Genomic DNA, 57,671 nt, shown 5'->3' with positions numbered 1-57,671 from the left:
AGCTACGCGGACAACGCGAAGCGGCCGGAGATCCACGCCGCCGTGAAGGCGGTGCTGGACAAGATGAACGCGGATTCGCCGCCGTACGCCACCATCAAGCGCTTCACGGTGATGCCCGCGGACTTCACCCAGGAGTCCGGCGAGCTGACGCCCACCCTGAAGGTCAAGCGCAAGGTCTGCAGCACGAAGTACAAGGCGCAGATCGACGCCATGTACGACAACGTCGCCGTCATCGACTGAGCATTCGGCCGCTCGCCCCCAGTGCTGTCGACTGGGGGCGTGTCGCCCCGCTGGGACAGGGGGCGGACAGGCCAGGTGGCTGAAACGTCAACGCCCGCTCGGCCCCAAGAAGACGGGGTGGAGCGGGCGTCGTGCTTTCCGGGAGGTGCCCGGAGCGGATTACGCGTGGCTGCTGGGCGTGGTGGACTTCACGTCCTTGTCCACGTTGCCGCCGCCGGCGAGCGTGCCGGTGCCCTTCTTGTCGGCGCCCGGCGTACCCGTCTCTTCTTCACCGCCAAAGCCGCGCTTGAAGTTGCGAATCGCGCTGCCCAGGGACGAGCCGAGCTGCGGCAGCCGCGTGGCCCCGAAGAGGAGCAGCAGCACAAACAGGATGAGAAGAAGTTCCATCGGCTTCAGCCCCAGCATCACGGCTCCTTCGCGAAATCGGCCGGAGCATAGCGGGGGGCGCCGTGGACCGCCAGCAAGAGCGGAGGCCTCATGCCTGGAGGGCCGCTGGAGTGCCGAGCATGGCCCCCGGAAGCGCGGTGAGGGTGATGAAGAGGGAGCTACCGGACGCATCCGTCTCCACGCCGACGCTTCCGCCGTGCGCCTCCACCTCCTGGCGGGCCAGGTAGATGCGCAGCGGGTCCTCCAGCTTCTTCTCGCGAAAGGCCCGCTCCTCGCGCCGGAACACGACGGAGGCGTCCTCGTCGGACAGGGGGACACCCTCCCGGCGCACCTCCACCCGCACCCTCGGGGCACCGGGGTGCACCCTCAGGTAGATGACCTCGCCGGGCTGGGAGCGGGAGAGCTGGTACAGGATGAAGGCCTCCACGGCGTGCTGGATTCGGGCTCCGTCCACGGCCACGTCGGGCGGAGCCACGCGGGGATCCAGGTCCAGTACGAGCGCCACATTGGCGGCGGTGGCCGCCGCGCGCTGGCGCTCCACGGCCGCGTCCAGCAGGGGGATGAGCGACTGGCGCTCCGGCTCGCAGGCGAGCGAGCCCAGGTCGGCCCTGCTCGAGTCGAAGAAGTCCTGCGAGAAGGACAGCGAGCGGTCCGCGTTGCGCAGGATGGTCTCCAGCCCGCGTTGCACCTTGGGCTCCAGCGGGACGCGGCCGTTGAGCAGCAGCGCGGCATAGGAGCGGATGTTGGCCAGGGAGCCGCGCAGGTCGTGCGAAGCCATGCCCAGGTAGCGCACCCTGCGGCGCGCATCCGACTCGTTCCAGCCCACCGGGAAGGTCCACAGGAGCCGCCCTCCGTCGCCCAGGGGCTCTTCTCCGGCGAGGACCACCTCATCTCCCCGCTCCCACACGCGCATGTCTCCCGCGCGACGCTGGAAGCCCGATGCGCCCAGGAGCGCCTCCACGGAGGTGGCGCCCGGTGGCAGCTCCTGGAGGCCCAGATGCTCGAGCAGCAACCCGCCCAGCAGGCGAGGGGGCCCCTGTGTGGGGACGAGGACGAGGCCAGGCGCTTCCGCCGTGCTGCCAGCTCCCATCTCCCCAGGGCTCCTCACGTTTTCCACCTCCTGTCCAGCAGGTCACGGAAAGGGTGGGGCGGCACTGTCGGTTTTGCAACGTGCATCCCCATCGTGTGCGGGGAGCGCACTTTCTTGCGCCGCTGGATGGGAGGATGGTGGAAGAATCCCCAGCGTCGCACCGAGGGAGACTGCCCTGACTCCGCCTAACACACAGCCTGATGGTGCTCCCGTCGTCCTCGTCGTGGATGACGACCCGGATATCCTCGAAGCCCTCTCCGAGATTCTGGAGGCCGAAGGCTTCGTCATTCGTCGTGCCCGCAACGGGAAGGAGGCGCTGGAGCGCCTCGAGCCGGAGCCTCCCCACCTCATCTTGTTGGACTTGATGATGCCGGTGATGGATGGCTGGGAGTTCGCCCAGCGCATGCGACAGAAGCCGCCCGCCGTGGCGGGAATCCCGCTCATCGTCCTCAGCGCGGACCGCAACGTGGGCAGCAAGGCCCAGGACATTGGCGCCGTGGGTCACCTGGCCAAGCCCTTCGAGCTGAACGACTTGCTGGACATGGTGCGCCGCTCGCTGAACCCGTCCACCGCGAGCAGCACCAGCGCGTGATGAACACCGCGCGTCGCGCTGCTTGACCTGTCAGGGGGGCGCCATTACGGTCCCCTCCACCCGTCTTGATTCTTCAATCAACGACCAGGCCAAGGAGCGCGTCATGACCGCGAAGGACATCATCGAGACCCAGATTCCGGAAGTTCTCCAGGCGAAGCCGGAGCTGGCGAAGGACATCAACGCCATCATCCACTTCGACATCTCCGGCGAGGGCGGCGGGAAGTGGACGCTGGACCTGACCAAGGCCGAGGGCTGGGTCTCCCCGGGCATCGAGGGCGCGTCCAAGATGACCATCCTGGTGAGCAACGAGGACTTCGTGAAGATCCGCGAGAAGAAGCTCAATGCCCAGATGGCGGCCATGCAGGGCAAGCTGAAGTTCAAGCCCATGGACATGGGCCTCGCGATGAAGCTCGCGAAGCTGCTGTCGTAGTTGCCTCGGAGCGTGAGGGTGGGCCCTGGTGCCGACCTTCGCTCCGATTCGCGCGGCGCGTTCCCACTCCGGGGGCGCGCCGCACGTCGTTTCAGGCCCCTCTCGTCTCGTTCGACTCCTGGAGAACCGCCATGTCTTCGCTGCCACTCACGGGTCTGCGCGTGCTGGACCTGTCGCGCCTGTTGCCCGGCCCCTATGCCACGTTGGTGCTCGCGGACCTGGGCGCCACGGTGGTGAAGGTGGAGGAGCCGGAGGGCGGCGACTATGTCCGGGCGATGCCACCCTCGCGCGACGACGTGGGGGCGCTGTTCTACGGCCTCAACCGGAACAAGCGGTCGCTCACCCTGAACCTCAAGACGCCCGAGGGGCGTGACGCGCTCAAGCGGCTGGCGCGCACGCATGACGTGCTCGTGGAGAGCTTCCGGCCGGGTGTCATGGACAAGCTGGGCGTGGGCGAGTCGGTGCTGCGGGCGGAGAACCCCCGGCTCATCTACTGCGCCATCTCCGGCTATGGGCAGACGGGGCCGGACCGGCTCAAGGCGGGGCACGACTTGAACTACGTGGCCCGTGCGGGCCTGCTGGGCTACGGCGGTGAGGCGGGTGGGGCTCCGGCCTTTCCCGGCGTGCAGATGGGCGACATCGGCGGCGGGAGTCTCTTCGCGCTGGTGGGCATCCTGGCGGCGCTGCACGAGCGCGAGCGCACGGGGAAGGGCCGCTTCGTTGACGTTTCCATGACGGATGGGGCCACCGCCTTCCTGCACATGCACCTGGCGGCCCGGCTCTTCATGGGCGAGCAGGGTGCGCCGCTCGAGCGTGGACGCGAGGCGCTCAATGGCGGGTACGCGTGCTACGGCCTGTACCGCACGGCGGATGACCGGTGGCTGGCCGTGGGGGCGCTGGAGCCCAAGTTCTTCGCGGGAGTGTGTCAGCGGCTGGGGCGCCCGGAGTTGCTCGACGACGCGTACACGCCGGGCGAGGACGGGGCGCGGGTGAAGGCGGAGCTGACGCGCTTGTTCGCGGAGCAGCCGCTGGCGTACTGGGCGGAGAAGTTCGCGGGCTCGGACCTGTGCGTGGAGCCGGTGGCGGAAGGGGACGAGGTGCTGGCCGATGCGCAGCTTCGTGCTCGCGGCCTCTTCGTCGAGGCGGAGGATGCTCGACTGGGTCGCAAGGTGACGCATCTGCTGACGCCGCTGCGCATGGGGCCAACGCCGCTGCGCGAGCCTCCCGCGCTGGGCCAGCATTCTCGCGAGGTGCTCGCGGAAGCGGGCTTCACGAAGGAGGAGATGGCGCGCCTGGGCGTGTGACGCGGCGGACGCCTCGCGCGGCCTTGAGGTGCTGGTGCTGCGGGCGCCTCGTGTCCGCTCGAGGAGCAGGCGCGCCTGGGCGTGCGACGCGGCGGACGTCCCGTGCGGCCTTGATGCGCTGGTGCGGCGGGCGCCTCGTGCGGCCTTGAGGTGTTGCGGGCGCCTCGTGCCCGCTCGAGGAACAGGCGCACCCGGGCGTGTGACGCGGCGGACGCCTCGCGCGGACTACGGAGTTCGTCCGGCGGAGGAGCGGCTCCAGAGCGCTTCGCCCCGTGCCGCGTGGCAGGTGTCGCCCACCAGGTCCAGCGCGAGCTGTCGATTCCGTGTGGCCACGGACGTGGGGGCCGCGAGCAGGCCTGTCTCGTCCATCCTGCGCACCGTGTTCTCCAGATACCTGCGCGCGCGCTCCACGGTGTCTTGTTGGCGTGCCGTGGGGCGCCAGCCGATGTCATCGCGGAAGCGTCCGAGCGTCTCCAGCAAGTGCCCCTGAAACTTCAGCATCTGCGCCAGCACCTGCTCGCGTTGCGTGGGCGCCGAAGCCCAGGCCGTCTCGTACTGCCGAGTCTCCGAGTCCAGCCGGTACAGCAACACCTCCACCTGTGCCGCCAGCCGTGGCCTCCACGTCGCACGCACGGATGGATGTCGTGCCCAGCCCGCCACGGCCTGGAAGTAATGCAACCCACCGCACGGATGCGCGTAGATGCCCTGACCTCGCTTGGGCACTTCGGGTCGCCCGGCCTTCATGCCCGAGGCGAGCGCGGCCTGCTCCGCTTCCAGCGTGGCGAGCGCGCGCTCCATCACCGCATCCACGCTCACCTTGCGTCCCGTGCCGTCGCGGAACGTGTCGCCAGGACGAGCGCTCAGCGAGAGGACCTCGAGCTTCCAGGCGCTCTCGGGCGAGGCCACCTGTTCCATCCGGAAGTCGCGCTTCACGTCCTCCACCAGCTCGCGCAGCGTCACCGTGCCCCATGCCGTCGTGAAGCGCTGGGACAGCGGCTGGCCTGCGGCCAGCAACGTCTTCACGAGGAGGGCAGGATGGGGTTCGACGGGAGTCCCGTCGGGAGTGGAGGACTCGAAGAAGAGGTCCGGCTGCTTCGAGGGACTGTCTTCGGACGCGGGAGTCCGGCGTAGGAAGTCGGATACCATCACGTCGGAGGCGAGCCGGCCGTCACTCGCGCGGAAGGCCTGGCCCTCCAGCACGACGCCGTGCGCGAGCGCCCAGGGATTGCGCGCATCCGTGGCCCAGGCGCGGCACCGTCCGGCCAGCTCCTGGCCCAGCGGGGTGGCACCCGACGCCGGGGTGACGAGCACGAGAATGAAGAGGGAGAGCGGCCTCGGGAAACAACGGAGCGCGCGCCGGGCGGAGGTCGCCACCGGCGCGCGCTCGTGCATCCTAGAGGGCCTGCTCGGAGGCGGGGCCCCCGAGCCGCTTCAGCACCCGCTCCAGCAGGCCGAAGAGGGCCTCCTGGTCGTCGGCGGGGAGCAGGTCCAGCATGCGTCGCAGGCCCTGGTCCACGCTGCGACTGATGAGGTTGAAGAGCTTGACGCCCTCCGTGGTGAGCTGCGCGACGACGGCGCGCCGGTCCTCGGCGTCCCTCGTGCGCTCCACCAGCTTCATGTCCTCCAGCCGGTCCACCACACCGGTGATGGTCTTCTTGGTGATGCCGACACGCTGGGCCAGGACGCCCACGTGCGTGGGGCCGTCATTGCCCAGCCACATCAGCGCGTGGATCTGCGTGGGGGTGAGTTGGTTGCTCTCGCAGATGCCATGCAGCGGGTCCCGCAGGGAGCGGTACCGCCCCAACTGGATGATGAGCTCGTGCAGCCGCCGTGACGCGGGCGTGGGGGAGTCCTGCTCGGCCTCGGGCAGGGCGTCGTCCGTGACGCCGCCCTCCTCGGTGAGCTCGAGCTCCTCCTCGCCTGCGCCGGACGGCTGCACGCGGAGGGCCGGTCTGTTCGCCGGCACTCGCATCAGGCCGTCTCCACTCGAGCGGCCGCGGCCACCGCGGCCTTCTCGCCGTGCGGACCCACCGCGTGCGGCGTGCCATGGTCCGGGGCGGTGCCCGGGCCCTTGCGCCGCTTGAACTTCTCCGTGAGCTGGTCCAACAGCGAGTACACCACCGGCACCACGCCCAGCGTCAGCACGGTGGAGGTGATGAGGCCGCCGATGATGGTGATGGCCATGGGCGCGCGCGTCTCCGCGCCGTCGCCCCGGGCAATCGCCACCGGAATCATGCCGGCGATCATCGCGATGGTCGTCATGAGAATCGGACGCAGACGGACCGGAGCGGCGCCCAGCAGCGCCTCCGTGGCGCTCTTGCCTTCCTCACGCAGCTGCAGCGTGAAGTCGACCAGGAGGATGCCGTTCTTCACCACCAGACCCATGAGCATGATGACGCCGATGAGGGCGAACATGGACATGGCCTGACCGGTGATGAGCAGCGCGCCAATGGCGCCGATGAAGGCGAAGGGCAGCGACAACATGATGGTGAACGGGTGGACGAGGCTTTCGAACTGCGCCGCCAGAATCATGTACACGAGGATGATGCCGAGCAGCAGCGCGGCGCCGAACGCGGACACCGCCTTGCCCATCTCCTTCGCGTTGCCCTCGAAGTCGTAGATGATCCCCTTGGGCACTTCCTTCTCCGCGGTCGTGTTCATGAAGGCCACGGCGTCACCCAGCTGGTAGCCGGAGGCCAGGTTGGCGAGCAGGGTGATCTGCCGCTTCTGGGACTCACGGTCGATCTGCACCGGGCCATCCGCCGGAGTGACGGAGGCCAGGTTGCGCAGCTCCACGAGCTGCCCGCTGGGAGCACGCACCGTGAGCTTGCCGAGTGCATCGGCGGACGCCAGGGTCTCCGGCGGCAGCCGCAGCTTCACCTCGTACGTCTCGCCGCCCTCTCGGTAGTCCGCGAACTTGTCGCGGCCGAGGAAGGCGCGCAGCGTGGAGCCCAGCGACGCGGCCGGGACACCGAGGCTGGCGGCGCGCTCGCGGTCCACCACCACGTCGTACTGGGGTTTGCCGGAGCGGTACGTGGAGTCGATGTCCACCAGGCCCTTGTTGGTCCTCATCGCCACCTTCATCTTCTCCGCCGTGGCGATGAGCTCCTGCCAGTTGTCGCCGCGCAGGTTGAACTGCACCTGCTGCGAGCGCGAACCACCACCGGCGATGCCAGTGACGTCCTGCACCGTCACCGACACGCCCGGACGGGGCTTGATGGCGCCGCGCAGGTACGTCTTCAGCTCACCCTGCGGATAGCTGCGCTCCTTGATGGGCACCAGGTTGATGAGCAGCTCGCCCTTGTGGACTTCCTCCTGCACGCCGCCACCGACAGTGGCGAAGGTGGAGGCAATGCCCGGCAGTGCACGCACCTGGGCGTCGAGCTGGTCGATCTCCGCCTGCGTCTCGTAGAGCGTCGAGCCGATGGGGAGCTCCACCGCCAGCTTGATGTTCCCGTTGTCCGACTCCGGGATGAACGTGAACTTGAGGAAGCGGGCCAGGCCGAAGGTCGCGAAGAGCACCACCACCGCCACCGCCATCGTCACCAGGCGGCGACGGAGGATGGCGGCCAGCATCTTGCGGTAGCCGTTCTCCATGCCCACCAGCACCTTCTCCACCGCCGCGGACACGCCCGTGGGCTGACCGTGGTGGCGCAGCATGCGCGAGGACAGCATGGGCGTGAGCGTCATGGACACGGCGTAGGAGATGAGCGTCGCCACCGCCACCGTGACACCGAACTGGTAGAAGAACATGCCCATGATGCCGTCCATGAACGCCACGGGGATGAACACCGCGACGATGGCCAGCGTCACCGCGAGCACGGCGAGGGCAATCTGCCCGGCGCCATCCAGCGCGGCCTGCATGGGCGTCTTTCCCTCTTCCATGTGACGGACGATGTTCTCGATGACCACGATGGCGTCGTCGATGAGCAGACCGATGGAGAGCGTCAGCGCCAGCATCGTGATCATGTTGAAGGTGAAGCCCAGCGCCGCCATCACCGCGAACGTGCCAACCACGGACACCGGCAGGGCGACGGCCGCGACGATGGTGGAGTTCAGGTTGCGCAGGAACAGCAGCACGATGACCACGGCGAGGATGCCGCCGAGCACCATGTCGAACTGCACCGAGGCGATGGACGAGCGGATGAAGCGCGCGTTGTCCGACACCATGTCCACGGTGATGCCCTCGGGCAGCCGGCTGTTGATCTCTCCCAGGGACTCCTTGACGAGCGAGGCCACCTGCACCGTGTTGGAGCCGGACTGCTTGCGCACCACCAGCGCCACCGCGCTGCGGTCGCCGTTCTTCGCGGCGCCACGCGCTTCCTCGGGGCCGTCCACCACGTCGGCGATGTCTCGCACGCGCACCGGCGCGCCGTTGGGGCTGGCGATGATGATGTTGCGGATCTCATCCACGCTCTTCGCCTCGGACGTGAGGCGCAGCACGCGCTCGCGACCGCCGTCCATGGTGCGGCCACCCGGGACGTCCAGGCTCTGAGCGCGCACCGCCTGGCTCACGTCGCTGATGGCCAGCCCGAAGCCGCGCAGGCGGTCCGGGTCGACGACGAGCTGGATCTCCCGCTCGCGACCGCCGATGACGTCGATGCTGCCCACGCCCTTCTGGCGCTGCAGCGCGGGCTTGATGATGTCCTCCGCCGTGCGCGTCAGCTCTTCAATCGGGAGCGCGCCAGACAGCGACAGGGTGATGATGGGGGCTGCGCCGATGTCGAACTTCTCGACGACGGGCGTCTCGATTTCGTCCGGCAGCTTGCTCAGCGTGGCCTGGACGCGATCACGCACGTCCTGCGCGGCCACGTCCACCTTGCTGGCCAGGGTGAAGCGCACGACGATCTGCGACACGCTCTCCATGTTGATGGAGCGAAGCTGCTCCACGCCGTTGAGCGTGTTGAGCGCCTCTTCCAGCGGGTCACTGACGTTCTTCTCGATGGTCTCCGGGTCCGCGCCGGGAAGCACCGTCGTCACGGTAACGACGGGGAAGTCGACGTCGGGGAACTGGTCGACGCCGATGCGCGGGTAAGCGTTGATGCCGAACACGACCACCGCCATCATCAACATGGCGGTGAAGATGGGCCGTGAAATAAATGTCTTGAGCGGGCTCATTCAGGAGCTCCAAAAGGTAAGGGGGAGGGCAGGCGTCACTGCACCACGCGGACGGCCGTGCCCTCCTTCACGTCCAGGGAAGAGTCGGCGAGCACGCGCTCGTCGGCGGCCAGGCCCTGGAGAATGCGCACGTAGCCGGGGAGCACTCGCTCCACGCGCACGTCGCGCTTGCGCACGGTTCCGTCCTGCACCACCCACACGAAGCCGGTCTGCCCCCGCGCGCTGACGGCCTGCGTCGGCAGGAAGAGGCCCTTGTCGTCGGACTGGCCCGCCACGTTGGAGAAGTCCAGGTCCACCAGCGCGCCCGGGCGCAGCGGCGACGCCGTCTCACCCACCACGTCCGCCAGCACCTCCACCGTGCGGTTGGTGATGTCGACGGTGGCGCCCACGTTGGCGACCGTCACCTCGAAGCGCATCCCGCTGGGGCTCACCGTGCCCTGCGTCTTGGAGCCGGGCTTGATCTTGTCCACCACGGACTCCGGCACCAGCGCGCGCACTTCCAGGCCGGTGATGTCCACCAGCGTGAAGACGGGCGTGGGCGGCATCATCGCCACCGTGTCGCCGATGTTCTTCATGCGCGCGGTGATGACGCCGTCGAAGGGCGCGATGATGGCCATGTCGCGCAGGTTCTCCTCCGCCATGCGCAGCGTGGCGCCCGCCTGGGCGGCCTGGGCGGCGGCCTGCTTCGTGCCAATCTCCGCCTGATCCAACCCCGCCGCGGCGATGCCACCCGACTCCGCCACCTTGCGGGTGCGCTCCAGGTTGTTCGTCGCCAGCTGCAGCGCCGCGTCCGCGGCCGCCTTCACCGCCCGGGCCTGCTCCACGCCAATGACGACGTTGGAGGTATCCAGCACCGCCAGCGGCTGGCCCTTCTTCACCTTGTCGCCGACCTTCACCAGCATCTTCGCGATGGTGCCGGTGGCCTGCGCGCTCAGCGTCGCCTCCTGCTTGGAGCGGACCTGACCGGTCACGCGGGTCATGCTGGCCTCCAGCTCCGTCGCGGGCGCGATGGCCTTCACACCCATCGCCGCCGGGCCCTGCTGCTCGGGCAGGGCCGGCTTGGCGCCGCCCTTGCCGCAGCCCGTCATCATCACCGCCGCCAGCACCGCGGCCACCCACATGCGTCGAATCACGGTCGTCCTGCTCCTGCCAGCTCGCGGTCCCCGGACCCCTCCAGGACTCCACGCCGGCTCAAACCTTTGGAAATTCTGCGGCCCGGAAACTACAGTTCCTGAACTGTCTGTCAAGGAGATACTCCGCGATGCGGACTATCTCCCACCGGGCCTACCTAACGCCCGCCTGCCGGGCGAGCAGGACTTTCTTCAGGGGTTGCCCCGGAGTACGGGGCTGATGGCCGGTCCTTGTTGCTTCCCCGGGACGCCTGCTATTGATTCTAAAATCAATCTTGTTGTCCCCCCGCCAATGAGGAGTGTGCATGCCGAACCCCTTCACCGAGGAGCACGAGGCCTTCCGCAAGACGGTGCGCGCGTTTGTCGAAAAGGAAATGGCGCCGTACGGGTTGGAGTGGGACCGGGCGGGCATCTTTCCTCGCGAGCTGTTCAAGAAGTGCGCGGACCTGGGCTTCCTCGGCATCAACCATGATCCGAAGTTCGGCGGCAGTGGGCTGGACTACTGGTACGTGACGGCGTTCTGCGAAGAGCTGAGCTACAGCCGCAACGCGGGCGTGAACATGGCGCTGCTGGTGCAGAGCCAGATGGCCACGCCCATCATCAACGAGATTGGCACCGACGAGCAGAAGCGGGAGTTCCTGGAGCCCGCGCTCAAGGGTGAGCGCATCGCCGCGCTGGGCGTGAGCGAGCCGGGCTGCGGCTCGGACGTGGCGAGCATCAAGACGACGGCGCGGCGCGACGGCGACGACTACGTCATCAATGGCTCGAAGATGTGGATCACCAACGGCACGCGCGCGGACTTCATCACCCTGGCGGTGCGCACGGGTGGCGAGGGCTACGGCGGCATCTCCCTGGTGACGTTCCCCACGGACGTGAAGGGCTTCGGCGTCTCCAAGAAGCTGGACAAGATTGGCAACCTGTCCTCGGACACGGCCATCCTCTACTTCGAGGACTGTCGCATCCCCGCCCGCTACGTGCTGGGCGAGGAGAACGAGGGCTTCTACCACATCATGACGAACTTCCAGGGCGAGCGCCTGGTCGGCGCCATTACCACCGTGTCCGGCATGGAGCGGATGATGGAGGACGCCATCCAGTACGGCAACGAGCGCGAGGCGTTCGGCCGGCCGCTGATGAAGTTCCAGGTGTGGCGCCACAAGTTCGTGGAGCACCTGACGGCCATCGAAGCGGCGAAGCGGCTGACGTACCACGCGGTGGACCTCTTCGACCGGAAGGAGAACCCGGTGAAGGAGGTCTCCATGGCGAAGTTGTTCGCGGGAGACCTGGCCCAGCGCGTCGCCTACGACACGCAGCAGTTCTTCGGCGGCATGGGCTACATCGAGGAGACGCCCATCGCCCGCATGTGGCGTGACGTGCGCCTCATCACCATCGGCGGTGGGACTTCCGAGGTGATGAAGGAGATCATCTCGAAGCTCTACGGCTTCTGAGCCGTGTGGACGGGGCGGGTCCGTCAGTCAGGGCCCGCCCGTCGCCTCGAACACCCGCCTGGACCCGCGACGCGCCGGGGCCTACCGGGTGCTCTGATGCTGCTGCGCGTAGGTGCCGCTGTTCTGCTCCTCCTCGATGACCTGGATGGCCGCGCTGCCCGCCGCCGCCGCGCCGGCGCCCGTGGGCGAGCCCTCCGCGGGACGCGGCTGACACACGCACCCGGCCGAGCTGCGGATGACGACCACCGCGCCCAGCTCCATGTCCAGGTCGGTGCAGATCTGCTTGCACTCGGTGGCCCGCTCCTTGGGGACGGCGTAGTTGGTGGCGCCGATGGTGGTGCAGCCCGTCAGGCACAGCAGCGTGGACACGGCGAGGAGGTTGCGGATCATGTCCCGCCGTTTAGCACGGGCCGCGCGTCGGTTAGGGTGTCGCCGTGGAGGTGGTGATGGCACCTGTGATTCCGGCGAGCGTGGCGTGGTACGTGACGGGCCGTTTCTATCTGGCGTCGAAGGACTCGATGCTCCAGGACCTGGGCTACTTCATCCACCTGGAGGGGTTGCACGGGCCGCTGTTCGAGGACCCCAGCGGGAAGGTGGCCGAGTCCACCGCGCGCCTCACCTTCCGCTCCACGCCGTTCAAGTCCGTGACGCTCGACAACGGCGGCCTGTCGCTGAGCGTGGACCCGGTGGGGGACTTCACCGTCTACCTCACCGAGCAAGGCGTTAAGCGGCCCCACTTCGACGACCCGGAGTCGTTCTCCGCCGGGCGTCCCATCGCCACGTTCCGCCGGGCAAGTGTCGTGGTGGGCGGCGCCTTCGACGGGCCGGCGAGTTCCGGACGCTCGTTGTCACTCAACGTCTTCACGGCGCGCATCGTGTGGAGCACCGGGTTCGAGCTGAACGGCGCGCGCTACGACTTGAAGGACCTCCTGCCCCACGGAATCACGCAGTGGGGCGAGTGTGGACCTTCCGCGCTCGCGAACCCGCCGCAGGGCTTCTCCAAGGTCGTCCCGTTCGTGGGTTCGGCCGTGGCGGTGGCGCCGGGGCTTTCGCGCTGAGCCGTCGCCCTCGTCAGCGCTTCCTGAACAGAGCCTCCGCGGCGTTCATCATCGCGTCGCGGCTGGCCTTCGCGTGCAGGCCGCCTTCGCCCACCTGGAACAGCTCGCAGAAGTTGGCGCCGTCCTTGTCGGCGGGCACCTCCGCGAAGGGCTCCTTGCACTCCTTGGCCACGCTCGCGTCGTAGTGCCGACAGTTGCGGCACGAGCGCACGTCTTCGTCACAGTTCGGACACGTGTCGCTGCGTCCCACCTGATTGGCGATGATGTCGAGCGAGTGTCCACAGTGCGCACAGCCGGGCATGGCCACCTCCGCGAGAGCAGGGTCGCCATTGTGCCAGCGCGCCGAGGCGCCTGGGAGTCCTACCGTTGGAGGCTGGACATGAGTGCTCCCGTGGGCTCCGAGGGAGCAACCGACGGGGGCGAGGACGGGCGCAGGTCGCCCATGGCATCCAGGAGCTGGTCATCCAGGCGCTTGAGCAGGAACAGCACATACGCGCCCACCAGGGCCATGGCGGCCGCCAGGATGCCGAGCATCATGCCCCGCTCCCACAGGTGGGCCTTCTCCATCACCCCGCGCCGCTCGGCGAAGGTCTTCAGCTGGGCGTCCGCGGCCTTGCCGTCCAGCCGCAGCGCATAATCCTCGGCCTGGGCGGTGCCTCGCTCCATCAGCCACTGGCCCTGGACCTGGAGTGCGTCCGCCCGGGTGTAGCAGTAGACCGCTCCACCCGACGAAAACAGGGTGAGGCACAGCGCTGCCGTCAAGCTCCGGGTGCCCATCTCAACGTCCTCCGGATCCGCCATTGCGCGGGCCTCGACACCCACGACCGCTCCGGCTTCCCGAAGACAGTAGCGGATGGTAGGGAGCCCCTCTGACATGGGCAAGCCCTACCGTCCTAAAGACCACTATTTCCAGAAAGCCAAGCAGGAGGGCCTTCGCGCTCGCTCCGCCTTCAAGGTGGACGAGCTCATCAAGCGCTTCCCCATGGTGAAGAAGGGCCATGTAGTGCTCGACCTGGGGGCCGCGCCTGGAGGGTTCCTCCAGATTCTCGCGGAGGCCGTGGGCGCTTCGGGGCAGGTGATTGGCGTGGATATCGTCGCCATCCGTCCCTTCACGCAGCGGCACGTGCGCACGGCGGTGCTGGACGTGCTCGCGGACGACTTCGACGCGAAGCTGACCGCGATGCATGACGGTCTGTTCGACGCGGTCATCTCCGACATGGCGCCGAAGACGAGCGGCATCAAGGCCACAGATGAGGCGCGCAGCCTGCGACTGGCGGGCAAGGCGCTGGAGCTCGCGGTGGCGCGGGGCCGGCCGGGCTCGTCCTTCGTGGCGAAGGTGTTCATGGGCGGCGACTTCGAGGACTTCCGCAACCAGGTGCGCGCCCTCTTCGAGGAAGTGAAGGTGGTTCGCCCCGAGGCAACGCGCGGCGCCAGCATGGAGGTCTATCTGGTGGGGCTGCGTCGCAAGGCCCCCTCGGGCGAGGCGACTCCGACTTCCTGAGCCGTAATGTGGAACGCCTGGGCGGCCTCCTGTGTCTAGAGTGCCGACCATGCACCACACCCTCCGGACCTGGACATCCGCTGTCGCGCTGTCGCTGTTGTCCCTGTTGCTGCTCGCCACGCCCGTGGCCCGAGCGGCGCAGGCCAAGGCGCTCTCTTCCTGGAAGGACATCGACGCGCTGGTGTCGAACCAGAAGGTGGAGGCCGCCGCGCAGGCCGCGGAGGCCCGCCTCGCCCAGGCGCGCAACGGCGCGGACGAGTCCGAGTGGGCGCGCGCGCTGATTCGCACCGTACAGCTCCGCTCGGCGTTGCACGGCTATGAGACGGCGGTGCGCTTCCTGCGTGAACAACCCTGGCCCAAGGGTGCGCTGGCTCGCGCGACGCTGAACCTCTACTACGCCAACGCGCTCGTCACCTATGCGCAGGCGTACGGCTGGGAGGTGCGGCAGCGCGAGCAGGTGGCGTCATCGGGGCCGGTGGACCTGAAGGCGTGGACGTACGACCAGATTCTCACCGAGGCCCAGCGCGCCTACGAGGACGTCTGGAAGCAGCGGCAGTCGTTGGGCGCCGAGCCGGTGAAGGTGCTGTCCGAGTACGTCGAGCCCAACACCTATCCCGCGGGCATCCGCTCCACGCTGCGCGACGCCGTCTCGTACCTGCGCGTGGAGCTGCTGGCGGACAGCTCGCACTGGCGGCCCGAGCAGGCCAACGAGGTGTTCCGGTTGGACCTGGGCTCGCTGTTGGAGGGCGCGCCAACGGTGGAGCTGACGGATGCCAACATCCACCCGCTGGTGAAGGTGGCCGCGGTGCTGGGGGACCTGGAGGCGTGGCACCGGACGGGCGGGCGGCGTGAGGCGGCGCTGGAGGCCCGGCTTCGTCGCTACGAGGTGCTGCACCAGCACTTCTCCGAGGCGGAGGACCGCGCGAGCATCCGTCAACACCTGGCCGCGCACCTGAACGCGTTCCGGGACGTGCCCTGGTGGTCCATGGGGCAGGGACTGCTCGCGGAGCAGGAGAACGCCGCGGGCCACGCGGTGCGCGCGCATGCGCTGGCGAAGGAGGGAATGCAGGCCCACCCGAAGTCGCTGGGGGCCACGCGCTGTCGCACGCTGGTGGAGACGCTGGAGGCGCCTGATTTCCGCGTCGCCTCCATGCAGTCGGACGGCGCGGACCGCCGCTCCATCGAGGTGACCCACCGCAACGTGCCGGTGGTCTACTTCCGGGCGTTCCTGCTCGACGTCGAGGCGCGGCTGAAGAAGGTGGACGACTACAACGTCCTGCCCTCTGGCGACGAGCTGATGCGCTACAACCGGGGACGCAAGCCCACGACGACGTGGTCTACCCAGCTCCCCGCGACGCCCGACTTCCAGTTGCACCGCACCTTTGTCACGCCTCCGCTGAAGGAGACGGGCACGTACCTCATCCTCTCCTCAGCGCGCGAGGACTTCCGGGAGAAGGGCAACCGCATCCAGGCCACCTTCCTGGCCGTGACGCCGTGGGTGGCCCTCACCCGGAACGTGGAGGGCAACTCGCTGGAGGCGCGCATCCTGAAGGGTGACTCGGGCAAGCCCGCCTCGGAAGTGTTGGTGCGGCTCATCCAGATGGACTACCGCACCGGCTTCCGCGAGGCGGCCCGCGCCCGGACGAATCCTCAGGGTGACGTGTCCTTCCCCGCGCCGCCGGGGCAGGGCTACCGCTCGTATCTGATGGTGGTGGGCGAGGGACGCGGGGCCTTGCTCTTGCCCAATGGCCTGGCCTTCTACAACCGCTCGCCGCCGAAGGAGGCGACGTCGTCCCTGGTCTTCACGGACCGGAGCGTCTACCGGCCCTTGCAGAAGGTGCAGTGGAAGGTGGTGGCCTTCTCAGGACGTGGAGACCAGGCGCGGTACAAGACCTTGGAGCAGCACAGCCTGGTGGTGAGGTTGATCGACCCGAACCACCAGGAGGTGGAGCGGCTCAACGTTCGCACCAATGACTTCGGCTCGGTGGCGGGCGAGTTCACCGTTCCGACGGGGCGGCTGCTGGGCGTCTGGACGGTGCAGGTGGAGTCCGGGGGCTCGTCCACGATTCGCGTGGAGGAGTACAAGCGGCCCACCTTCGAGGTGACGCTGAAGGACGCGGACGCGCCGCTGCGGCTGAACCGTCCGGCCACCTTCAAGGGCGAGGCGCGCTACTACTTCGGCCTGCCCGTGGCGTCGGGCACGGTGCGCTGGCGTGCCTACCGTGAGCCGGTGCTGCCCTGGTGGTGGTGGTACGACTCCGGCTTCATCTCTCGGCAGCGGCAGCTCGTGGCCGCGGGCTCGTCGTCGGTGGAGGAGGACGGCGGCTTCAAGGTGACCTTCACCCCGGAGGCCGATGAGCGCTCCGCGCGCACGCCGGGCCTCACGTGGCGCTATCGCGTGGAGGCCGATGCCACGGACGAGGGCGGCGAGACGCGCTCGGCCAGTCGGGCCTTCCGCCTGGGCTTCGTCGCGGTGGAGGGGCGCGTGGACACGGACACGGGTTTCCTGCGCGAAGGCTCGCAGGCCGAGGTCCGACTGGTGCGCTCCACCCTGGACGGCGCGCCGCAGCCGGGCGCGGGACGCTGGCGCCTGGTCGCGTTGAAGCAGCCCACGCAGCCGCTGATGCCCGCGGACGAGCCGCAGCCTGCGCTCCCGTTCCTGGAGGCGGACCCGGACGCGGTGAAGAAGCCCACGCCGGGTGACGCGCTCCAGGCGCGGTGGATGCAGACGTACAAGCCGCAGTCCGTGATGGCTCGCTGGGAGGACGGCGCGGAGCAGACGAAGGGCACCGTGCAGCACGGCGCGGACGGTGTCGCGCGCGTGAAGCTGCCCTCGCTGAAGGCGGGCGCCTATCGGCTGCACTACGAGACGACGGATGCCTTCGGGCAGAAGTTCACGGTGGCGCGCGAACTGCTGGTCGCGGGTGCGCGCGCGCCCGTCGCACTGGCGGCGGCGCTGACGGTGGAGAACTCGAGCGTGCGCGTCGGAGAGGTGGCTCGGTTGCTGGCCATCTCCGGCTTCGAGGGCCAGCCGTTGATGTTGGACCTCTACCAGGGCGACCAGCGCGTCCTGCGCAAGTCGCTGGTGGGCGGCCAGACGCCGGCGGTGGTGGAGGTGCCGGTGACGGAGGCGCTGCGTGGAGGCTTCACCGCGGTGCTGACGCTCGTACGCGACTGGCAGCTCGTCCAGTTCTCCGAGCACGTGTTCGTCCCGTGGGACAACAAGGAGCTGAGCCTGGAGTTCGCCACGTTCCGCGACAAGCTCCGCCCGGGCGCGAAGGAGACCTTCCGTGTGACGGTGAAGGGCCCCAAGGGCGCGAAGGTGGAGGCGGGCGCGGCCGAGCTGCTCGCGTATATGTACGACCAGTCGTTGGACCTGTTCGCGCCGCACTCGCCGCCGAGTGTCTCCTCGCTCTATCCGCCGCGCATGTCGTCGGTGTCCCTGCTGTCGTCCCTGTCGATGGGGCAGTCGCAGTGGCTCGTCTCCCAGGGCTATGGCGAGGCCTTCCAGTGGGAGCCTCCGACCTCGGATCGGCTGAAGTTCGAGGACAACTACGGCCTGGGAGGGCCAGGGCGCAGACGCTACCGGAATGGGAACTCGCGGTCCTTCGAGTCCTTCGGAGGTGTCTCCGCGCCGCGCCCGGCGCCGGTGGCTCGCTCCGAGTCGAAGGAGAAGTCGATGCGGGAAGAGCCCGAGGCTCCACCTCCGCCGCCCGGCATGCCCCCGATGGAGGAGATGAACGCCGCGGCGGACAAGCTGCAAGGCGCTCCCGCCCAGGCCGAGGCGGCCGCACCAGCCGCGCTGCGCTCCAACTTCGCCGAGACGGCGTTCTGGGTGCCGCAGCTCCTCACGGGCGCTGACGGGTCCGCGACGCTGGAGTTCACCGTGCCGGACTCGGTGACAGCGTGGAGAGTGTGGGTCCACGGCCTGACGAGGGACCTGGAGGGCGGCTCGGTGCAGCGCACCACCCGCAGCGTGAAGGAGCTGATGGTGCGGCCCTACGTGCCGCGCTTCCTGCGTGAGGGAGACCGCGCGGTGCTGGAGGTGGTGGTGAACAACGCGTCGGAAGAGGCGCGCCAGGGCACGCTCACGCTGGACATCGTGGACCCGGAGACGCGCAAGAGCCTGCTGTCGGAGTTCGGGGTGAAGGGCGCGTCGCAGAGCTTCACGGTGGCGCCGGGGAAGGGGACGAACCTGCGCTTCCCGCTCACCACGCCCGCGCGCGTCGGGACGGTGGCCTTCCGTGTGGAGGCTCGCGCGGGGAACCTGAGCGACGGCGAGCTGCGGCCGTTGCCCGTGCTGCCCGGCCGCGTCCACCTGGCGCAGTCGCGCTTCGTCACGTTGAAGGGGCCGGGCTCCAAGACGATGCGCTTCGACGACTTGAAGAAGGGGGGCGACGCGACGCGGGTGAACGAGCAGCTCGTCGTCACCGTGGACACGCAGTTGTTCTACGCGGCGCTCCAGTCCCTGCCGTACCTGGTGAACTATCCCTATGAGTGCTCGGAGCAGACGCTCAATCGCTTCGTGTCCTCCGGCATCCTCGCCAGCCTCTACGCGAAGTATCCGGCAGTGGCGAAGATGGCGAAGGAGATGAGCCAGCGTCCCACGCGCTTCGAGACCTGGGACTCGGTGGACCCCAATCGGAAGATGACGCTGGAGGAGACGCCCTGGCTGGAGATGGCGAAGGGCGGTCCGGATTCGGACCAGGACCTGGTGAAGGTGCTGGACCCCAAGATTGCGCGCGCCGAGCGCGACGCGGCCATGGGGAAGCTGCGCAAGGCACAGACGTCCAGCGGTGGTTTCCCCTGGTGGCCGGGCGGCCCGCCGTCGCCGTACATGACGCTCTACATCGTCCACGGCCTGTCGCGCGCCATGGAGTACGGCGTCGAGGTGCCGCAGGACATGACGCGCAACGCGTGGGGCTATCTGGCCCGGCACTTCCGAGAGGAGTACGCGGAGAAGCTCACGAAGAAGGGGCAGAGCTGGGAGTTCATCACGTTCCTCAACTACGTGGCCTCCGCGTACCCGGATGCCAGCTACACCGGCGAGGCGCTGACCGCGGACGAGCGCAAGGCGATGCTCGCCTTCAGCTTCACGCACTGGAAGAAGCACTCGCCCTACCTGAAGGGCTACCTGTCGCTGACGCTGAAGCGCGCGGGACGCCAGTCGGACGCGCTGAAGGTCTGGGACAGCGTGATGGACTCGTCGAAGACGACGGAGGACCTGGGCACCTACTGGGCGCCCGAGGACCGCAGCTGGCTCTGGTACAACGACACCACGGAGACGCAGGCCTTCGCCCTGCGCGTGCTGACGGAGCTCAAGCCGAAGGACGAGCGGCGCGAGGGCCTGGTGCAGTGGTTGTTGCTCGACAAGAAGCTCAACCACTGGAAGTCCACGCGCGCCACGGCCGAGGCGCTCTACGCGCTGGTGAAGTACCTGGAGGCGGAGGGCGCCCTGGGCATCCGCGAGGACGCGAAGGTGACGGTGGGCCCGCGCGTGGTGCAGATGGAGTTCGCGCCGGACGTGTACACGGGGAAGAAGAACCAGGTGGTGGTGCCGGGGCCGGAGCTCCGGCCGGAGACGATGAGCTCCGTGGTGGTGGAGAGGACGACGAAGGGCTTCGCCTTCGCCTCGGCCACATGGCACTTCTCCACCGAGAAGCTGCCAGACGAGGACCGAGGGGACTTCTTCCAGGTGTCGCGCCGCTACTTCCGCCGCGAGCGCGAGGGCCGCGAGGCCGTGCTCCAGCCGCTCGCCGAGGGGGCGCTGCTCAACCCCGGTGACGAGGTGGAGGTGCAGCTGTCACTGCGCACGAAACACGCCGCGGAGTACGTCCACCTGAGAGATCCGCGTGCCGCGGGCCTGGAGCCGGAGAACGCGCAGTCCCGCCACAAGTGGGACCTGGGCATCGTCTGGTACGAGGAGACGCGCGACTCGGGCACCAACTTCTTCTTCGAGTGGCTGCCCGCGGGTGAATACACCTTCAAGTACCGGCTGCGCGCGAACATGGCGGGCACCTTCCGCGTGGGTCCCGCCACCGTGCAGTCCATGTACGCGCCGGAGTTCACCGCGTACTCGACGGGCGCGGTGCTCACCGTGGGGCCGGCGAAGTAGCGCGGGCTTCACGGCGGTCCTCCTGGTTTCGACTCAGGGCCCGACTCGGAGACACGAGCGGGCCCTGGGTGTTTTCAGGCGACCGGGCTACAGGCCTCGCGAGTCCGTCTCGCCGCAGGCGTCATGCGTGGACCTCTCGGGGCTCGCCTTCGCGCCAAGACAGGCGCATTCGCCGCCGAGGAGGGCCGCGCTCACTCCCCGCAGGTGGCGGCGTCGTCGGTGGGGTAGAGCGTGGCGATGCCGTAGGTGCCGTTGCGCGTGCCGCACCAGATCTGCCAGCGCGTGTCGCCCAGGTCCTTCGCGCCGTAGATGCCGCCTTCCTTCTTCGCGCCGTCGCGGGCGCAGCACCGCGCGAAGGCCCGCGTGCCAATCGACAGGATGCCCACCGCGTCCGGGGCCTCGGAGAAGCCGCCCATCCGTTTCTCCCCACAGGACCAGGGCGCGACGCCCTGGTAGCGGATGAGGTACTTGTCCTTGTTCTTGGCCACGCCCCCGCGCGCCGGGCCGCCGTAGCAGAGCTTTCCCTCGGACTCGAGCTGTGCGTAGCGCGGCAGGAAGTGCAGTCCGCCGATGGGGCCCCTATCCCAGTCGTCTCCGCAGAACACGTGTGTGAAGGCGTTGCGCGGACCCGTGCTCACCCACAGGCTGGTCAGCCAGTCGATGTTCGGCTGACGCGTGCCTGGGCGTCCCGCCGCGGACAGGGCCTGCTGGATGCGCGGGTCGTCGTAGTAGCGGGTGACGAAGCGCCGCACGTCGTTCGCGCTCACGCTCACATCCGGGCGCGCGGGGCACAGCGCCAGCACTTCCTTGTCCATCGCGGACAGCGTGGGGCGCTTGTCGAAGAGCGGCTTGCGGGAGCACGTCGTCGCACAGCCCGTGGCGGCCTTCCAAGTCACCGCCACCGTCGGGGGGGGGGCGCTCGCGGCCGGGGCGGCTCCTTCGTAGCGCGGGGCCGCGCCACTGGGTGCCGAGACGACGACGGCCCCGGCTTGCTCCTCGTCCGACTCATCCGAGCGGGCCGCGAACATCTGCTGCCGAGCCTGGGCGCGCTGGGCTGAGTCCGCACGGTCAGCGGCCGCCAGCACCGCGGCGCTCGGAGCCGCTTGCACCGCGGACTCCTGGGCGCCTTCGCACAGCACCCAGCCCTCGGTGGAGACACCCCGCAGCTTGCACCAGGCCCGCCCGGGTCCGCCCTTCTTGAGCAGGGGGTACGTCGTCCCTGCCTCCACGGTGAAGACGACCTTGGATGACTCCGGCTGCTCCACCGCGTCCACGGAGACGTCGGACACGAACGCGCCGGGGCCCGCCAGGGCGGGGAGGGCGGTCAGCAGCAGGCCGAGGCTCAGGGCGGGAAAACGCATGGCGCGTGACTCTATCCCAATCCCACCCCGCCCCTCGACATGGGGGCGGGTGGGGTGGCTCCTCGGGCACCTGGGACGTCGGGGTGCCCCAGGGAATTCACGCCAGCTTGACGCGTGCCGCCTTCAGCTTGCCGACCTGCACCGTGTACTCGCCAGGCCCCAGCTCCGCCTTGGCGTCCATCACCTTCTCGCCGTTCACCCGCACGCCACCCTGGGAAATCATCTTGCGTCCCTCGGTCGAGGAGGCCACCAGCTTCGCTTCGACCAGGATCTTCGTCACGGGCATCGTCGCCGCGCCGGCCAGGGAGAGCTCCACCTGCGGCAGGTCCTCCGCCGTCAGCTCCTTCTTCGCGAAGCGCTTCTCGAAGTCCTCCTCCGCCTTGCGCCCCGCCTCGGCGCCGTGGAAGCGCGCCGTCATCTCCCGCGCGAAGCCCAGCTTGGCGACCTTCGGATGCACCTCGCCGCTGGCGACCTTGGCCTGCAACTCGCCCAGTTCCTTGAGCGTCAGCGCCGACAGGAGCTGGTAGTAGCGCCACATGAGGTCGTCGGTGATGCTCATCAGCTTGCCGAACATGGTGTCCGCCGGCTCGCTGACGCCCACGTAGTTGTCCAGGCTCTTGGACATCTTGTCGCCGACGATCTTCCCCTCGACGAGCTTCGCGCTGAGGCCCTCCAGGATGGGGCCCGTCATGATGACCTGCGGCGCCAGGTTCTCCTCGCGCATGAGCTGCCGGCCCACCAGGAGGTTGAAGAGCTGGTCCGTCGCGCCCATCTCCACGTCCGACTTCAGCGCCACGGAGTCGAACCCCTGCAAGAGCGGGTAGAGCATCTCGTGGATGGCGATGGAGACGTTCTCCCGGAAGCGCTTCTTGAAGTCGTCCCGCTCCAGCATGCGCTGCAGCGAGTAGCGCGACGCCAGGCGAATCATCCCCTCGGTGCCGAGCTGGTCCAACCACTCGGAGTTGAAGCGCACCGTCGTCTTGGCCGCGTCCAGCACCTTGAAGACCTGCTGCTTGTACGTCTCCGCGTTGGCCTTCACCTCGTCGCGGGTGAGCGCGGGGCGCGTGGCGTTGCGGCCCGTGGGGTCTCCAATCAGCGCGGTGAAGTCACCGATGAGGAACACCACCGTGTGCCCGAAGTCCTGGAAGCGGCGCATGCGCGTGAGCAGCAGCGAGTGCCCCAGGTGCAGGTCCGGCCGGCTCGGGTCGAACCCCGCCTTGATGACCAGGGGCTTGCCCGAGTCATACGCGTACTTGAGCTTCTTCTTCAGGTCCTCGGGCGAGTGGAGATCCACCGTGCCTCGGGTGACTTCTTCGAACTGCTCCTCGGGGGTCGCCTTGCGCAGCGCGTCCGGATTCATGGGCGGCGGACCTTAGCCGAAAGTGGCGCCGCGCGAGCGGCCCTTCCACCGCGACTTTCAGGTGCCCGGAAGGTGGACTCGGACACGCTCGATGCTCTTGCCGCGTCCGGAGGCATCGTCGATGTCCACCACCACACCCTGGAGATAGACGAGCCGCTCGGCCACTTCATAGGGCGCGTTCTTCTGCCCCAGGAAGCGCGCCAGGGACTGCTCCTTCTTCATCCCGATGACCGAATCCAGTGGGCCACACATGCCCACGTCGGTGATGAAGGCCGTGCCGCCGGGGAGGATGCGCTCATCCGCCGTCTGCACATGGGTATGCGTCCCCACCACGACGGACACGCGCCCATCCAGGTGCGCCCCCATGGCGTTCTTCTCGCTGGAGGCCTCGCAGTGCATGTCCACGAGGATGCACGGCGTGCGCGCGCGCAGTTCCTCCACCAACCCCTGCACCACCTCGAAGGGGTTGTCGTGCGCGCGCATGAAGACGCGGCCCTCCAGGTTGATGACGCCCAGCGCGCGCCCGTCCTTGAGCGTCACCACGCCGTGCCCTCGTCCTGGAGTGTCCTTGGGGTAGTTCGCCGGCCGCAGCAGCTTGTCCGGATGGGCCGTCACCCAGGGGATGATGGCCTTCTTGGACCAGAAGTGATTGCCGCTGGTCAGCAGGTCAACGCCAGCGGCGAGCAGGGTGTCGGCCGTCTCCGGAGAGATGCCGGCACCCTGATCGCTGTTCTCCGCGTTGGCAATCGTCACGTCCACGCCATGGGTGGCCTTCAGACGTGGCAGGAGCGCTCGGACGGCTTGAAGCCCCGGACGACCCACCACGTCTCCCATGAAGAGGACCTTCACGTATCCAGGAATTCCGGCTCGCGGAACAGGCCGCGGCAGGTCTCGGATTCCGTCACCACGAGGTCCATGTCCACGTCGTCCCCTGTCGTAGGCAGGATTTCGACGAGCTGATCACTGAAGGCCAGTCCCACCCGCCGACTGCGAGCACTGGCCGCGCGCAGGGTGGCGTCGTAGTAGCCGCCTCCGCGTCCCAGTCGCTTGCCGTCCCGCGTGAAGCCCAGACCCGGAACAACGAACAGGTCGATCTGGTCCACCGCGATCAGGTCCGAGGAGTTCGTCGGCTCCCGGACGCCCAGCCGGCCCGGTTCCAACTCCGCCTCCGACTTGATGGCCCGGAACGAGAGAATCCGCCCGTGCACATGGGACAGCGGGTAGCAGACGATCTTCTCGTCCTGCAACGCCGCGATGAGAATGTCCCGTGTCGGCACCTCGCCCCGGATGGGGGCGTACAACGCCACAGTCCTCGCTTTATGATAGTACTGCGTCGCCAGGAATCGAGACTGCACCTTGAGACCCCGCGTATCGATGAGGTCGGGCGTCATCGCCTTTCGGCGCGCCGTCAACTCATCCCGCAGCGTCTGCTTCCTCGCCGCCGCCGCCTCTTCCACCACCGTCTCGCTCACCGCCGCCGCTCCGCAGAAAAAGTCCCCCGCCGCATGGCCGTGTGCCCAGCGTCCATTGAACCCTAAAAGCCAGGTGGGGACCGAAATCATGCCTCCGCAGGCTTCCCTCATCCCTCGTGAGAGGGGAGGGCTTGCACATGGAAGCCGAAACGGACCCCGGAACGGACGTATCGGTTCGAATTTCTGCTGGGCATCACGCGCCCCGCAGGGGACAGCCCTTGAAACAAAGCTACAGTGCCACCAAGGCCTCGAAATAACTGAGAAATCTCGCGACCACCTTTTGAAATGATAAGGATGGGAAGCGGCGGGGTCAAGGCATCCTCGCGCGTTTACAAGCCAGCCACGGCCCCCCTATGATGGGAGCCCCCCACACCCCGCACATGCCGCCCTCGCTTCTAAACAAGGGACTCGTGACGGCTCTTTCCGTCACCTCCGGCCTCGCCTGGGCGGGCCCGAAGCTCGCAGGCCCCTATATGGGGGATACCTACGGGCAGGTGGACCTGCACATGGTGGGCGAGCGCCTGGTCGGCACGTCCGCCGGGTCCGGGGGCGGCTGCAAGTTCCCCGCGGGCACGGAGGTCCTCACCGGTGAGTTCCAGGGCAACGTCCTGGTCGCCACGGTGCAGGTGTGCCTGTCCGGGGTACCCGAGTGCGTGGGTGCCCGGAGCTTCCCGGTGCTGGCCGTCTACAACCCCCAGTCGTCGGTCATCACCGCGCGTTTCCGGCTGCCCGAGGGGTGCCACTCTCCGGGGCTGAAGGACTCGCAGCTGCTGCTGCGTGGGCTGGGCGGCGCGCCGGTGGAGGAGGGCGAGGAGGAGGGCGCCGCTTCTGGAGCGCAGGGGAGCGCGCCGGATGCCGCCACCGACGAGCCCGAGGAGGCCGTCGCCGCGGCGCCGAAGAGCCCCGAGGCGAAGGTCGCCGAGGCCCGCCCCCCCGTGGTGGCGACAAGTCCCGTGAGCATGGGCCTGCAGTTGCTCGCGGTGGGCAAGTGGGAGGTCGCCCGCTCGCGCTTCGAGGCAGCGCTCCTGGAGGATGCTCGCAACCTGGACGCGCTCGTGGGCATGGCCGGCTGCCATCTGGGGACGGGCAACTCCTCCAAGGCGCTGGAGTCGCTGAACCGGATCTCCTCGGTGCCCGCCGGGCGGCCGGATGTCTACGCGTGGCAGGCGTACGCGCACGACATGGCCGGCAACAAGAGCCGCGTTCCGTATCTGCTGCGCCGGGCGCTGGACCTGGGCTGGAAGCCCGAGGAGCCCAAGCCCTGGGAGGCCGCGCTGGTGAGGGCGCTGGCCGGTGACATCGAGCAGGCCAGGCAGGCGAAGAATCGAAAGCGCGCGCCGGGCCGCGAGTCGGCGGGAGCCGGAAGCACCAGCCCGTGAGTCAGACGCCCTCGCCCCCCAGGACCCAGCGGGTCTTCGGCCACTACGAGATTCTCTCCGTGCTGGGCAAGGGCGGCATGGCGGAGGTGTATCGCGCGCGGGTGTTGTCCGGCCCGCGTGAGGGCTGGACGGTGGCCCTCAAGCGGCTCTTGCCGGCGCTGACGGCGGATCCGGAGTCGGTGTCGCTGTTCTCGCGCGAGGCGCAGCTGTCCAAGCAACTGCACCACCCGAACATCGTCACGGTGCTGGATGCCGGCGAACTGGAGGGCATCTACTTCATCGTCATGGAGCTGGTGGATGGCCGGGACCTCGGTCAGATCCTCCGCCGCTGCAAGGTGCGCGGCATCCCCCTGCCGTTGGACTTCGCGGTGTACCTGGGCAAGGTGCTGCTGGAGGCGCTCGCGTACGCGCACGGCGCCACCGGGCCGCAGGGCGAGCCGCTGGGCATCGTCCACTGCGACGTGTCCCCATCCAACCTCTTCATCTCCCGCGTGGGCGAAATCAAGCTGGGCGACTTCGGCGTCTCCCGCGTGCTCGTCGACGGCAAGCTCCAGGAGGGCGAGGTCCTGGGCAAGCCCTACTACCTGTCCCCGGAGTCGCTGCTCGGCGAGGTGAGCCCGGAGGCGGACCTGTGGGCGGCGACGGTGGTGTTGTACGAGCTGCTGACGCTGGAGCGTCCCTTCACCGGCACCACGCCGGACGAGGTGTTCCACGCCATCCGCTCGCGGAGCTACCGGCCGCTGCGGGAGCTGCGCCCGGACGTGCCGGAGGCGCTCGAGGACGTGGTGCGGCGCGCCTTCTCCGAGCGTCCCGAGGACCGCTTCCCCTCGGCCGAGTCCTTCGCCCAGGCGCTCGCGCCGCACTACGACGAGCGGGTGGGCACGCCGCTGGCCATCGCCGCCGTGGTGCGTGGCCTGTTCGGCGCCAGTGACGACGCAGCCGCGAGCACGCCGGTGCCCCCTTCCGGCACGTCGCGCGCGGAGTAGGGGAGCAGGCGCGCGCTCGCGCCGAGGCTCGCGGCCCCAGTCCCCTCTGGCCGAGGGGATGGAGATGCTTCCTTCCGAGCGTGCATGTCCGCACCCCGAGGATCGCCATGGCCACCCAGCCCCAGCCTCCGAAGCCCCAGCCCGAAGAGCCCGCCCCCGAGCGCAAGACACGCGAGGACCTTCCCCAGCGGCTTCCGCCCAAGCCCGATGAGCCGCGCGAGGACGGGATGCCAGGCTACGGCCAACCGGACGAAGACGTGCGTGAGAAGTCACTCCCCGAGCAGAACTGGTAGGGCGGTGGGGATGAACATGGGGAGCGGGAGGTCATCGGGGTCTCCCGGTGTGACTCGCACGGAGTGCTGTTCGAGTCCGTAGGGTGTGAGCCTGCCGTGCCAGGCCGCGAAGTCACCTTCGGACAGGAGTCCAAAGGCGCTGAAGATGCCGCTCGCTCCCTCGTAGCGGTTGCGGTCCAACCGCAGGCCGGGGCGGGATGTGTCGCGGCCCAGCTTCACGAAGCTGCGCATGTCCCTCAGGGTGTTGTCGAAGACGGTCAGGTCCGAGACGACGAAGGGCTCGTCCGCGGCCAGTCGCAGGCCCGAGTCCGCCGTGCGTTCGATGAGGTTGCCGAGCACACGCACTCCCTGCGCCCTCACGACGCGGATGCCCTGGCCGTTGTGCCGGTTCGCGAAGTTGTAGATGTCCGTCACCCTGTTGCCCTGCACCAGCACGTTGACGGGGTTGTCCACCGGGGACGTCCCGCCAATGGAGATGCCGCGGCCCGCCTGGAAGACGAGGTTGCCGACAATCTGGATGTTCGTCGCGTCCTCGTGGATCAACACCGCCTCGGCGGCGGAGGTCTTCTCCTGCCACGGGTAGCGCTCCAGGTTGGGGAAGCGGAAGAGGACGTTCTCGTAGATGGCGATGTCGTCACACGCCTTGACGTCGATGCCATTCTCGCCGCAGTCGTACATCTGGTTTCGCTCGATGAAGACGGTGGACGGCCTCGCCTCACTGGGCTGGCACTGCACGCCGTCGCCCGACGCATCGTGGATGGTGTTCTCCAGGATGAAGACCTCGCGCGAGGAGCCCTTCACCGCTACGCCGTGGGAGTCGAAGCCCGTCCTGGAGAAGTCGTGGATGGCGTTGCCGTCGACGAGCACGCGAGTCGCATCGCTGACGACGACCCCTCCGCCAGCCCGGCCGCCATGGAGCACGGAGTCGGTCAGCTGCGAGCAGGTGGTGCTGTCCTCGAAGAGCGCGGCGAACGAGGGGCGTTCGAGCACGTCCACCTCCACGGACTGGACGATCCAATAGGGCTGGCTCAGCACCAGCAGGCTGCCCACGTCGGTCGTTGAAGGGACGATGCGAGGTCGGCGCGACGGCTCCCCCCTCAGGACGATGGGCGACGTGACCGTTCCGGCGCGCGCCTTCAGTGGATTGATGGCGACCTGCTCGGGATACGTCCCTTCGCGAACCTGGATGACGTCGCCCGGCTGCGCCACCTTCACCGCCGCCATGATGGTGGGGAAGGGATTGTCCGAGGAGCCCAGCGGAGCCTCTGCATCCCGGGGCCCCGTGTTCGCGACGTACAGCGTGGGGCCCTGCGCGTCGGCCGCCGAGGGGCACTGGCTCCGGAACAACTCCTTCGCGTTGAGCGGTGTCATCTGCTCTTCCCACAGCGCCGGGTCGTCGCCAGTGGCGCTCGTGTCACCCCGAAGCGCGGTGACTCGAGTCGCACCCGTCTCCGTTCCAGGGCGCTGTGTGTCACCGGCCCCCAGCTCCGCCGAGCCAGGGCCACATGCGAGCGCGAGCCCATACACGAGCACCGCGAACCGATTCCTCAGAAACCCCAGCCCCTTCGAACCCTGACCCATGTGCAGCCCCCCTGATTTGTCGGCAGTGGGGATGATGCTTTCCACCGGAGTCGCCTTCATCAAGCGCCCATGCCCCCAAGGGGGACGCGGCATTCACAGGAGGATGCTCGTGGTTCTGCGGGGATGGATATGCGTCAAGTGCGCCTGACGTACGTGGCGGCGTGCAAGGACGAGGGGCCACGCGCGTGCGTCGGGCGCGAAGAGGACCTATCCCGCGAGGGCGCGAACCAGGGGCACGTGACGACGGAGTGCGTCGACGACTCGGCGCACATCGTCCTCGCGGGTGTCGGGCCCCAGGCTGAAGCGGAGGCTTCCGCGTGCCTGGACCGCTGACAGTCCCATTGCCCGGAGCACGTGCGAGGGCGTCAACGTCCCGGACGCACAGGCCGCGCCCATCGACACGCAGATGCCATCCAGGTCGAGCGCGATGAGCAGCGCCTCGCCCTCCACGCCGTCGAAGCGCAGGTTGCTCGTGTTGGGCACGCGGGCGACACCCGCGCCGTTCACCGTCACGCCCGCCACCGACTCCAGCACCGCGCGCTCGAAGTCGTCGCGCAGCGCGCCGAGCCGTGCCGCCAGCGTCGCCTGCTCACCCGCAGCGAGCTCCAGCGCGAGCGCCAGGGCCTCCGCATACGGGATGTTCTGCGTCCCTCCGCGACGGCCCCCTTCCTGGTGTCCGGGGGTGAGGGCGCGCACGTCCACGCCCTTGCGCACCACCAGCACGCCCACGCCCGAGGGCCCGCCGAACTTGTGCGCCGACAGCGACAGCAGATCCGCGTCCACCTCGCGCAGCGACAGCGGGAGCTTGCCCGCCGCCTGCACCGCGTCCGTGTGGAAGAGCACGCCCTGCTTGCGGCACGCGCGCGCGACTTCCGCCACGGGCTGCACCACGCCCGTCTCGTTGTTGGCCCACATCAGCGAGCACAGCGCGGTGTCCGGCGTCAGCGCCGCGAGCAGGTCCTCCTCGCGCACGCGCCCATCCGGGCCTGGGGCGACTCGCACCACCTGCGCGCCTTCCCGCTCGAGCTGCGCCACCGCGCCCAGCAGGGCGGGGTGCTCCACCGCCGACGTCACCAGCCGACGTCGCTCCGGCGAGGGACGCGCATGCCACGCGCCCACCAGGGCCAGGGCATCCGCCTCGCTGCCCGAGGCCGTGAAGCAGACTTCCTTCGGCTCGCAGCCCAGCACGCGCGCCACCCGGGCTCTCGCGGCGTCCAGCCTGGCGCGAGCCTCGCGGCCGGCGGCGTGCACGCTGGAGGCATTGCCATGGCCACCGTGAACGAGGGCGTGCGCGAGCCCCGTCGCGACTTCCGGCCGGACAGGCGCGGCGGCGTTGTAGTCCCAGTAGATCACGAGTCCTGCGCGGAGAGCAGCGACACGGGACGCTCGTCCGAGACGCCGAAGGCTTCCAGGAAGCGACTCACCAGCTCACGCTTGAGCGCCTTGCGCTGCGCCGCCTTGCCCGACAGCGGCAGCCGCGCGCCGGCCATGCTGCCGTGGCCGCCGGAGGAGCCGCCGTAGTCCTCGAAGATTTCGCGGATGAGCCGGCCCGCGTTCATCCGCCGGTCCTTCACGCGCAGGCTGAAGTAGAGCTGGTTGCGGTACGTGCCGAAGGCCAGCGACCACTTCGTGCCCTCGAGGAACATCAGCCGCTCGGCGACCTCCGCCACCATGTCCGGGGAGTAGACCTCCTCCAGGTCGGTGACGATGGCGGTGCCGTAGACCTTCGCCCGCTCGAAAGCCGTGTGGTACAGCTGGAAGTAGCGCGCCGGCAGCTCGGGGTGTTCGATCTGCGCGAGCATCGACTTGTCCATGCGCGGGAACAGCCACAGGTAGCTGTCGATGTCCGTCTGCGTCGTCTCGCGGCCCAGGTCCCTCGTGTCCGCCTTGATGCCGTAGAACAGCGCGGTGGCCACTTCGACGGAGGGCTCCACGCGCGCGGCGCGTAGGTACTCCACCAGCATGGTGGACGTCGCGCCGAAGTCCCCGCCCACGTCCGCGAAGGGCGACGCCAGGCTCTCCTCGCGCAGCGGGTGATGGTCCACCACGAGGTGGGCCTCCAGCCGCACGGGCAGCGAGTGGTTGCCCACCTTGGGCTGCGTGTCCACCAACCCGAAGAGGTCGTACTCGTCGAAGTCGATCTGCGACACGTGGGAGATGGGCAGCCGCAGCACCTTCACGAAGGCGATGTTCTCCGCCCGGCCGATGATGCCCCCGTAGCCCACGTGGGCCTCCACGTCCGCTCGGCGCTCCAGCAGGTGGGCGAGCGCCACCGCGGCGGCCAGCGAGTCCGGGTCCGGGTTGTCGTGCGTGAGGATGAGCGCCTTGCGGTGCCCCTTGGCCACCTGAAGCAGCCGGTCCAGCTTGTCCCGGGCCGATAGCAGGGCCAGTCGCGGTGGCGGAGGCTCCGTCAGCTCGCCCCCGATGGCTCCCTGGGCACGGCGGCTGTTGAAGGACTGGGTCACGGGCATGGATGGTCTTCTTTACTTCCTCCGGCCTCGGGTTTCGAGATGCCGGATGTTGTCTCCTCGACATTGAGGGCGCGGTGTCACCCGCACATCAATGGTGCAAACGCCCCCTCCGACGTTCACGGAGGGGCGGAAGGCCGTGTGCCCGGACGCCTTCCTGCCCCCTTGAGGAGGTCCAACTAGTTGTTGATGGCCTTGTACTTGCGCCCGAGGTCCCTGAAGTACTTCACCCCGTTGTCGAGCGAGTTCTCCATGGCGTCCATCAGCACCGTGCGGAACTGCGCCACCGGGCCCCGGAAGCACTCGTAATAGCGCTGCCGGTCAATGGAGTGGATGACGGCGGGCATGTAGCCATTGCGCAGCAGGATGAGGTTGCTGCACATGCGCCCCACCTTCCCGCTGTGCTCGGTGAAGGGGAAGATCTGCAGGAAGCTGTGCTGCACCGTGGCGGCCTGTTTGATGGGATGGAACTCGCGGAACTCGGCGCTGGCCGTGTAGTCCACGAGCTTCTCCAGCGCCGGTTGGATCTTCGCGGGCTGGTGGATGTCGTGGAAGTACGTGCGGTGCAGCGGCATGTCCTTGCGCAGCCCCGAGCGCTCGCGCTCCTTGGCGAGCTCCTTCTCCGTGCGCTCCCGTCGCTCCATGCGCGCGCGCTCGGCCAATGCCTCCGGGGTGTTCCCGAGGAAGAGGTCGTGCATCCGCTTGATGGTGGTGAGGGTGATTTGCGCCTGCTTCTTGGCGCCCGCGGCTTCCTCGCGAATGAAGTCGCAGACGGCCTTGTGATTGCGAATCTCGAGCACCACCGGAATCATGGAGGCCTCGGCGCTCGCGCGACTGGGGAACAGCGCGGCCTTCAGTTCCTGGTGGGTGTAGACCACGCCTTCCAGTGCGGCGTCGTGGTAGATCCACGACATCTCGAACTGTTCGAGGAAGTCACGCGCTGGCTGCTTGTCCTTGTAGATGTCGAGGTACTCGCGCAGCGCCTCGTTCTTCTCGTCGATGTCCTGGTAGCGTTCCTTCACGGACTGCGGCTCCTTCTTGCGTCGTATCCCCGCGGGGCGGAGACCGAAGCGTGCGGCCGAGCGATACAACGGCATGCGGATTCTAGAAATTCCGCACGGTTGTAACAACGAAATCCACTAGAGATTGACGAGGAAGACCTCGCACGCCTGGTCGAGCAGGTCCTTGGACAGGGCCGGCGGTATCTGCCGGTACCGGGCCGCGTCCTTGATGAGCCCCACCAAATCGCGGGGATGGCACGCGCGAAGCTGCATCGTCCTGGGCTTGTAATAGTGCTCGACGAGGTACGTGACGGCCTGGTCCACATAGGGAATTCCCGCCGCCTCGCACACCCGGCGGAAGATCTCCCGATAGGACTCCTCGTCGGGATTGGTGACCTCGATTTTGTACTTGATGCGGCGCAGGAACGCCTCGTCCACCAACTCCTTGGGGTCCAAATTCGTGGAAAAGACGAGAAGCTGATCAAACGGGATTTCGAACTTCTTGCCGGTATGGAGGGTGAGGAAGTCCACCCGCTTTTCCAGGGGAACGATCCACCGGTTGAGAAGGTCTGTGGGGTGGACCTTCTGGCGGCCAAAGTCGTCGATGAGGAGCATGCCGCCGTTGGCCTTCACCTGGAACGGGGCTTCGTAGAAGCGGGTGCTCTCCGAGTAGATGAGGTCCAGGGTCTCCAGCGTGAGTTCGCCACCGACGACGACGGCGGGCCGGCGGCAGAGCATCCACCGGTTGTCCATCTCGAAGCTCTGACGGCGGCCGGACGCATCGCCGCCCATCTCCAGCGAGACGGGCGTGTGGATGAGGTGGTCATGCACCTGGATGATCTGATTGCCGATCTCCAGGCAGTGCGGCACGTAGACCTCGCCGCCGAACATGTGGGAGACGGCCTCCGCGAGGCTCGTCTTGCCGTTGCCCGGGGGGCCGTAGAGGAAGAGCGAACGCCCGGAGTTCACCGCGGGGCCCAGCTTGTCCATCAGCTCGGCGGGGACGGTGAGGTGGCTGAGCGCCATCACCAGCTCCTCCTGGCTGACGACGGGCGTCTCCTCCGTCTGGCTGGTGATGAGCGCGTTGTACTGCTCAATAGGCACGGGGGCGGGGCCCACGTACGTCGTGCGGGTGAGCGCGTCGCGAGCGTACTCGCGGCCCTTCTCCGTGAGGATGAACTCCACGGACGCGCGGCCGAAGCCCTTGCCGCCGCGCAGGTCCACCAGCTTCTCCGTGGCGAGGAAGTCCACCACGTGCTCGATGACGCCCGACCACGGCAGGCGCATCTCGGCCGCGATGACCATGCCGGTGCCGGTGCCGGTGTAATAGAGGAACTTCAGCGCGATGTCCGCGAGCAGTCCCATCTTGAGCCCCGTCTCCTCCACCGACTTCGGCTCCGCGGGAGCGATGTCGAGGATGGAAGGGTTCTCGAGCTTGAACGGATTGTCGTCGTAGGCGTGTCCGGCGGGTGCCATCGGGCCCCTTTCTAGCCCAAACCCGCGTTGGGAGGGCAGAAGGGATGATTCCCGGGGTCTGGGGGCAGGGAGGCAGGCTCCCTACCCCGGACGGCGCCGGAGGCCTGGCGCCGGGGGTCAGACGTAGGTGAGCCACTCGGCGTAGCGCGGCTCCATGCCCCGGACCGTGCGGAAGTACATGTCCTGCACGAAGGTACCGATGGGGCCGGGCTTGCCGGTGCCGACGGTGCGGTCGTCCACCTCGCGCACGGGGGTGATTTCCGCGGCGGTGCCGGTGAAGAAGATCTCGTTGCAGATGTAGAGCGCGTCGCGGGTGAAGGTCACCTCATCCACGGTGCGACCGCTGTCGCGGAGAATCTTGAGGACGGTGTCGCGGGTGATGCCGTCGAGGATGGGCGAGGACAAGGGTGGGGTCTTGATGACGCCCTTCTTGTTCACCATGAAGATGTTCTCCCCGGACGCCTCGGCCACGAAGCCGCTGATGTCCAGGAGGATGGCCTCGTCGTAGCCCGCCAGCACCACCTCGCGCTTGGCGAGGATGGAGTTGACGTACTGGCCGGAAATCTTGCCGCGCACCATGTTCACGTTGACGTGCAGGCGCGTGAAGGAGCTGACCTTGGCGCGGATGCCCTCGCGGATGCCCTTGTCGCCCAGGTACGCGCCCCAATCCCACGCCGTCACGGCCACGCGGGTGGGGTTCACCGCGCCCAGGCCCATGGCGCCATCGCCCATGAAGGCCACCGGCCGCAGGTACGCGCCGTTGGCGAACAGGTCCTTCTGCTTGCGCAGCAGGTCCAGGCACGCCTCGACGAGCTCGTCCTCGGTGTACGGCATCTTCAACATGCAGATGTGCGCCGAGTCGAGCAGCCGCTGGATGTGCTCGCGCAGGCGGAACACCGCCAGCCGGCCATCATGCGTCTTGTACGCGCGGATGCCCTCGAAGACGCCGAGCCCGTAGTGCAGCGCATGCGTCATCACATGCACGTGGCCCTCGTCCCATTTCACCAATTTGCCGTCGAGCCATATCTGGTCGGCACGCAAAACACTGGTCGAGGTCGAGCTCATGCGGGGGTTCCTTCGGCCTGTAAGAAGTGGGACTGCCCGGCCCTTCTAGCCACTGGACCCTATGAGGTCAAAGTGTGAAAGCCGTTTCAGGGAAATCAGAGCACGTGTGGCAGTGGGGCCAGCATGCGTCGCAAGAAGGGCAGGTCCTCGGCGAGCGCCTTTCGGCCGTAGTGGAGCGCCTTGGACGCGAGTTCCACGGAGGGCACGACATCCAGCGGTGACAGCGTGCGGGAGAAGCGCTTGATGTGATGGGCGTAGGGCAGGTTGGGGGCCACCGTCATCGCGGCCAGGCGCTGGAGGGGGAGCCAGAAGGGCGTGGCGAGTCGGGGTGCGAAGCCGTCCAGCGCGAGGATGAGGGTGTTGCGCGTGCCGATGCGTCCTCGCGCGACGGCCTTCCACGCGGCCTTCGCGGGGAGGTTGTCCACGAGGCCCCCGTCGATGAGTCTCGCCACGCCGTGGTGCGCGAGCAGGTCATCGAGCAGCGAGTGCATGCGAGGGTCCTCGCGCAGCACGTCGTAGTGGATGACGCCGGGCAGCGCGGAGGAGAAGCCCGCGGCGTCGAGCGCGTCGAATTCACCGGTGGAGTCGTCCGAGCCCAGGTGCAGGCGCACGGTGATTTCGGGGCGGGTGAACAGCTCCGCCATGGCGCCCATGGCGGCCTGGATGCGGCGCGCCACGCCCGCGGGGTTGAGCAGGCCCAGGGGACTGGTGCCCATCAGGCGCTCGTAATACTCGAGCGGGCGGGGAAGCATGCCTCGGCGGATGCCGCCCACGGAGATGAGCGTGGGCACCGGCAGGTCCTTGAGGCGCAGGCCGCTGCCCTCGGGGCCCGCGCCGAAGAAACGTCCCAGGCCCGCGCGCAGGAACAGGCGCAGCGCCGCGGGCAGGCCGTAGCGGCTCTCCGTGGAGATGAAGCGGAAGAGCTTCCGGAAGGACAGCCCCCGGACGATGTTGATCATCTCCGTGGGGTCGAAGCGCGCCATGCGCGAGCGCATGATGGCGAGGATGGCGCCCATGGACGCGCCCGCGAGCAGCTTCGGCTCCAGGCCGTGCTCGGCCAGCAGGCTCATCACGCCCAGGTACACGAAGGCGGTGCCGCCTCCGCCCCCCGTCACCATCACCAGTTCCTTGTGACGCAGCTCGCGGTCCAACGCCTCCGGAGGGACACGCCCTCGCAGCCGGGCAACCGCGCCGTCACGCGCCTTCGCGGCGTGCTCGCGCAAGTCCCGCACGTGAGGCACCAGCCTGTCTCGCGTCGGAGGCCGGGGCCCACCGAGCACGGGCGTGAGCCGGCGCTCCACTTCCTCGCGGAACGGCGTGAGCAGGGCGCCCACGCCCACGTCCAGCCCCCCGTGTTGGACCTTGTAGAGCCGCGCGAGTGACAGCGCGGTGCGCAGCACGGCCTCCTCGCGCTCGTCGAGCAGGCCAGGCGTCGCCAGGGACGCGCGCACGAGGGAGAGCTCCAGCTCCTCGAGCGGCCGGGTGATCTGGAAGCGTTCCTTCAGGAGCACAAGTGAGCCAGGGCCTCGGTGGGCGCGAGCCCCGAGCATACACCGTCTGTCGGACACCCTCTCGCCGCCCCCGGGAGGGCGGGCGTCATGAAGGGCTTCACGCCTGGGCGATCTGCGGCAGGTTGGCGCGGGCCTTCTCGATGTCACCCTCGTACTTGAGGACGAGATTGAGCGTGGAGGCCACGACGTCCGAGGTGAGCTGCTCCGCGTTGAGCAGCACCAGGCTCTGCGCCCAGTCCAGCGTCTCGCTGATGGAGGGCGCCTTCTTCAAGTCCAGCGCGCGGATGGCGGCGACCGCTTCCACCACCTGCTCGGCCAGCATCTGCGGCACGTGGGGCAGCCGCGAGCGGACGATGCGCAGCTCCCGCTCCCGGTCCGGGAAGTCGATGTGCAGGTGCAGGCACCGGCGCTTGAGCGCGTCGGACAGCTCACGCGCGTTGTTGGACGTCAGCAGCACGCGGGGGATGTGCTTGGCGTGGAAGGTGCCCAGCTCGGGGATGGTGACGGCGTTGTCGGAGAGGACCTCCAGCAGGAAGGCCTCGAACTCCGGGTCCGCCTTGTCGATTTCATCCACCAGCAGCAGGGCGGGGCGCTCGGAGAGCTGGGCGCGGAGGATGGGGCGCGGCAGGAGGAAGCGCTCGGAGAAGAAGACGGCGTCGCTCGAGGCCAGCCGGTCCGCCGCCTCCGACAGCGTGGAGGTGCCCTGCACCATCTCCCCAATCTTGTCCTTGAGGAGCTGGGTGTAGAGCAGCTGCTTGGCGTACTCCCACTCATAGAGGGCCTTGGCCTCGTCCAGCCCCTCGTAGCACTGGAGGCGGATGAGCTCGCGGCCCAGCGCCGTGGCCATGGCCCGCGCCAGCTCCGTCTTGCCCACACCCGCGGGGCCTTCGACGAGGATGGGCTTGTCCATCCGGTCCGCCAGGAAGGCCGCCGTGGCGATCTCCGGGGAGGGCAGGTATCCCACCTGCTCCAGGTGTTTCTCCGCGTCCGCCACGCTGGTGAAGGTGCGGATCTCTGCCGTCGAAGGGGGGCTCACCCGGTGGAACTTAACCGACGCCCCCCAGGCGACTGCGGCAAAAATGCCAGGGTCCGTGGCCTCCATCCCCACCCTTCCTGCCCTGATGCCCTCCAACCCTGCGGAAAAACGTGGGGAAATTATTTGCGCACCGTGGGCACACGTCGTGCATCTCTATGGCGCAACTCACGAAGGAAAGCAGCGAGGTCCGTGGTCATGGTGTGGGCGTGGATGAGGATGGTGATGGCGCTGGCAATCATCCTGTTGCCGGGTGGTTTCCCCCTGCTGCTGTCGTACATCGCCGTGCGGACGCTGGTGAGCCGCTGGCGTGAGGCGCAGATGCAGGCGCACAGCGTCGGGCGTGAGGCTTCCCTCCGCGACGTCCTCGCCAGCCTGCACTTCAAGGAACTGGTGCGCGACGCGCGCGCCGCCCTCTGAGTTTTCCGCCTCGGTAGGGCATGGATGTCGCGGCCCGAAGGCTCGCGACACCGCCTGAGGCTCCCCGGCCCCCGTGCCGGTTTCCCGGCGGGTGCCGGAACTCCAGACAGCTCGAGGTAGGGATTTCCGGCGAGGGCCGCCACCGTGGCGGCGGCCCCCGGGCCGCGAGCTACTTGTCGAGCTCGTCCACCAGCGCCGTCCAGTCGTCATCCTCTTTCACTCCACCGACGGGGAGCTGCACGAGCATGGTGCGGTCGGTGGGCTCCGACTCCTCGCCACCCAGTGGAGTGGCCGCGGAGGCGGGGGCAGGGGCGGCCTTCTTCGCGGCGGCGGGCTTCGCGGCGGCCTTGGCGGCCTTCGCGGGAGCAGCCGCGGCGGGGATGATCTGATTGAGCTGCGTGCGCAGGGCGAGCTGTTCGTCGTCGTCCGAGGGAGCCGCGGCCTTTGCGGCCTTGCCCGCGACCGGGGCAGGGGTGGCGGGTGACTTGCTCTTGAAGCGGGCCAGTTCCAGCTCCGCGACCTTGAGCGCCTTGCTCTTCTCCTGCACGGACTGCTGCAGGCGCGTCACCTCTTGCGTCTTGATGGCTTCGCGGCGCTCCAGCTCGGCCTTCTGCTTGGCGCCCAGCTCCTCGATTTCGCGCAGCTGCCGCGCCTCCAGGTCCTTGCGCTCCTTCTGGGCGGTGGCCAGTCGGGCGGCGGCCTCGTTGGCCTTGCCCTCGGCGGCGGACACCTTCGCGACCAGGTCCTTCTCCGCGCGGGCCTTGGCGCCCTGGGCGTTCTCCAGCGCCAGCTCCAGGTCCTGCACCTTCTTGGTGCGGGTGGCGAGCTGACCCTGCATGTCCTTGGCCTTCGCGTCGGCGTCGGCGGCCTTCGCCTGGGCCTCCTGCGTGAGCTGCGCGACGCGCTGCTCGGCCTTGGCCAGTTTCGCCGCCAGCTCGTCGGAGGCTCGCTTGGCCTCGGCGCGCTCCTGCTGCGCCTGCTGGGCCTGCTGCTGGAGCCGGGCCTCGGACTGCTGGAGCTGACCGGAGACGCCGTCGCGCTCCTGTACCAGCTTCTGGTGCTGGGCACCCGCCGCGCGCAGCTGCTCCTCGCGCTCGCCGAGCGTCTTCTTCGCCAGCTCGAACTGGTTGTTGAGCCCGGCCATCTGCTGGCCGAGTCCGTCCGCGTGGCGCTTGGCGTCGGCGGCCTGCGTCTGGAGCTTGGTCTCCAGCGCCTTGAGCTGCTCGGTGCGGGTGGCGACCTCGCGGTTGAGCACCTCGGCCTGACGCATCTTCTCCTGCGTCACCTGGGTGAGCTTGCGCAGCGTGTCCGAGAGTTCCTTGCCCTTGGTGGCCAGGTCGTTCTGGAGCAGCTCCTCGCGGCGCTGGGACTCCTCGGTGAGCGCGTCCAGCCGCTCCTTGAGGTTGGCCCGCGTGTCCTCGACCTGCGCGAGATGGGACGACAGCTGGGTGACTTCCGCCACCCGAGCGCCCAGCTCGTGCTTGGTGATGGTGAGCTGTTCGCCCAGCTCCTCCACCTGGTTGCGCGCGTCGTTGAGCTCCGCCTCCAGCGCGGACTGGGCGCTGGCCGCCTGCTGACGACTGGTCGTGTGCGCCTGCTGCTCACGAGACAGCGCATCGCTCGTGGCGGCGAGCTGTCCCTGCACCTGCTCGAGCGACTGGCTGGTGGCCTCCAGCTCCGAGCGCAGTCCGTCGCGCTCGCTGGTGAGGTCCTCGATGTTCGCGCTCGTCTCGGCGGCGAGCTTCTCGTGCGCGGCCCGCTCCGCCTCGTAGTTGCCCAGCGTCTCCGCGAGCTCTCCGCGCAGATGGCCAATCTGGCCGGTGAGCAGTTGCTCCAGCGCGTCCTTGGCCTCGCCCAGGGCCTGCAGCTCGGCGATGCGCTGATCCCGCTCGCCGGTGGTCCTCGCCAGCGCGGCTTGCGTCGTCTGCAGCGCCCCGTGGGTCTCGTCCAGCTCGACCTTGAGGGCGTCGCGGTGCGCGGTGGTGGTGCCCAGCTCGTCGCGCGTCTCCTCCAGCGTGTTCTGCGTCTGGGTGAGCGCCTGGGTGGTGGCCTCCAGCTCGCCGCGAGTCTCCGCCAGCGAGCCTTCCGTCTGGGCCAGCGTGCCTTGCGTGTCCGCGAGCTGTTGCTCGGTGCGAGCCAGCGTGTCCTGGGTCTGCGCGAGCGTCTGGCTGGTGGCCTCCAGCTCGCCGCGCGTGGTGGACAGCGCCTCTTCCGTCTGGGCCAGCCGCGTCTGCGTCTCGCTCAGCGTCTGGCTGGTGGCTTCCAGCTCGCCGCGAGTCTCGGAGAGCGTCTGCTCCGTGCTTGCCAGGGTGTTCTGCGTGTCCGCGAGCTGCTGCTCGGTGCGAGCCAGCGTGTCCTGCGTCTGCGAGAGCGTCTGGCTGGTGGCCTCCAGGTCTCCCGTCAGCTCGGAGATGCGCTGATCCCTCGCCGCGACGTCACCCTGGAGCCCCTCGATGGTGGACTCGCGCTGGGCGACGGTGTCCTCCAGCGATGCGACGCGCGCCTGGAGCTGCTCGCCAAGGCGCTGCGATTCCTCGAGCTGCGAGGTGAGGGCCTGGATCTGCCCGGTGAGGTCGGCTTCCTGCTCGGCCTTCGCCGCGCGCACGTCCTCAAGCTGCCGGGTGAGGTCTTCCTCCAGCGCGTCCTTGGCGATCTGCAGCGCCTCGAGACGGCCGGTGAGGTCCTCTTCCAGCGCGTTCTTCGCGTCGGTGAGTGCCTGGAGTTCGCCAGACAGCTCGGCTTCGCGGTCGGCCAGGTGCGCCTTGACGGCCTCGACCTCGCCCTCCAGCTCGCCGATGCGCTCCAGCTGCTGCTGGATGCTGGAGTTGAGGTCCGCCTCGGTGCGCTCGTTGTGAGCGATGGTCTCCGCGAGCTCGCGGTCCAGGGAGGAGATCTTCGCGTCGCGATCCTCGACGCGCTGATTGAGCTCCGTCTCCTGGGCGTCCTTGTCCATCCGGAGCTGTTCGCGCTCGCTCGTGGTGCGCGCGAGATCGGACTCCAGATCCTCCACCTGCTGGCTGAGCCGCGCCTCGAGCGCGTCGCGCTCCGCGTTCAGCCGGATGATCTCCGCGTCGCCCCGGGCGCCGTGCTCCTCGGCGGAGGCAGCTCGGGTCTCCAGTCCGCGGACGGTGGTGTCGCGCTCCTGCTCCGTCTGCTGCAGCCGCTCCTGGAGGGCCTGAATCTCCCCGTCCAGCTCGGCGTAGCGTTGATCCCGCTCGCTGACGGTGCGGCCCAGCTCCGACTCGAAGTCGTCACCGCGCTTGCCCAGCTGGGCGATCTCCGCCTCGTTCGCGCGGACGATGTCATGGAGCTTCTGCTCCTTGACCTCGAACTCCAGCGTGACGACGTTGTGGAGCTTCTCCAGCTTGTCGTACTCGGCTCGGAGGTGCTCCAGGTCGGTGCCACGCCGCGCGACTTCGTCCTCGCGGTTGTGGACCTCCTTGCGCAGCAGGTTGATGTCCTTCTCCTTGGAGGCGACGACCTCGATGAGGTCCTTCTCCGAGGAGAACTTCTGGAGCAGCAGATCATCGACCGTGGCGCCGTGCTCGCGTTCCTTCTGGAGCATGGCCTGCTGCGCCTCGTTGAAGCGGCGCAACAGGTCGTCGACCTGCATCTTGAGGCCCTGCAGCTCCACGTCCTTCTCGTGGAGCCGGTCCTCGCCGGACAGGAGTTCGCGCTCGCGCACGCTCCAGATTTCGGAGAGGCGGGCGAGCTGGGCCTCGCGCGTCTTCAGCTCGTCGCGGAGGATCTGGATCTTCCCCTCCGGCGTGCCCATCAGCTCGCGGCGCGGAGGCGGGCGCTTGAGCTGGCGCGACTCGGCCAGCAGCTCCGCCTTGCGGTCGGCGATGGATTGGAACGCGCGGTCGAGGAACGCTCGGTCCTCTTCCGTCATCGCGCTGCGGCGCTCGCGCTTGGGAAGCTTGGGCGGACCGCCCGGACTGGTGCGGATGGCCGGCATCGGAGGCGGGGCCTCGCGAGGGCCGTTACCTGAGAGCGCCGCGTCAAGGGACGCGTCGGACTCATCCGTGCCCGGGGGGACGATGCCCGTGCTCAGCGACGCCAGCTCCCCCATTTCAAAGGGGATGACGAGGTAGCCGTCCGCGGCGCCCGGCGTCTGCCGGTGCTGCGTGAGACCTTCAACTCCCGTGTCGGAGGACAGGAGCAGGACCTTGAGATTCTGGCCCCACTTGCCCTTCTTGATCTGCCCGCACAGCGTGAACCCGGATTGATCCGGCAGCTCGGCTCGGAGGACGACGAGATCCGGCCGGCGCTTCTCCAGCTCGCGCTGCGCATCCGTGGCAGTCGCCGCCATGGCGGTCTGGTAACCCGCGCTCTTGAGCACGGTCGCCATGCTGAGGGCGAAGTCGTTTTGGCTTTCAACGATGAGGACGCGGCGCTCCATGAAGCCCTTTCACCCGTAAAAAGTGCAGTGAAAACCGCAACATCCTACTGGGCGGGCGCGAACCTTGGAAAGTTTCCGGAGGGTGCTCGGTTGGCTGCTTCACGAGCCCTTGCCGCGAACGACGCCTTGTGCACGGGGCGTAGGGGGCAATCGGGACGGATCCGTATCGTCATCCCGCCCCGGGAAGGTGGTGGGGGGCGTGTGACGGGCGAACCGAGTGCCTTCGGGTGGACAGTACCCGTGGGCGAGCTGGGCGAACCAGGGATTCAGCGTCGAGGAGAGGGGCTCGGGCGCAGGGCCGTCGTCGTCCGGGTCCGGCTCTGGGAGGGCCTCCTCGGCTTCGGCCTCCTGGAGCTCGTCCTCGTCTTCGATCAGCTGTGCGGCGCTGCTGACGGAGACCTCGGCCTCCTCCACCTCATCGCTGCTGATTTCGTCCGGTTCATCGAGACGTGGGCGGGAGTGGGATGGAGTAGGCCCCGCGTCGTCACCGTCCTCGATGGCCTGGGCTTCGTCCTCGGAGATCTCCTCGGGCTCGTCCTCGGGTTCGGCGGCCGAGGTGGCGGCCTTCAGGGCGGGGCGAGCGGCGGCGCCGTCGATGGGCTCCAGCCGGGGCGGTCCGTCCACGGACATCAGCCGGGGAGGGCGCTGACGGGGGACGGGGGGCGGCGGCGCGCTGGCGCGAGGGGGCAGCGCGGGTGGGCGGTCGGGTTCACTTCGGGCGGAACGGTCCGTGTCCGACGTTGGAGCGCCGGGCCGGAGGATCGGCGGACCGCGATCCGTATCGGGGGAGGGGAGGTCGCCCAGGAGGGGGGCGGGGCGGTCCGTGCTGGTGAGGACGGGGCCTGGGGTGAGAACGGGGGGCGGACGCTCGGGATCGGTCGCGCTTCCACGAAGTGAGGCGGTGCGGCCGGGCTCGGTGGGCGGGGTCGGGCGGACCAGGGGCGGGAGTCGGTCGGCGTCAAAGGCGCCGCGCGGACGCTCGGGTTCGACGATGCCCGAGGGGCGCGGGGTGTGTCGCTCGGGGTCGGTGCTTCGTGGCGGGAGCTCGGGGACGGCTCCTCGGCCCGAGGGACGCTCCGGGTCGGTGGTGCCCGTGCGAGTTGAAGCGCGCTCCAGCTCGGACACGGACGTGGTCCGGCCCGAGGGACGCTCCGGATCCGGGGCAGTGGCTCCGCGAACAGAGGGACGCTCCGAGTCGGTGGTTCCCGTGCGCGTTGACGCACGTTCCACGTCGGACACGGATGGGGTTCGACCAGAGGGGCGCTCCGGCTCGGGGACGGGAGTACCGCGAACGGAGGGACGCTCCGAGTCAGTGGACGAACCCGTACGTGTGGAGGGGCGTTCCGGCTCGGGAACCGGTGCACCGCGAGCCGACGGGCGTTCCGATTCGGTGGAGCCGCTCGTGCGTGCCGGGGGACGTTCAGGCTCGGGAACCGGGGCACCGCGAACCGATGGGCGCTCCGAGTCGGTGGAGCCGCTCGTGCGTGCCGAGGGACGTTCTGGCTCGGGAACGGCAGCGCCACGAACCGATGGGCGCTCAGAGTCAGTGGAGGAACTGCCGCGCGCCGAAGGACGTTCTGGCTCGGGAACGGCAGCGCCACGAACTGATGGGCGCTCAGAGTCAGTGGAGGAACTGCCGCGCGCAGAAGGACGTTCTGGCTCGGGAACGGCAGCGCCGCGAACCGACGGGCGGTCCGATTCGGCGGAGGAACCGGCGCGACCTGTGGACCGCTCAGGTTCGGAGACGGAGTTGGTGCGCCCAGACGGACGCTCCGATTCGCGGACCGCATCCGTACGGGCTGCTCCTCGCTCCGAGTCGACGGACTGAGTCCCCTTTGTCGGAGTGGTGAGCTGAGACATCCGACGGGAAGGCGTCTCCACTCGCGACGATGTGCTCCGACTGGCGAGCACGGAGCGAGCAGGGATGATCGGCGTCGGAGCAGGTGCTTCGTCCTCGTGCCTTGCGGCGATAGGGCTGCGGACGATGGGCGTGGGCGAAGGCGGTTCGTCCCTCTGGAGCGGCGCCGGAGCCCGGACGATGGGCGTCGGCGAGGGCGGCTCGTCGAACGGAAGCGGAGCGGGAGCCCGAACGATGGGCGTGGGCGAGGGCGGCTCATCCCGCTGGAGCGGAGCGGGAGCCCGGACGATGGGCGTAGGCGAAGGGGGCTCTTCCCGCTGGAGCGGCGCTGGAGCCCGAACGATGGGCGTGGGCGAGGGCGGCTCATCCCTCTGGAGCGGCGCTGGAGCCCGGACGATGGGCGTAGGCGAAGGGGGCTCTTCCCGCTGGAGCGGCGCTGGAGCCCGAACAATGGGCGTGGGCGAGGGCGGCTCATCCCTCTGGAGCGGCGCTGGAGCCCGAACAATGGGCGTGGGCGAGGGCGGCTCATCCCGCTCGAGCGGCGCTGGAGTCCGAACGATCGGCGTGGGCGAGGGCGGCTCATCCCGCTCGAGCGGCGCTGGAGTCCGAACGATCGGCGTGGGTGAGGGCGGCTCGTCCCTCTGGAGCGGCGCTGGAGCCCGAACGATGGGCGTGGGCGAAGGGGGCTCGTCGAGACTCAGCGGTGCAGTTGCACGGACGACCGGAGTGGGCGAGGGCGCTTCATCCGCGCGGTCGTCCCCATTCGAGGGCTCGCCAGCCTCAGGACGGGCACGTGATTCCTCGTCCGTCCTGGACGACTGTGGCTCCACCGGCGTCGGGCCAGGTGGAGCATCTTCGAGGTGCGGTGTCGCGGACTTGCTGGGCTCCTCGGGCTTTTCGTCCTCCTCTCGAGCCTCCATCTGGCGGTCGGTAGGCTTCTCTTCGGACCCCGTCGCCTCGGTCGACGCCGCGCGAATCGGCGTGACGGGCGTCGGGTCCGCGGAGATGGCCGTCGACGTCAGGGGCGTCGGCTCTGACGGCGCGGGACTCGTTGCTCCATTCGAGGTGGAGACCTCGGGACTCGATGTCGCCGCGGGAGGAACGACAGCCCTCTCGCGCAGGGGCAGACCCATCACGACGGGCGGTTCGATGGGGCGGGCGTCCGGCTCCGTCTTGATGAGCCGCGTATCGAACCCGTCGTCCAGCACCATCCCCATCACGACGGGCGGATCGTCACTGGAGGCGTCGACAGGGGGCTCGGCGGGACTCTCCGCGACGTGTTCTCGCTTCTCGGGCTGGGGAATCTTCACCCGCCCACTGTCCGGAGGCAGCAGCGTCGCGAGCCGGCTGGTGGGGGTCCCCGTCACCATCGTCGCCGCCGGTAGATCGTCCTCGCTCGACCTCGTCACCGGACCCGTTCGCTTCTCCAACAGCGAGTCGTAGAGGTCCAGCAACTGGCCCCGGATGACGCCGGCATCGAGCGCGGCCTCGGCGTGCTCGCGGGCTCGATTGCCCATCTCGACACGACGGGGAATGTTCCGCGCCAGCTCGATGATGCGGTCGGCCATGGCCCGGCTGTCCCCGGCCGGGAAGAAGAGCGCCGCGTCCTCTGGAATGAGCTCGCGGCAGACGGGCAGGTCGGCGGCGATGACGGGACGGCCAGCGGCGAAGTACTCGGACACCTTGGCCAGGGGGCCACCCTGCAGCCGATTGCGCTCCACGTCGTCGAGCGCGAGCACTCCCACGTCCGCCAGCGCGAGCACCTTCGCCACGTCGTCGTGATGCACTGGCGGCTGGAACTCCACCCGGTCCTTCAGGCCGAGGTCCTTCACGAGGTCATCCAGATGGGGCTGCCAGTCCGGGTGCTGCGCTCCCACGAGCGTGAGGCGCACCTCGACCTGTTGCCCCGCCAGCGCGACGGCGCGCAGCAACGTCGGCAGGCCCTGCCAGCCCACGTGGCTGCCCAGGTACATCAACCGCAGGGGCTCGCCATCCGGAGCGCCCAGCACATCGGGCGCGAACGGCGCGAGGTCCACCGGCGCGCGCACGACGCGGATGAGCTCCTCGCTCGCACCGAGCGACTGGATGTACGAGCGCGTCGTCTGGGAGCCGGTGACGATGAGGTCCGCGTTCATCAGGCAGAACAGCTCCTGCCTGCGGACCTTCGATAGGAAGCGCCGGTCGCCCTCCGTCTGCGGATGCGTGTAGCGCAGCTCCTGGGAGGGGAAGGTCTGGGCCTCGTAGATGAGGCGGTAGCCGTAGTCGCCCTTCAGCTCGCACAGGGCATAGCCGCCGAAGGGGTCCGTGAAGTGGGCGAGCGCGTAGTCCTCGCTCTCAAGCTGGCGGCGGACGGCCCGCTCGAACGCCTGGATTCGAGAGGCGAGGTCGCCCGAGCCTACCGGGACGCGCAGCAGTCGAGCACCCTGGTACTTCTCGATGTGGGAGTGGTCAGGCGTCTTCGCCGATAGCACCACCACGGAGAAGCGATCCGGCAACGCCTTGAGGTACTCGGTCAAACGACGTGACGAGCCGGAAGGGCCGGGGATGACGTCGAAGCTGCACAGGAGCAGTCTGGGCAGGTCGCTCAAAGCGGGGGCAGAATACCCAGGTGCATCCTGGGTGTCATCGGGTGAGGTGGTGGGGAGGGGGTCGGGCGACGAACACAAGCAATGCTGGCACGTTGACCCACCACGGCCGGCGACCTAAAGGCGACCTTGCCCATGGACGACCTCAAGAGCGTCACCGTCGGCTCCCTGAGAGAGCTGGCCCGGAAGCATCTGGGGAGCGGATACAGCAAGCTCAATAAGGAAGAGTTGATCGCCGCCCTTGCCGGGTTCGTTCCCGCGCTCGCGAAGCTTGCCCGGTTGGCGGGCATCGAGCTGCCGCGCAAGCGCCCCGCCGCGAAGAAAGCCTCGGCCGAGCCCGCCAAGGCCCCCAAGAAGCCCGAATCCACCCGGGGGGCCGCGTCGAAGGCCAAGGTCATGACGCCCTCCGCCAAGGCGAAGGCGTTGACCCGGACCGCGTCCAAGGCCGCTCCGCCAGTGAGGGCGCTGACCGTGTCCTCGAAGGCGAAGGGGCAACCGTCAGTGAAAGCGGGACCTGTATCGGCCAAGCCGACGGTGAAGGCCGGAGCTGCGTCATCCAGGGCGAAAGCACAGCCCCCCGTGAAAGTTCCGGCCGCGCCATCCAAGACGAAGGTCGCCGCCAGTTCGTCCAAGGCAAAGCCCCAGGTCGAGTCCAAGGCGAAGGTCGCCGCCAGTTCGCCCAAGGCAAAGCCCCAGGTTGAGTCCAAAGCGAAGGTCGCCGCCAGTTCGTCCAAGGCGAAGCGTCAGGACGAGCCCAAGGTGAGGGTTGCCGCCAGTTCGTCCGAGGCGAAGCGTCAGGACGAGGCCAAGGTAAAGGTCGCCGACGCACCGTCCAAGGCAAAGGTCTTGGTTGAGCCCAAGGCGAAGGTCGCCGCCAGCTCATCCACGGCGAAGCGTCAGGCCGAGCCCAAGGTGAGGGTCGCCGCATCGTCCAACGCAGAGCCCCAGGTCGAACCCAAGGTGAAGGTGGCCGCCAGTTCATCCGAGGCGAAGCGTCAGGACGAGCCCAAGGTGAAGGTCGCCGCGTCGTCCAAGGCGAAGCGTCAGGATAAGCCCAAGGCGAAGGTCGTCGCCGAACCGTCCAAGGTGAAGGTCGCCGCCGCATCGTCCGAGGCAAGGCCCCAGTTCGAGCCCACGGCGGAGATGGCCGCATCTGCCAAGGTGAAGGCGCAGCGAGAACCGAAGGTCTCCGCCGCTGCGACCACGACGAGCGAGGCACCCACGGAGGTGAATCGCTCGACGGTATCGGAAACGGAGCAGGAGCCTGCAGTCGCCGCGAAGTCGGTCCCCTCGACGGGAAGCGACTTCCCTGTCGAGAGTGCCGTACCCATCATCGAGACGGCGAAGCCCGCGGATTCGCTCTCCGCTGACAAACCGCGTGCAAAGACCCCACGGAAGGCGGCCACCGAGATGTCGGAGCAGGGACGTGTCTCCGCACCCAAACGCGTGGCGGCCAAGCGCGCTTCCGAGAAGCCGGACAGTCCACCCTCCGCGCGTCCGGCTCACATCGTGAACTTTCCACCCAAGCCCCGCGGTTCGCGCGACACGGCGACGTTCGCGGAGCCCGAGGTCGAGCCTGGTGCTCGTGCTGAAGCGGCCCCTGCCACCCCGTCCGAGCCAGGCTCGGGGACAGCTCCCTCAGCGCCTCCGGTGGAACAGCATCCCGCCGAGCCGCTGATCGAGGGTTTCTTCGTCGCACGCGTCCGAGGTGAGGCAGAGGCCCGCCGGCATCATCTCCAGGAGCAAGCCGCGTCAACCTCGGCTCCCCGCGTTGGTGCGGAGTCCGAAGGACTGGAGCCACTTCCTGTCGAGTATCAGGACGACACCGCGCTGCTCCTCCCGAGGGACCCGCATACCCTCTTCGCCCTGTGGGATTTCAGTCCCGCTACGCGCGCGCGTGCGATGCACGGACTGGAGGAGCCGCGAGCCGTCCTGCGCGTCTTCGACGGCGAGTTGCTCGTGCGCGAAGTGGATTGCGCACTCGAGTCGCGCGGCTACTACATCCACGGGCTCTCACCCGGGAGGCCGTACCGGTTCGAGGCGCATTTCGTCGGGCACGACGGGCGGAATCATCGCATCGGTCCTTCCAGCAATCGCGTGGCGCTTCCGCCAGCGGGCGTGTCGACCGATACCTCGGTGCGCTTCCTTCGCCGGCCCATTCCGGTGGAGCCCGAGGCACCCGTGGTGTCTCCCGTCGCCACCCCGACTGAGGAGAACCGCGAGCGCGAGTACGTCACGTGGCACCGCGTGAATCTGCCCGGCAGCGCGGGTGCGAAGGACATTCCCGTCGTCCACCGTGAAGGTGTCGGGCCCGGTGTTCCTCCGTCCCCCGGAGGACCGGGCGCCCAGGTGGGCTCCGGGACCTATCTGCAAGGTGTCGAGCGCGCACCGGGAGCCTCGGACCAGCGCTACCTCGCCTCGCATCGCTACCTGGAGGCGCAGGAGCGCGCGGCGGGTGCGTCGGACATGCGGTACGGGGACGGCGTCGTGCAGCCCACGTCGTCGCCGCATGCGTTCGAGTATCTCGAACTGGGGCAGGTGCGCGCTCCTGGAGCCTCCGACCAGCGATACCAGGATGGAGCGGTGCGCGGAGAAGCGCAGGGCGTCCGTCCCGCGTATCAGTACCTGGACATCGGTCGTGCGCCGGGTGCCTCCGACATGCGCTACGCCGAGCCCTCACAGCGAGCTCCCGCGAACACGGGCCCGGAGGAATTCGCGTCCGCGCCCCGCGCCTCGGACCTGAACTACTTCGAGTCCCCGACTCGTGCGTCGGGCGCTTCGGACCTGCGCTACTTCGAGTCACCACCTCGTGCTCACGGGGCCTCGGACCGGCGCGACTCGGACCTGTCGGGCAACACGACCCCTGGCGCGGTGACACACCCGTCAGGAACCTCGGAACAGGACGCGCACCGGAAGCCGCCCTCGGGTGGGGGCCGCTCGTGAACCCGCAAGGACACTTCGACCGACCATGAGCCTGGGCTCTCTCGCACTCGTCCTTCACGCGCACCTTCCGTTCGTCCGACACCCCGAGCACGAGGACTTTCTCGAAGAGGACTGGCTCTACGAGGCCATCTCCGAGACCTATCTCCCGTTGCTCCTCGCCTTCGACTCCCTGGCGGAAGACGGCATCCCGTTCCGGCTGTCGATGACGCTGTCTCCCACGCTCGTCACCATGCTCCGTGACGAGCTGCTGATGACGCGCTACTCGCGCAAGCTGGACCAGCTCTGCGAGTTGGGCGACCGCGAGGCCCACCGCACCCGGAACGATGCGACCTTCGGAAGACTGGCGCGCTTCTATCGCGACCACTTCGAGTCCCTGCGCCGGGCCTTCCACGACCGCTACCGTCGGGACCTCGTCGCCGCGTTCCGGCGCCTCCAGGACGCGGGCCACCTGGACATCCTCACGTGCAACGCGACGCATGGCTTCCTGCCGCTCATGCAGCAGGTGCCGGAGGCCGTGCGCGCCCAGGTGACGGTGGCCGCCAACCACTACCGTCAGAACTTCGGCAGGGACCCCGCGGGCATCTGGCTGGCTGAGTGCGGCTACTACCCGGGCCTGGAGCGCGTCCTGGCCGCCGAGCGCATCCGCTACTTCTTCGTGGACACGCACGGCCTGACGGACGCCACGCCGCGTCCACTGCATGGCCCCTACGCACCCATCTTCACCGAGTCGGGTGTCGCCGCCTTCGCGAGAGACCCGGAGAGCAGTCAGCAGGTCTGGAGCTCCGAGCACGGCTATCCGGGCGACCCGGACTACCGCGAGTTCTACCGGGACATCGGCTGGGACCTGGACCTGGACTACATCCGTCCGTTCATCCAGCCCACGGGGGACCGGAAGAACACCGGCTTCAAGTACTACCGCATCACCGGGAAGACGAACGACAAGCAGCCCTATGACCCGGAGCTGGCGCGTGAGCGCGCCGCGGTGCACGCCGGCAACTTCCTCTTCAACCGCCAGCGACAAATCGAGCACCTCGCCTCGCGTCTTGGAGGTCGCAAGCCCGTGGTCGTCGCGCCCTACGACGCGGAGCTGTTCGGGCACTGGTGGTTCGAGGGCCCGTGGTTCCTGGAAGCACTCATCCGCAAGGCGGCGCGCGAGCAGTCCACGTTCGAGCTGGTGACGCCGTCGGACGACCTGCGCGAGACGCCGGAGAACCAGGTGGCCACGCCGCCGATGTCCTCCTGGGGCGCGGGCGGCTACGCCCATATGTGGCTGGATGGCACCAACGACTGGGTCTACCGCCACTTGACACACTGCGCGCGGAAGATGGTGGAACTCGCGCGGGACTTCCCCGACGCCACGGTTCTGCAACGTCGCGCGCTCAACCAGGCGGCGCGGGAACTGCTGCTCGCCCAGAGCTCCGACTGGGCCTTCATCATGAAGACGGGCACCATGGTGGAGTACGCCAGGCGGCGCACCCAGGAACACGTGCGGCATTTCCTCCGGCTGCACGACGAGTTGCGCGCGGGCACCATCGACGAGGGCTGGCTTGCTCAATTGGAGGGCCGCGACAACGTCTTTCCGGAACTCGACTACCGTCTCTATCGCCCGGGGTGACCTTCCGGCACGTGGGCGTCGGGCTCGAATGTTTCGATGGATGACCGTGGGCCGTTTCGCTTGCGGGACAGCATTTCGGCTTTAGCTTGGGGAGCATATGAACCGTTCTTCCGTCGCGTTCCGGAGAGCCCTGGCCACCGCGCTGCTCCTCGCCGTCCCGTCGGCCTCGTGGGCGCAGGCTCCGGCGCCCGCTCCCGCGCAGGGCCAGCCCGGCAACCTCCAGCCGGCGACCCGGGAGGCGCAGGCGCTCCCTTCGCTGGCGCCGCTGGTGGACTCGGTGAAGTCCGCCGTCGTCAACGTGGACGTGCAGGCCCGTGGCGGTGGCGGAGGGCCGAGGGGCATGGAGGACAACCCGCTCTTCGACCGCTTCTTTGGCGGTGGGGGAGGCCGGGGAGGAGGACGGGAGCAGCTCCGCCAGGGCGCGGGCTCCGGCTTCATCATCGAGCCGACAGGCATCGTCCTCACCAACAACCACGTGGTGGAGGACGCGGTGTCCATCACCGTGCGATTGGATGACGGGCGCTCGTTCTCCGCGGTCGTCGTGGGCAGGGACCCGCTCACCGACGTCGCGGTGGTGAAGATCAAGGACAAGGTGGAGGGGCTGCCCACGGTGAAGCTGGGCAACTCCGACGCGCTGCGCGTGGGCGACTGGGTCGTCGCCATTGGCAATCCCTTCGGATTGGCTTCCAGCGTCAGCCTGGGCATCGTCTCCGCGCGAGCACGCGACATCGGCGCGGGGCCCTACGACGAGTTCCTCCAGACCGACGCGGCCATCAACCCGGGCAACTCGGGCGGCCCGTTGTTCAACATGCGAGGTGAGGTCGTCGGCATCAACACCGCCATCGTCGGCGGCGGCACGGGAATCGGCTTCGCGGTGCCCAGCAACCTCGTCACGGCACTGGTGCCCCAACTGGAGAAGGAAGGCTCCGTCACGCGCGCGTGGCTGGGCGTGGGCATCCAGGACCTGACGCGGGACTTGTCGAGCGCGCTCAAGCTGCCGGTGACGGAGGGCGCCATCCTCACGCAGGTGAATCCTGCCTCTCCGGCGGCGAAGGCGGGCCTGAAGTCCGACGACGTCGTCACCGCCATCGATGGGCAGCCGGTGACGTCCAGCGGCCAGCTCACTCGCACCGTGGCGCTCAAGCGCCCGGGCAGCACCTCCACTCTGACGGTGTTCCGTGAAGGCAAGAAGCAGGACGTGAAGGTGATTCTTGGCACGCGGCCCGACCTGGAGGGTGTGACTTCGCGCAAGCCGCAGGGCGACGACTCGCAGGAGAGCTCGCGCCGCGTGGGCGTCAGCCTCCAGAACCTGGATGCGCGCACCGCGCAGCAGGCGGGCTTCAATGAGCGCCAGGGCGCCCTCATCACCGACGTGGTGCCGGGCTCTCCGGCGGACCGCGCGCAGCTCGAACCGGGCATGGTGGTGGTGGAGGCCAACCGCAAGCCGGTGAACAACGCGGACGACCTGGCCAAGGCGATTCGCGCGGCGCCCGCCGGCAGCACGCTGCTCCTGCGCGTGGCGGCCCCGGGAGGCAGCCGCATGCTCCGCGCCCTGCGCATGCCGTAGTGGAGCGGCGGACATGAGCGTCAACTACGTCGCGCTCGGAGACAGCACCGCGGTGGGCGTGGGCGCGCCGCGCGGCGGGGGCTATCCCGAGCGCCTCGCCTCACGACTGCGCCGAGAGGGGCTGTCAGTGGGGCTCACCAATCTGGGCGTCAGCGGGGCGCGCGTCCGCGATGTCTTCACCGGGCAGCTCAAGGCCACGGTGGCCGCGCAACCCACGCTGGTGACGCTGGGGGTGGGGACCAATGACCTCTGGCGCGGCACGGCGGTGGAGGACTTCCAGGAGGAGTTGGAGCGCATCGCCCGGCGTCTGAAGCAGACGGGTGCCCCCCTGGTGCTGGTGAACATCGCGGACATGGCGATGGCGCCCGTCGCGAAGCTGGTGCCCAGTGCCCTCTACGAAGGACGCATCGAGCCCTTCAACGCCGCCATCGCCCAGGTGGCGCGCACGGAGGGGCTGCACCTGGTGGACATGTATTCGGCGAGTCGGGAGATGTTTCCCCGCTCGCCGCACTTCTTCTCCGGGGATGGCTTCCACCCCTCCGAGGAAGGCTACGAGGAGTGGGCGGACCTGATGTTGCCCACGGTGCGCACGCTCGTGTCCCGCTGAGGCAGCGGGGCCGCGCTACGCCTTGGCCACGCCGCCGGGAGGAGCGCTGGCGGTCGGCTCGGTCGGAGGCGCGTGGGGGCCTCGCTCGCGACCGGGGTGGATCTCCATGCCCATCTCGAACGGCGTCGTGCGGTTGCGACCCGTGCGCTTGCTGCAATAGAGGGCCGCGTCCGCGCTGTCGACGAGTCCCTCTTGCGTGTTGGCGTCGCTGGGGAAATGGGACACGCCCACGGACACGGTGACGTGGCCGCCCGGGAGGCCCGGCTGGTTGAGCACGACGGTCTCCGCCACCGCGCGACGCAGCTTCTCCGCCACATCCACCGCGTCCTGCTTGGTGGCCTGGGGGAGGAGAATGACGAACTCCTCGCCGCCATAGCGCGCCAGCGTGTCCACCTTGCGCACGCGCGAGCGGAGGATGTCGCAGACGCGGCGGAGCGTCTCGTCACCCGCCCGGTGGCCGGCCAGGTCGTTGAGGCGCTTGAAGTGGTCCACGTCCACCATGAGCAGCGCCAGTGACGTGCCGAAGCGCTGCGCTCGCGCCAGCTCCAGCTCCATGCGCTGGAAGAGGTGACGCCGGTTGGGCACCCCCGTCAGCGGGTCCGTCATGGTGAGCTTCACCGTCTCCGCGTGCAGTTGGGCGTTCTTCACGGCGGCCGCCGCGATGTCCGCCACCGCGGTGAGCAGCTCGATTTCCCCCGCCGAGAAGCTGGCGATGAGCGGACGCTGGAAGTTCACCACGCCCATGAGCGTGCCAGCGTGCACCATGGGCACCGCGAGCAGCGCGCCGGTGAGCATGGCGTCCGTCACCAGTCCGCGCCGCGCGAAGATGCTGGAGTGGTCCGCGACGTCCGGCAGGTACACCGCCTTGTGCGTCTGGGCCGCGCGGCCGCAGGCGCCTTCGCCCACCGAGAAGGTGAGCCCCTCCGAGCTACGGCCCTCCGGCCACGCCTGCTTCACCTCCAGCGCGCCCTCCGGGCTGACGAGCATGATGGAGAACTCCGGAATCTGGAGCCGCTCCACCACCAGCCGGGTGACGGCCTCCAGCAGTTCGTCCAGCTCCAGCGTGGCGTTGAGGGAGCGCGTCACGTCGAACAGCAGCGACAGCTCGCGAAGCCGGTCTTCCAACTCGTCCTTGAGCGCGAGCTTCTCCTTCACCAGCTCCAGGTCGCGGTGGGTGTCGATCTCCTCCGCCTTCATCGCGGTGAGCCGCGCCAGCATCTGGTTGAAGGCGGCGCCCAGGCGCGCGATTTCATCCGTGCCGCGCACGTCCGCGCGCACCAGCAGATCTCCCGCCTCCGCGCGCCCCATGGCCGCGCTCAGCCGACGCAGCGGACGCGTGAGGTTGAAGTGCAGCGACAGCGCGATGACGAGCGCGAGCAGGATGGCGAACACCGCCATGGACCCCAGCGCGCCACCGAACACCTTCGTCAGTTGCTGATGCAGCGCGGGCTCCGTCATCCGCATCTGCAGGACACTGGCGCCCGGAACCTCCCCGCGCGAGTGACAGCTCCCGCACTCCGGACCGCCCAGGGGCCGCACCACCTCCGTGACATCGTCCGCCGAGCGCGCCGTCTCCGGCCCGGGGCGGGTGAGCCGCGAGGCCTCCGGATGCACCGAGCCGACCTCGGACGGCTCGCGAGACCAGCGCACGCGTCCGTCCGGCGTCAGCACACGCACGTCCGCCACCGAGCGGAACAACCGCGTGTCCGAGTGGAGCACCTCCGCCACCGCGCCATGCGCGGGCGCACCGGGCCCCTGCGGCAACATGAATGTCGAGGCGACGAACTCCGCGAGTGCGAGCGACTCCACCTGCGTGGCGTCCTGCACCGCCACCCGCGCCTCGCGCCAGAAGTGGCCCACGCCCAGCAACGCCACCACCAACCCCGGCAGAGCGATGCTCCAGAGGAGCTTCCGGCCTACGGTGTCGGGACCCAGGGGCATGCGCGCGTTCGCGTCACTTCGTTCGAAAGGATTCAACTCGTTTCACGAAGAGTCCGCGGAATTGTCAATGGGCTGACGCGGACTGTCAAACGTACTTGCATGGGAATTTTATCATTCCGTTGGCGCATCCGGTTGGCGCACGTCGACGTCCGCGTGCGTCGGGATGGGCGTGACGGTTAGAAGGGCCACCTCATGGCGACCGAGTTGCTCACGTCCTCGTTGCTTCCCGTTCCGCACGGCTTCGCGACTCGCGCGGGCGGTGTGTCCGAGGGGCCCTTCGCCTCGCTCAACCTGGGGTTCTCCACGGGAGATGACCGGGCGAAGGTGGAGGAGAACCTGCGCAGGCTGGCCACGGCGGCCGGTGCTCCGCTGGGCGCGCTGTCGCGTGTCTCCCAGGTGCACGGGGACCGGGTGCTGGAGGTCCGGGTGGAGGAGGGGGGCGACACGCTGCGGCCTCCCGAGGGCGAGGCGGACGGGCTTTGGACCGAAGTGCCCGAAACGTGGGTGGCCGTGGGCACGGCGGACTGCGTACCGGTGTTGCTGGTGGACCCGGACGGACGGCGTGTGGCGGCGGTGCACTCGGGGTGGCGTGGGACGGACGCGGATATCAGCGCTCGCGCGGTGGAGGCGCTGGTGGCGCGAGGGGCTCGGCCAGAGCGACTGCTGGCGGCGGTGGGGCCCGCGATTCAGCGCTGTTGCTACGAAGTCTCGGCGGAGCTGGGGCAGCGCTTCACGACGCGCTTCGGCTCGGAAGTCGTGGCCGAGGAGGGCGGGCGCATCCGGTTGGACCTGTCACGGGCGGTGCGGCTGACGTTGCTGGGTGCGGGGCTGAGGTCGGCCCATGTGGACGTGCTACAGGCCTGTACCGCGTGCGAGCCCTCGCGGTTCTTCTCCCACCGGCGTGACGCGGGGCGTACCGGACGCCACCTCAACCTGGTGGTAAACAGGTTCTAGGCGGGGAGCGCCGGCCGTTTTCTTGACGCTCTCCGACGTGCCTTCCTATCCTCGGAGGGACTTTCATCCGTCGAGGCCCGTGCTCGAGCGCTCCGCCATCTTCCGCTTGCTCGCCGCAGCGCCGCTGTGCGCGCTGTGTGCTTGTGCCACCACCGCCGCCTCCCAGGCGGAGGTCGCGGCGCTGCAGGCGGAGCTGCGCACGCTGCGCGAGTCGCAGACGCGCCTGGTGGACCGGCTGGAGCGCCTGGAGGCCCATGCCGCCGTCGACCGCGCGCGGGCCCCTGGTGCCCCCGCGGCGAAGCAGTCCTCCACGGTTCCCGTGCGAGTCACCGCGCCGGAGCAGGGTGGGGCGCTGACGTCGACCCCGGACCTGGCGGTGGTGAAGCTCAAGCCGCGCTTCGAGCCCGCGCCCAAGCTGTCCACGCAGGTGGCGGTGGTGGAGCCCGAGTCCGAGCAGGTGGAGATGTTCATCAGCTCGGTGCCGGACGGCACGCCTGGGTCCGCCTCGGGTGGCACCACCCTGGCGTCGACGGGTGGGGCCACCATGGTGACCACGCGGGAGGATGACCCCGCGGACCAGCCGGACCCGGATGTCCTCGAGGCCGACTACGAGAAGTCGGTGTCGCTCCTGCGCACCGGCAACGTGGAGGGGGGCGTGCAGCGCCTGCGCCGCTTCTCCGAGGAGAACCCCCGCCACCCGCGCGCGGACAACGCGCTGTACTTCAGCGGGCTGGGGCAGATGGGGCTCAACGAGTTCAAGGACGCCGCGAAGTCGTTCGAGCGGCTGATCGCCACCTATCCCGCCGGGGACGCCATGCTGGACGGCATGCTCCGGCTCGCCGAGTGCCGGATGCGGCTCAACCAGGCCGCGGATGCCCGGGCTCTCTACACGCGCGTCGTCACCCAGTTTCCGGGGACGGCCGCCGCCACGCAGGCGGAGCAGCGGCTCGCCGCCCTCCCGCAGTGAAGTCTTCTTCGAAAGGATGTCGTGCGATGCGCACCCGGATCCTCACCTCGCTGATGTTGAGCCTCGCCGTCGCCCCCGCCTGGAGCGCATTCGCGCAGCAGCAGGAGGGCAGCGACCCGGAGGACACCGAGGCCGGCGGTGAGACGGAAGGCGCGGAGGTCATGGACGAGGCGCCCGAGCGCCCCTCCGGCACCAACGTGACGCTGCCGCCCGGCGCGGCCAAGGGCCGTGACAGCGCCCCCGGCGTGGTCCACACCGTCGAGTCCGGTGACACGCTGTGGGACCTGTCCTCGCGCTACCTGGGCAGCCCCTGGTACTGGCCGAAGGTCTGGTCCTACAACCCGGAGATCGCCAACCCGCATTGGATCTACCCGGGCAACCAGGTGAGCTTCTTCGGCGGGGGCGAGGAAGTGCCC

General features: G+C 68.8%; 43 protein-coding genes and 1 other RNA gene (2 of these 44 cut by a window edge). 19 read left to right on the top strand and 25 right to left on the bottom strand.

What is annotated here, in order from left to right:
* Positions 1–240, top strand: partial view of a long-chain fatty acid--CoA ligase gene (locus tag HUA75_RS18095; RefSeq protein ID WP_141644936.1) — the 3' portion only. The gene continues 1,629 nt to the left of window position 1, outside the view; the window shows 240 of its 1,869 coding nt (coding positions 1,630–1,869); the start codon falls outside the window, past its left edge; its stop codon occupies positions 238–240.
* A 159-nt stretch (positions 241–399) separates the two neighbouring features.
* Here HUA75_RS18095 and tatA read toward each other — a convergent pair whose 3' ends face one another.
* Both tatA and HUA75_RS18085 read right to left on the bottom strand, forming a co-directional pair.
* Entirely contained in the window at positions 400–627 is a 228-nt protein-coding gene (gene tatA / locus HUA75_RS18090; RefSeq protein WP_371746135.1) for a twin-arginine translocase TatA/TatE family subunit, read from the bottom strand.
* A gap of 88 nt (positions 628–715) precedes the next feature.
* The gene (locus HUA75_RS18085; protein WP_217441823.1) at positions 716–1,717 is read right to left on the bottom strand and encodes a sensor histidine kinase KdpD; all 1,002 of its coding nucleotides are present in this window, start codon (positions 1,715–1,717) and stop codon (positions 716–718) included.
* Between the two features lie 223 nt (positions 1,718–1,940).
* Between HUA75_RS18085 and HUA75_RS18080 the strand changes: the two genes are divergently transcribed.
* From HUA75_RS18080 to HUA75_RS18070, 3 genes are all read left to right on the top strand, one after another.
* Positions 1,941–2,309, top strand: a complete 369-nt coding sequence (locus tag HUA75_RS18080) for a response regulator (protein ID WP_174455191.1) — start codon at positions 1,941–1,943, stop codon at positions 2,307–2,309.
* A 103-nt stretch (positions 2,310–2,412) separates the two neighbouring features.
* A complete protein-coding gene (locus HUA75_RS18075; RefSeq protein WP_141644934.1) occupies positions 2,413–2,739 on the top strand; it encodes an SCP2 sterol-binding domain-containing protein in 327 nt (108 codons plus the stop codon).
* Positions 2,740–2,870: 131 nt separating this feature from the next.
* Entirely contained in the window at positions 2,871–4,043 is a 1,173-nt protein-coding gene (locus HUA75_RS18070) for a CaiB/BaiF CoA-transferase family protein (RefSeq protein ID WP_174487121.1), read from the top strand.
* 225 nt (positions 4,044–4,268) lie between these two features.
* Here HUA75_RS18070 and HUA75_RS18065 read toward each other — a convergent pair whose 3' ends face one another.
* From HUA75_RS18065 to HUA75_RS18050, 4 genes are read right to left on the bottom strand one after another with little or no spacing between them, the layout of a single operon-like run.
* Positions 4,269–5,435 carry a hypothetical protein gene (locus HUA75_RS18065; RefSeq protein ID WP_174487120.1) on the bottom strand — a complete coding sequence of 389 codons (1,167 nt, stop codon included), beginning with the start codon at positions 5,433–5,435 and terminating at the stop codon, positions 4,269–4,271.
* A gap of 1 nt (position 5,436) precedes the next feature.
* The gene (locus HUA75_RS18060) at positions 5,437–6,015 is read right to left on the bottom strand and encodes a MarR family winged helix-turn-helix transcriptional regulator (RefSeq protein ID WP_174455194.1); all 579 of its coding nucleotides are present in this window, start codon (positions 6,013–6,015) and stop codon (positions 5,437–5,439) included.
* On the bottom strand, positions 6,015–9,161 hold the full coding sequence (locus tag HUA75_RS18055) for an efflux RND transporter permease subunit (RefSeq protein ID WP_174487119.1): 3,147 nt from the start codon (positions 9,159–9,161) through the stop codon (positions 6,015–6,017). Before HUA75_RS18055 ends, HUA75_RS18060 begins: the two co-directional genes overlap by 1 nt.
* 35 nt (positions 9,162–9,196) lie before the next feature.
* Complete coding sequence (locus tag HUA75_RS18050) at positions 9,197–10,294, bottom strand: efflux RND transporter periplasmic adaptor subunit (RefSeq protein ID WP_246137383.1); 1,098 nt, start codon at positions 10,292–10,294, stop codon at positions 9,197–9,199.
* Positions 10,295–10,596: 302 nt separating this feature from the next.
* Here HUA75_RS18050 and HUA75_RS18045 point away from each other — a divergent pair, with 302 nt between their 5' ends.
* Entirely contained in the window at positions 10,597–11,736 is a 1,140-nt protein-coding gene (locus HUA75_RS18045) for an acyl-CoA dehydrogenase family protein (protein ID WP_141644930.1), read from the top strand.
* A gap of 81 nt (positions 11,737–11,817) precedes the next feature.
* Here the strand turns inward: HUA75_RS18045 and HUA75_RS18040 are convergent, their stop codons facing one another.
* A complete protein-coding gene (locus tag HUA75_RS18040) occupies positions 11,818–12,126 on the bottom strand; it encodes a hypothetical protein (protein WP_141644929.1) in 309 nt (102 codons plus the stop codon).
* Positions 12,127–12,182: 56 nt separating this feature from the next.
* On the opposite strand from HUA75_RS18040, the gene HUA75_RS18035 reads away from it, so the two are divergent.
* Positions 12,183–12,794 (top strand): hypothetical protein, encoded by a 612-nt coding sequence (locus tag HUA75_RS18035; RefSeq protein ID WP_174487118.1) that lies wholly within the window; start codon positions 12,183–12,185, stop codon positions 12,792–12,794.
* Between the two features lie 13 nt (positions 12,795–12,807).
* On the opposite strand, the gene HUA75_RS18030 is transcribed toward HUA75_RS18035, so the two are convergent.
* Entirely contained in the window at positions 12,808–13,095 is a 288-nt protein-coding gene (locus HUA75_RS18030) for a hypothetical protein (RefSeq protein ID WP_141644927.1), read from the bottom strand.
* A gap of 59 nt (positions 13,096–13,154) precedes the next feature.
* Complete coding sequence (locus HUA75_RS18025) at positions 13,155–13,571, bottom strand: hypothetical protein (RefSeq protein ID WP_141644926.1); 417 nt, start codon at positions 13,569–13,571, stop codon at positions 13,155–13,157.
* A 76-nt stretch (positions 13,572–13,647) separates the two neighbouring features.
* Here HUA75_RS18025 and HUA75_RS18020 point away from each other — a divergent pair, with 76 nt between their 5' ends.
* Both HUA75_RS18020 and HUA75_RS18015 read left to right on the top strand, forming a co-directional pair.
* On the top strand, positions 13,648–14,295 hold the full coding sequence (locus HUA75_RS18020) for an RlmE family RNA methyltransferase (protein ID WP_141644925.1): 648 nt from the start codon (positions 13,648–13,650) through the stop codon (positions 14,293–14,295).
* Positions 14,296–14,344: 49 nt separating this feature from the next.
* Positions 14,345–20,410 (top strand): alpha-2-macroglobulin, encoded by a 6,066-nt coding sequence (locus HUA75_RS18015; protein WP_174487117.1) that lies wholly within the window; start codon positions 14,345–14,347, stop codon positions 20,408–20,410.
* Between the two features lie 191 nt (positions 20,411–20,601).
* Here the strand turns inward: HUA75_RS18015 and HUA75_RS18010 are convergent, their stop codons facing one another.
* The 5 genes from HUA75_RS18010 to ssrS all read right to left on the bottom strand — a co-directional run bounded on the left by HUA75_RS18010 (position 20,602) and on the right by ssrS (position 24,817).
* Positions 20,602–21,771, bottom strand: coding sequence for an EndoU domain-containing protein (locus HUA75_RS18010; protein WP_174487116.1), 1,170 nt, complete (start codon positions 21,769–21,771; stop codon positions 20,602–20,604).
* A gap of 97 nt (positions 21,772–21,868) precedes the next feature.
* Entirely contained in the window at positions 21,869–23,131 is a 1,263-nt protein-coding gene (tyrS, locus tag HUA75_RS18005) for a tyrosine--tRNA ligase (protein WP_174487115.1), read from the bottom strand.
* Between the two features lie 57 nt (positions 23,132–23,188).
* Entirely contained in the window at positions 23,189–23,980 is a 792-nt protein-coding gene (locus tag HUA75_RS18000; protein WP_141647041.1) for a TIGR00282 family metallophosphoesterase, read from the bottom strand.
* Positions 23,977–24,603, bottom strand: a complete 627-nt coding sequence (locus tag HUA75_RS17995) for a 5-formyltetrahydrofolate cyclo-ligase (RefSeq protein ID WP_141647040.1) — start codon at positions 24,601–24,603, stop codon at positions 23,977–23,979. The genes HUA75_RS18000 and HUA75_RS17995 overlap by 4 nt, the downstream gene beginning before the upstream one ends.
* Positions 24,604–24,622: 19 nt before the next feature.
* Positions 24,623–24,817, bottom strand: a non-coding RNA gene (ssrS, locus tag HUA75_RS17990) — 6S RNA.
* A 196-nt stretch (positions 24,818–25,013) separates the two neighbouring features.
* Here ssrS and HUA75_RS47935 point away from each other — a divergent pair.
* The 3 genes from HUA75_RS47935 (at position 25,014) to HUA75_RS17975 (ending at position 27,261) form a co-directional block, all read left to right on the top strand.
* Positions 25,014–25,982, top strand: coding sequence for a tetratricopeptide repeat protein (locus HUA75_RS47935; protein WP_174487114.1), 969 nt, complete (start codon positions 25,014–25,016; stop codon positions 25,980–25,982).
* Complete coding sequence (locus HUA75_RS17980) at positions 25,979–26,968, top strand: serine/threonine-protein kinase (RefSeq protein ID WP_174476428.1); 990 nt, start codon at positions 25,979–25,981, stop codon at positions 26,966–26,968. Before HUA75_RS47935 ends, HUA75_RS17980 begins: the two co-directional genes overlap by 4 nt.
* 107 nt (positions 26,969–27,075) lie before the next feature.
* Positions 27,076–27,261 (top strand): hypothetical protein, encoded by a 186-nt coding sequence (locus tag HUA75_RS17975; RefSeq protein WP_141647037.1) that lies wholly within the window; start codon positions 27,076–27,078, stop codon positions 27,259–27,261.
* Here the strand turns inward: HUA75_RS17975 and HUA75_RS17970 are convergent.
* From HUA75_RS17970 to HUA75_RS17935, 8 genes are all read right to left on the bottom strand, one after another.
* Positions 27,238–28,842, bottom strand: coding sequence for a right-handed parallel beta-helix repeat-containing protein (locus tag HUA75_RS17970; RefSeq protein WP_174487113.1), 1,605 nt, complete (start codon positions 28,840–28,842; stop codon positions 27,238–27,240). The two genes, HUA75_RS17975 and HUA75_RS17970, sit on opposite strands and share 24 nt — an antisense overlap.
* A gap of 207 nt (positions 28,843–29,049) precedes the next feature.
* Positions 29,050–30,195, bottom strand: a complete 1,146-nt coding sequence (locus tag HUA75_RS17965) for a cysteine desulfurase family protein (protein ID WP_174487112.1) — start codon at positions 30,193–30,195, stop codon at positions 29,050–29,052.
* Positions 30,192–31,313, bottom strand: a complete 1,122-nt coding sequence (locus HUA75_RS17960) for a bifunctional oligoribonuclease/PAP phosphatase NrnA (protein WP_141647034.1) — start codon at positions 31,311–31,313, stop codon at positions 30,192–30,194. Before HUA75_RS17960 ends, HUA75_RS17965 begins: the two co-directional genes overlap by 4 nt.
* A gap of 176 nt (positions 31,314–31,489) precedes the next feature.
* Positions 31,490–32,332, bottom strand: a complete 843-nt coding sequence (locus HUA75_RS17955) for a Fic family protein (RefSeq protein ID WP_141647033.1) — start codon at positions 32,330–32,332, stop codon at positions 31,490–31,492.
* Positions 32,333–32,449: 117 nt separating this feature from the next.
* A complete protein-coding gene (locus tag HUA75_RS17950; protein WP_141647032.1) occupies positions 32,450–33,787 on the bottom strand; it encodes an AAA family ATPase in 1,338 nt (445 codons plus the stop codon).
* 117 nt (positions 33,788–33,904) lie between these two features.
* Positions 33,905–34,852: a branched-chain amino acid transaminase gene (locus HUA75_RS17945; RefSeq protein WP_141647031.1), complete on the bottom strand. Its 948-nt coding sequence runs from the start codon at positions 34,850–34,852 to the stop codon at positions 33,905–33,907.
* A gap of 95 nt (positions 34,853–34,947) precedes the next feature.
* The gene (locus tag HUA75_RS17940) at positions 34,948–36,363 is read right to left on the bottom strand and encodes a patatin-like phospholipase family protein (protein ID WP_371746134.1); all 1,416 of its coding nucleotides are present in this window, start codon (positions 36,361–36,363) and stop codon (positions 34,948–34,950) included.
* A gap of 97 nt (positions 36,364–36,460) precedes the next feature.
* Positions 36,461–37,399, bottom strand: a complete 939-nt coding sequence (locus HUA75_RS17935) for a MoxR family ATPase (RefSeq protein ID WP_141647029.1) — start codon at positions 37,397–37,399, stop codon at positions 36,461–36,463.
* Positions 37,400–37,621: 222 nt separating this feature from the next.
* On the opposite strand from HUA75_RS17935, the gene HUA75_RS17930 reads away from it, so the two are divergent.
* A complete protein-coding gene (locus HUA75_RS17930) occupies positions 37,622–37,816 on the top strand; it encodes a hypothetical protein (protein WP_246137619.1) in 195 nt (64 codons plus the stop codon).
* 169 nt (positions 37,817–37,985) lie between these two features.
* On the opposite strand, the gene HUA75_RS17925 is transcribed toward HUA75_RS17930, so the two are convergent.
* Together HUA75_RS17925 and HUA75_RS46220 are read right to left on the bottom strand one after the other, a co-directional pair.
* Entirely contained in the window at positions 37,986–42,218 is a 4,233-nt protein-coding gene (locus tag HUA75_RS17925; protein ID WP_174487110.1) for a response regulator, read from the bottom strand.
* 99 nt (positions 42,219–42,317) lie between these two features.
* Positions 42,318–46,664 carry a glycosyltransferase family 4 protein gene (locus tag HUA75_RS46220; protein ID WP_217446144.1) on the bottom strand — a complete coding sequence of 1,449 codons (4,347 nt, stop codon included), beginning with the start codon at positions 46,662–46,664 and terminating at the stop codon, positions 42,318–42,320.
* Positions 46,665–46,796: 132 nt separating this feature from the next.
* On the opposite strand from HUA75_RS46220, the gene HUA75_RS17915 reads away from it, so the two are divergent.
* The 4 genes from HUA75_RS17915 to HUA75_RS17900 all read left to right on the top strand — a co-directional run bounded on the left by HUA75_RS17915 (position 46,797) and on the right by HUA75_RS17900 (position 53,393).
* Positions 46,797–49,604, top strand: coding sequence for a DUF4912 domain-containing protein (locus HUA75_RS17915; protein WP_174487109.1), 2,808 nt, complete (start codon positions 46,797–46,799; stop codon positions 49,602–49,604).
* Between the two features lie 25 nt (positions 49,605–49,629).
* Positions 49,630–51,219: a glycoside hydrolase family 57 protein gene (locus HUA75_RS17910; protein ID WP_174487108.1), complete on the top strand. Its 1,590-nt coding sequence runs from the start codon at positions 49,630–49,632 to the stop codon at positions 51,217–51,219.
* 97 nt (positions 51,220–51,316) lie between these two features.
* Entirely contained in the window at positions 51,317–52,786 is a 1,470-nt protein-coding gene (locus tag HUA75_RS17905) for a trypsin-like peptidase domain-containing protein (protein ID WP_174487107.1), read from the top strand.
* A 13-nt stretch (positions 52,787–52,799) separates the two neighbouring features.
* Positions 52,800–53,393 carry an SGNH/GDSL hydrolase family protein gene (locus HUA75_RS17900; protein WP_174455211.1) on the top strand — a complete coding sequence of 198 codons (594 nt, stop codon included), beginning with the start codon at positions 52,800–52,802 and terminating at the stop codon, positions 53,391–53,393.
* 15 nt (positions 53,394–53,408) lie between these two features.
* Here HUA75_RS17900 and HUA75_RS17895 read toward each other — a convergent pair whose 3' ends face one another.
* Positions 53,409–55,334, bottom strand: a complete 1,926-nt coding sequence (locus HUA75_RS17895; protein WP_174487106.1) for a diguanylate cyclase — start codon at positions 55,332–55,334, stop codon at positions 53,409–53,411.
* A gap of 192 nt (positions 55,335–55,526) precedes the next feature.
* Here HUA75_RS17895 and pgeF point away from each other — a divergent pair, with 192 nt between their 5' ends.
* From pgeF to HUA75_RS17880, 3 genes are all read left to right on the top strand, one after another.
* Positions 55,527–56,288, top strand: coding sequence for a peptidoglycan editing factor PgeF (gene pgeF, locus HUA75_RS17890; protein WP_174487105.1), 762 nt, complete (start codon positions 55,527–55,529; stop codon positions 56,286–56,288).
* Positions 56,289–56,367: 79 nt separating this feature from the next.
* Positions 56,368–57,255, top strand: a complete 888-nt coding sequence (locus HUA75_RS17885) for a tol-pal system YbgF family protein (protein WP_141649130.1) — start codon at positions 56,368–56,370, stop codon at positions 57,253–57,255.
* 26 nt (positions 57,256–57,281) lie between these two features.
* Positions 57,282–57,671: the beginning of a LysM peptidoglycan-binding domain-containing protein gene (locus tag HUA75_RS17880; RefSeq protein ID WP_174455214.1), read on the top strand. It continues 831 nt past the right edge of the window; 390 of the gene's 1,221 nt are visible here — the first part of the coding sequence; it begins with the start codon at positions 57,282–57,284; its stop codon lies beyond the right edge, outside the window.

It is taken from the genome of Myxococcus sp. CA040A, from assembly GCF_013336725.1.
GTDB classification, from domain to species: domain Bacteria; phylum Myxococcota; class Myxococcia; order Myxococcales; family Myxococcaceae; genus Myxococcus; species Myxococcus llanfairpwllgwyngyllgogerychwyrndrobwllllantysiliogogogochensis.
This window is presented reverse-complemented; position numbering and strand designations above follow the sequence as displayed.

What these genes read in the sequence shown, in the direction of transcription:
- HUA75_RS18055 (WP_174487119.1), bottom strand. Translation starts at nt 9,161, where the DNA reads ATGAGCCCGCTCAAGACATTTATTTCACGGCCCATCTTCACCGCCATG.
- HUA75_RS17930 (WP_246137619.1), top strand. Translation starts at nt 37,622, where the DNA reads ATGGCGCTGGCAATCATCCTGTTGCCGGGTGGTTTCCCCCTGCTGCTG.
- tatA (WP_371746135.1), bottom strand. Translation starts at nt 627, where the DNA reads ATGGAACTTCTTCTCATCCTGTTTGTGCTGCTGCTCCTCTTCGGGGCC.
- HUA75_RS17960 (WP_141647034.1), bottom strand. Translation starts at nt 31,313, where the DNA reads ATGCCCGTGACCCAGTCCTTCAACAGCCGCCGTGCCCAGGGAGCCATC.
- HUA75_RS17950 (WP_141647032.1), bottom strand. Translation starts at nt 33,787, where the DNA reads ATGGCACCCGCCGGACACGCCTACGACGACAATCCGTTCAAGCTCGAG.
- HUA75_RS18075 (WP_141644934.1), top strand. Translation starts at nt 2,413, where the DNA reads ATGACCGCGAAGGACATCATCGAGACCCAGATTCCGGAAGTTCTCCAG.
- HUA75_RS18085 (WP_217441823.1), bottom strand. Translation starts at nt 1,717, where the DNA reads ATGGGAGCTGGCAGCACGGCGGAAGCGCCTGGCCTCGTCCTCGTCCCC.
- HUA75_RS18070 (WP_174487121.1), top strand. Translation starts at nt 2,871, where the DNA reads ATGTCTTCGCTGCCACTCACGGGTCTGCGCGTGCTGGACCTGTCGCGC.
- HUA75_RS18040 (WP_141644929.1), bottom strand. Translation starts at nt 12,126, where the DNA reads ATGATCCGCAACCTCCTCGCCGTGTCCACGCTGCTGTGCCTGACGGGC.
- HUA75_RS17905 (WP_174487107.1), top strand. Translation starts at nt 51,317, where the DNA reads ATGAACCGTTCTTCCGTCGCGTTCCGGAGAGCCCTGGCCACCGCGCTG.
- HUA75_RS17900 (WP_174455211.1), top strand. Translation starts at nt 52,800, where the DNA reads ATGAGCGTCAACTACGTCGCGCTCGGAGACAGCACCGCGGTGGGCGTG.
- HUA75_RS18020 (WP_141644925.1), top strand. Translation starts at nt 13,648, where the DNA reads ATGGTAGGGAGCCCCTCTGACATGGGCAAGCCCTACCGTCCTAAAGAC.
- HUA75_RS18010 (WP_174487116.1), bottom strand. Translation starts at nt 21,771, where the DNA reads ATGCGTTTTCCCGCCCTGAGCCTCGGCCTGCTGCTGACCGCCCTCCCC.
- tyrS (WP_174487115.1), bottom strand. Translation starts at nt 23,131, where the DNA reads ATGAATCCGGACGCGCTGCGCAAGGCGACCCCCGAGGAGCAGTTCGAA.
- HUA75_RS18015 (WP_174487117.1), top strand. Translation starts at nt 14,345, where the DNA reads ATGCACCACACCCTCCGGACCTGGACATCCGCTGTCGCGCTGTCGCTG.
- pgeF (WP_174487105.1), top strand. Translation starts at nt 55,527, where the DNA reads ATGGCGACCGAGTTGCTCACGTCCTCGTTGCTTCCCGTTCCGCACGGC.
- HUA75_RS17910 (WP_174487108.1), top strand. Translation starts at nt 49,630, where the DNA reads ATGAGCCTGGGCTCTCTCGCACTCGTCCTTCACGCGCACCTTCCGTTC.
- HUA75_RS17915 (WP_174487109.1), top strand. Translation starts at nt 46,797, where the DNA reads ATGGACGACCTCAAGAGCGTCACCGTCGGCTCCCTGAGAGAGCTGGCC.
- HUA75_RS17925 (WP_174487110.1), bottom strand. Translation starts at nt 42,218, where the DNA reads ATGGAGCGCCGCGTCCTCATCGTTGAAAGCCAAAACGACTTCGCCCTC.
- HUA75_RS18045 (WP_141644930.1), top strand. Translation starts at nt 10,597, where the DNA reads ATGCCGAACCCCTTCACCGAGGAGCACGAGGCCTTCCGCAAGACGGTG.
- HUA75_RS17895 (WP_174487106.1), bottom strand. Translation starts at nt 55,334, where the DNA reads ATGCCCCTGGGTCCCGACACCGTAGGCCGGAAGCTCCTCTGGAGCATC.
- HUA75_RS18025 (WP_141644926.1), bottom strand. Translation starts at nt 13,571, where the DNA reads ATGGGCACCCGGAGCTTGACGGCAGCGCTGTGCCTCACCCTGTTTTCG.
- HUA75_RS17970 (WP_174487113.1), bottom strand. Translation starts at nt 28,842, where the DNA reads ATGGGTCAGGGTTCGAAGGGGCTGGGGTTTCTGAGGAATCGGTTCGCG.
- HUA75_RS17945 (WP_141647031.1), bottom strand. Translation starts at nt 34,852, where the DNA reads ATGAGCTCGACCTCGACCAGTGTTTTGCGTGCCGACCAGATATGGCTC.
- HUA75_RS18030 (WP_141644927.1), bottom strand. Translation starts at nt 13,095, where the DNA reads ATGCCCGGCTGTGCGCACTGTGGACACTCGCTCGACATCATCGCCAAT.
- HUA75_RS18060 (WP_174455194.1), bottom strand. Translation starts at nt 6,015, where the DNA reads ATGCGAGTGCCGGCGAACAGACCGGCCCTCCGCGTGCAGCCGTCCGGC.
- HUA75_RS18065 (WP_174487120.1), bottom strand. Translation starts at nt 5,435, where the DNA reads ATGCACGAGCGCGCGCCGGTGGCGACCTCCGCCCGGCGCGCGCTCCGT.
- HUA75_RS18035 (WP_174487118.1), top strand. Translation starts at nt 12,183, where the DNA reads ATGGCACCTGTGATTCCGGCGAGCGTGGCGTGGTACGTGACGGGCCGT.
- HUA75_RS17975 (WP_141647037.1), top strand. Translation starts at nt 27,076, where the DNA reads ATGGCCACCCAGCCCCAGCCTCCGAAGCCCCAGCCCGAAGAGCCCGCC.